Source organism: Citrobacter sp. KTE30, assembly GCF_000398825.1.
Classification (GTDB): Bacteria; Pseudomonadota; Gammaproteobacteria; order Enterobacterales; family Enterobacteriaceae; genus Citrobacter; species Citrobacter freundii.
This window is the reverse complement of the sequence record NZ_KB976055.1, coordinates 3,619,660-3,677,330: the sequence shown is the minus strand read 5'-3', so window position 1 is coordinate 3,677,330 and position 57,671 is coordinate 3,619,660. Positions and strand designations below refer to the sequence as shown.

Genomic DNA, 57,671 nt, shown 5'->3' with positions numbered 1-57,671 from the left:
CAATCAGGTCATCCGTGAATTGTTTGCCTGCTTTCATCGGGCCAACAGTGTGGGAGCTGGAAGGGCCAATGCCGATTTTGAAAATATCGAATACGCTAATCATGAGGCGTCCATTGTGTATCGAGATGCGCCGCCCCGAAGAGCGGCGCAGGGGAATTAACTGAACAGAGAGTAGAAAATAGCGGAGATAGCGATCAGGCCCATAATCACAACGAAGACGTTGCTGATATGGCCGCTGTACTTACGCATTGCCGGAACTTTCTGGATGGCATACATCGGCATCAGGAACAGAATCATCGCGATGATTGGGCCACCCAGGGTCTCAATCATACCGAGGATGCTCGGGTTCAGCGTCGCCACAATCCAGGTGGTTACCAGCATGAACAGTGCAGTGATTTTGTTCAGTTTGTTGATTTCGATGGATTTGCCTTTGCCGCGCAGAGACTTAATCACCATCCCGTTGAAGCCTTCACGTGCGCCCAGGTAGTGGCCGAGGAAGGATTTGGTGATAGCGATAATCGCGATGATCGGTGCCATCCAGGCAATAATCGGCGCGTTAAAGTGGTTCGCCAGGTAAGACAGAATCGAGATGTTCTGCTCTTTTGCTGCTGCCAGGTCCGCCGGGGTCAGGCTGAATACACAGCTGAAGACGAAGAACATAACGGTCAGTACCATCATGATGTGAGCGAATGCCAGAATCTTGGAGCATTTCTTCTCAGCTTCATCACCGTACTCTTCACGCTTCGCCACGGCGAAGGAGGAGATGATCGGGGAGTGGTTGAAGGAGAACACCATTACCGGAATCGCCAGCCACAGGGTCAACAGCAGGCCGTTCCCGGTGGTTGCCGCAGAGTCAAAAGACATGGTTTCCAGAATCGCACCACTCCACTGAGGGATCAGATACAGCGCCAGCAGCATCAGAGCCGCAACGAACGGGAATACCAGGATGCTCATCGCCTTAACGATCATCTGCTCACCGAAGCGCACGATGGTCATCATGCCGACAATCAGGATCAGAGACAGGATTGCACGCGGCGGAGGAGTAATCGCCAGCTGATGGGTCAGGAAGCTTTCAACGGTATTGGTGATTGCTACGCTGTAAACCAACAGAATCGGGTAGATAGCGAAGAAGTAGAGCAGGGTAATCAGTTTACCTGCGCCAACGCCGAAGTGTTCTTCTACAACTTCGGTGATGTCTTCACCCGGATTTTTACCGGACAGCACAAAGCGAGTCAGACCGCGGTGTGCAAAGAAGGTCATTGGGAAGGCAAGGATCGCCATGATGATCAGCGGGATCATACCGCCTACGCCTGCGTTGATCGGCAGGAACAATACACCCGCGCCAATCGCCGTGCCGTAAAGGCCCAGCATCCACATGGTGTCTGTCTTGCGCCATGCGCTGCGGGTCTGGCCCGTAACGATAGTGCTGGTTTGAGTGTTTTCCATCTATTTCTCCTGGAGGAAGCTTAAAAAGCCGGGTTTGAGGTCAATCCAATGAGAAAGTACCCGGCTGTAAATCGAAATTCGTTGAGCGATTTTTATATAATTTTTCGCCGTAATAATTTTCGGGCGGAAAGATACATTTTAGTAATGAATGTATCAGTGATCGGGATCCCAAATGCAATAATCCACCTTTTATGTGGATAAATTTGGGCCATTAATCTGTTAAAAAATAGTCAAAGCGAATTTACGGGCGCGAAGGCTAACATTAACGACATATCTCATGAAAGCGAAGGCGCGAAGATAGGCGTGTTCAGCTGTAAAAACTGTTGTTTTTAGATGATTTCGGCGACTAATAATAATTTACTAAGATAAATCACGGTTGGGTTTTCAAGGTAATCGTTTGCGTGGTGCGCTGTTTTTAATGAATCATCACTGGTATTTATGTGATTGTCAGAGCTATGTGACTGGTATCACTAAAAAAAGCCGGGAGGCAAATGCGCCAAATCCGGCTTTGGTATGGACAAAACTGTCACCGCTATAGTACTGCTAGCGGGTGTAGAAGGTTAGGCGCAGATCTCGTAACAAGGGATATACGCAGTGCCCGGTAACTTCATACGATGTTGTGCAACAAAGCCCTGCAGGAGATCGTCCATACGGCGCATCATTTCGCGGTCACCGTGGATTTTGTACGGGCCAAACTCTTCAATAGCGCGGATGCCGACTTCCTTCACGTTACCTGCCACAATACCGGAGAATGCGCGACGTAAATCGGCGGCCAATACTTCAACGGGTTGATCCGGGTACAGCTTCAGGTTGGCCATGTTTTCATGGGACGGTTCGAACGGCATTTGCAGATCGGGCGCGATACGAATCGACCAGTTAAAGCTGTAAGCATCACCTGTGTCGCGACGGTTTTCTTTCACCAGAGGCATCGCTTTTTTCATCAGACGCGCCACTTCTGCCGCATCGTCAATGATAATGCGATAGTGGCGACGCGCATCTTCCCCCAGCGTGTGCACGATAAATTCGTCCAGCACGCGGAAGTAATCCGCACTCTCTTTTGGTCCGGTCAGGATCAGCGGTAGTACCTGATCTTTGTTGGCCGGATTCATCAGGATCCCCAGCAGATAGAGCAGCTCTTCTGCGGTCCCTACGCCACCCGGGAAGATGATAATACCGTGGGCGATACGCACGAACGCTTCAAGACGTTTTTCAATGTCCGGCATGATGATCAGTTCGTTTACCAGCGGGTTAGGCGGTTCAGCGGCGATGATTGAAGGTTCGGTCATGCCAATAAAGCGGCTGTCTTTGTATCGCTGCTGGGCGTGGCCTACCGCAGCGCCTTTCATTGGCGCTTCCATCGCCCCTGGACCGCAGCCGGTACAGATGTTCAGTTCGCGCAAGCCCAACTGGGTGCCGACGCGACGGGCGTACAGGTACTCATTTTCGTTGATTGAGTGACCGCCCCAGCAGACGACCATGTTCGGCGCTTCACCGACGTGCAGCGCCCGGGCATTACGCAGGATCGAGAATACGAGGTTGGTGATATGGACCGAGCTTTCGAGATCCAGATGCTGAAAACGACCGGCGTTATGGATCTGGCCATTGACGAACAGAATGTCGCGCAGCACGGCAAACAGGTTAGCCTGTAGCGCACGAATAATGCGTCCATCAACAAACGCATCTTCAGGTGGGTTGATCAGTTCCAGCTTCACGCCCCGTTCGCGGCGCAGTACGTTAATATCGAAACTTTCAAAGCGTGACAGCAGTTCTTTACTGTTGTCGGTCAAACTGCCGGAGTTCAGAACGGCAAGCGAACAGTTACGAAACAGTTGATACAGGTCGCTGCTGGCCGTGCGTTTAAGCATATCGACTTCCAGCTGCGACAACATGTCCATTGAGCCAAGCGGGCTAATATGTGTAATCAAGTAAACTCCTTATGGGACGCAACACGTCATTCCCTGTGATTACAATAGCCCTGGCTTATGACCTTTCACAACCTTGTGCGCGGAATCCGACACGCAAAATTGAGAAAAAAGATTACTGACGCACCAGACGACCGGTTGCCGGAGTGAAATCGGTGTTGGTGCGCCATGGGTTAATGTCCAGGCCACCACGTCGCGTGTAGCGTGCGTAAACGCTCAGTTTCTCCGGCTGGCAGAAGCGCAGAATGTCATTGAAAATGCGTTCCACACACTGCTCGTGAAACTCATTATGGTGGCGGAAGGAGACCAGGTAACGCAGCAGCTTCTCTCTGTCGATTTTCCGTCCGCGATACTGAATTTGTATGGAGCCCCAGTCGGGCTGATGGGTAATCAGACAGTTGGATTTCAGTAGATGGCTGACCAGTGTCTCTTCCACTGCCTTTTCACCGCTCACGGCATTTTCCAGATACGCAGTGCTGAACTGGTAGTTATCGATGACGATATCCTGATTGTCGATACAGGTGCCGTTAAAGTGGGCTATCGGCTGCCCTTCCAGTTCGTCAAGGCGGTACAGCGCCACGCTGACATCGCCCTGAGCGCAGGCGCGAAGATCGTTTTCCAGTGTCTGACGTACCGCATCCCAGGAATCAAAACGCGTCTGATTAAAACTGTTCAGGTAAAGCTTAAAGCTTTTCGATTCAATCAGATTTACGCTGGTGTAATCCAGTTCCACGTGACCGACTGCGACCTGGGGTAAGCCGTTGGTATTCAGCCACGACAGTTCATACAGCGTCCAGATATCTGCACCGTGAAAAGGCAGGGTATCGGCCTTTAAATCCAGCGGATCGCGGTTTAGGCTGCGCGGAACGCCCTGCAACAGACTTGCATCGTAATTGTCTCGGTAATCCGTTGATTTACCTAGAGTCAGGCCGTCAAGCGCCTGATGATTTTCATAAGAGGACATGTTTCACCGTCATAAACCAGATACACTATGCGACAAGTGTATCCTGGCTTTTGTGAAGAGAGAAATCAGTGGACGAATTGACAGCGCAGGCGTTGGTAGCCTTTACGACGCGTTATTGCGACGCATGGCATGAAAAAAACAACAGTTGGCCACTCAGTGAAGAGCTGTATGGCGTACCTTCTCCGTGCATCATTTCTTCCACAGACGATGCGGTATTTTGGCAGCCTCAACCTTTTGTCGGCGAAAAAAACCTCAATGCGGTTGAACGGGCCTTTGATATTGTGGTACAACCTGCCGCTCACGCTTTTTACACCACCCAGTTTGCCGGGGATATGCACGCGCAGTTTGCGGATGAAAAGCTGACGCTGCTGCAGACCTGGAGTGAAGATGACTTCAGGCGCGTTCAGGAAAACCTGATTGGTCACTTGGTTACGCAAAAGCGACTTAAGCTTTCGCCTACGCTTTTTATTGCCACACAAGATAATGAGCTTGACGTCATTTCGGTGTGCAATCTGTCCGGTGAAGTGTGCAAAGAAACGCTGGGAACCCGTAAACGAACGGTGCTGGCGGCCTCACTTGCGGAATTCCTCACTCAACTTAAGCCAGTTCTGTAATCCTGTTTGCCCTGAATCTTGTGAGAGATCTCTTACAAACCCTGTAGGACATTGCCAGGTGATAAGTAAAGACTTAATGAATTAATAAAATAATAATTTATTATTATTCAATTGGTTAGTCTTTTATTGTCAACTTTCATACGAAAATAATCGTAAGGGTAAGCCTGTAAGCATCTTGTAAGACAAAGCGAAACAGGCGATTCTATATCTGTCGACAAGGAGTCGCACAACGAAGAGAACATCAGGATGATGGCTCTTCACCTGGATACACCAGGACGGTGTTGCAAGGACAGGCTTCAGGACGAAGCAAAGAGGAAGACGCTGGATGCGTTAAAGGACACCTCCAGGACGGAGAATGAGAGCCGGTCAGGATGTTCGGCGGGTCAGGATGGCCAGGATACTTCAGGATGAAGTTTTCACATCGGGGTGATGTGAGCAGGATGCAAAAGTTCAGGATGAACAAGGTCGCAAGACCACAGGAAAAGTTGTCACGGATGAGCAGGGAGCACTAAAAGTAGCTGGAATGCTGCGAAACGAACCGGGAGCACTGTTTTTTTACAGTGCTCCCTTTTTTTATTTCCCTCCACTAGTGCTATTCTTCGCGCCAGATTTTTCATCATTGAGGTTTATTTCATGACGACTCATGACCGTGTGCGCCAGCAGTTACACGCACTTGAAGCGCTACTGCGTGAACATAATCACTGGCGGATGGATGAGCCAGCAGAGCATCTGTTTACCAGTACGCAGCCTTTTTGTATGGATACCATGGAGCCGGTTGAGTGGCTGCAGTGGGTGTTGATTCCCCGCATGCATACGCTACTCGATAACGCGCAGCCGCTTCCGCAGGCTTTTGCCGTTGCACCGTATTACGAAATGGCGCTGGCAGCCGATCATCCGCAACGCGACATTCTCCTGGCGGCATTGCAGGAGCTGGATGCGCTGTTTACCAGTGATAACGCCTGATGCTGGAAATTCTTTATCAGGACGAATGGCTGGTTGCAGTCAATAAACCTTCGGGCTGGTTGGTTCACCGCAGTTGGCTCGACCGGGATGAGAAAGTGGTGGTGATGCAAACGGTGCGAGACCAAATTGGTCAGCACGTTTTTACCGCCCATCGACTCGACAGACCAACCTCCGGTGTGCTGCTGATGGGACTGTCCAGCGAAGCCGGGCGTTTGTTGTCTCAGCAGTTTGAACATCATCAAATTCAGAAACGCTATCATGCGATTGTGCGTGGCTGGCTGATGGATGATGCCGTGCTGGATTACCCGTTGGTCGAAGAGCTGGATAAGATTGCCGATAAGTTTGCCCGCGATGATAAAGGCCCGCAGCCTGCCGTCACCCATTATCGCGGCCTGGCAACGGTAGAAATGCCGGTAGCGACCGGGCGTTATCCGACCACCCGTTATGGACTGGTGGAGCTGGATCCTAAAACCGGTCGCAAGCACCAGCTCAGGCGCCATCTGGCCCACTTACGCCATCCGATAATTGGCGACAGCAAGCACGGTGATTTACGGCAAAACCGCAGCGCCGCAGAGCATTTCGGTTGTCAGCGATTAATGCTGCATGCCAGCCAGCTTGCGCTGACGCATCCGTTCACCGGTGAGCCTCTGGTTATTCGCGCCGGGCTGGATGACGTCTGGATGCAGGCATTGTCACAATTTGGCTGGCGTGGACTTCTCCCTGAGAATGAAAGGGTTGAGTTCGTCGAGCGGTCAGGTCAGGATGAGCAGATAGATTCTTAAGTCCCAGGAGATTACGGTTATGGCGGAAATTGGAATTTTTGTCGGCACAATGTACGGAAACGCGCTGCTGGTTGCCGAAGAGGCCGAGGCCATTTTGACGGCACAGGGTCATAAAGCCACGGTGTTTGAAGATCCTGAGCTTAGCGACTGGCAGGTATATCAGGATAAATATGTGCTGGTGGTGACCTCAACGACCGGGCAGGGCGATCTGCCCGATAGCATTGTGCCGCTGTTTCAGGGGATCAAAGATAATCTCGGTTTCCAGCCAAATCTGCATTACGGAGTCATTGCGCTGGGCGACAGCAGCTACGTTAATTTCTGCAATGGTGGCAAACAGTTTGATGCGCTGTTGCAGGAGCAAAGCGCACAGCGCGTGGGTGAAATGTTGCTGATTGACGCCAGCGAACATCCTGAACCGGAAAGCGAATCCAACCCTTGGGTAGAAAACTGGGGAACCTTGCTCAAATAATCTCTCGCCCGTACGGGCATACAACCCCCATTTGAACCGTAGGCCGGGTCAGGCGAAGCCGCCACCCGGCAATAAAACCCCAATTACGTGAACTAACTTCCACTGCTTTGGGCTTATGCCCCAAACAACTTCTTACTGCCTCCCGAATGTTGTGTTCATGCACGGTGAGGGTAAGAGCCACTCCTTCATATACTTTTCCCGTCAGTTCCCGAAAAGGCAGCGAGTCAGAATAAAACGGCCCTGAGCTGTACCAAAACTGCCACACACTAACCTCTCATTCTGATCACCCTACAGGTGCTGTACAGAATGAACTGGCGAAAGCCAAGATTCAGGAGTGCAACAATGAGTTCATTAAGTCAGGCGGCGAGCAGCGCTGAAAAACGCACTAACGCTCGCTACTGGATAGTGGTGATGTTGTTTATCGTCACATCCTTCAACTACGGCGATCGCGCCACCTTATCCATTGCCGGTTCGGAGATGGCCAAAGATATTGGTCTGGATGCGGTAGGGATGGGTTATGTATTCTCCGCTTTCTCATGGGCCTATGTTATCGGCCAGATCCCTGGCGGCTGGTTGCTTGACCGCTTCGGTTCAAAACGTGTTTATTTCTGGTCCATCTTTATCTGGTCCATGTTTACCCTGCTGCAGGGCTTCGTCGATATCTTTAGCGGCTTCGGCATTATCGTTGCGCTGTTTACGTTGCGATTCCTTGTCGGTTTAGCTGAAGCACCTTCCTTCCCCGGCAATAGTCGTATAGTTGCGGCATGGTTCCCGGCACAGGAGAGGGGCACGGCGGTCGCAATCTTTAACTCTGCGCAGTACTTTGCCACCGTTATTTTTGCGCCAATCATGGGGTGGCTGACCCACGAAGTGGGCTGGTCGCATGTGTTCTTCTTTATGGGCGGCCTCGGGATTGTTATCAGCTTTATCTGGCTGAAGGTGATTCATGAACCAAACCAGCACCCGGGCGTAAACCAAAAAGAGCTGGAGTACATTGCTGAAGGCGGGGCGCTGATCAATATGGATCAGGCGGCCGCCAAAGCTAAAGTGCCGTTCAGCGTGAAGTGGGGGCAAATCAAACAGCTGCTGGGCTCACGGATGATGATCGGTATTTACATCGGGCAATACTGCATTAACGCGCTGACCTACTTCTTTATCACCTGGTTCCCGGTTTATCTGGTGCAGGCTCGCGGTATGTCGATTTTGAAAGCAGGTTTTGTCGCTTCGGTCCCGGCCATTTGCGGATTCGCCGGCGGCGTGCTTGGCGGCATTATTTCCGACTGGCTGATGCGCCGTACCGGTTCGCTAAATATCGCCCGTAAAACGCCAATCGTACTCGGCATGCTGCTGTCGATGGTGATGGTGTTCTGTAACTACGTCAACGTGGAGTGGATGATCATCGGCTTTATGGCGCTGGCCTTCTTCGGCAAAGGTATCGGTGCGTTGGGATGGGCGGTGATGGCTGATACTGCACCTAAAGAGATCAGCGGTCTGAGCGGCGGTTTGTTCAACATGTTTGGCAACATATCCGGCATCGTCACGCCAATTGCTATCGGCTACATCGTAGGGACCACCGGCTCGTTTAACGGCGCGTTGATTTACGTCGGGGTGCATGCGTTGATTGCGGTGGTGAGCTATCTGGTACTGGTGGGCGATATTAAACGTATCGAACTGAAACCTGTCGCAGGACAATGATGATGACAACACAATCGAGTCCCGTTATTACCGATATGAAGGTCATCCCGGTGGCCGGTCATGACAGCATGCTGCTCAATATTGGTGGGGCGCATAACGCATACTTTACTCGTAATATCGTGGTGCTCACCGATAACGCCGGCAATACCGGCGTCGGTGAAGCGCCGGGCGGCGAAGTGATTTATCAGACGCTGGTTGACGCTATCCCGATGGTATTGGGTCAGGAAGTTGCGCGCCTGAATAAGGTGGTACAGCAGGTGCATAAAGGCAACCAGGCCGCTGATTTTGACACCTTCGGCAAAGGCGCCTGGACCTTTGAACTGCGGGTCAATGCGGTAGCGGCGCTGGAAGCGGCGCTGCTCGACCTGCTGGGTAAGGCGCTGAACGTGCCGGTTTGTGAACTGTTAGGGCCGGGCAAGCAGCGCGATGCGGTCACCGTACTCGGCTATCTGTTCTACGTGGGCGATCGCACAAAGACCGAGTTACCGTATCTGGAAAGCACGCCGGGAAACCATGAGTGGTATCACCTGCGTCACCAGCAAGCGATGAACAGTGAGGCGGTGGTACGTCTGGCTCAGGCTTCGCAGGATCGCTACGGCTTTAAAGATTTCAAACTCAAAGGTGGTGTACTGCCTGGCGAGCAGGAAATCGACACCGTTCGTGCGCTGAAAAAATGCTTCCCGGATGCGCGTATTACGGTTGATCCCAACGGTGCCTGGTTGCTGGATGAAGCCATCTCCCTGTGTAAAGGGCTGAACGATGTTCTGACCTACGCCGAAGATCCATGCGGCGCTGAACAGGGTTTTTCTGGCCGCGAAGTGATGGCCGAGTTCCGCCGTGCAACCGGTCTACCGGTAGCAACCAACATGATAGCCACCAACTGGCGTGAAATGGGCCATGCGGTGATGCTGAACTCAGTAGATATTCCGCTGGCCGATCCGCACTTCTGGACCCTTTCCGGCGCGGTACGCGTGGCACAGTTATGCGATGACTGGGGACTGACCTGGGGCTGCCACTCTAACAATCATTTTGATATTTCGCTGGCGATGTTCACCCACGTTGGCGCCGCTGCGCCGGGCAACCCGACGGCTATCGACACCCACTGGATCTGGCAGGAGGGCGATTGCCGTCTGACCAAAAATCCGCTGGAGATTAAGAACGGGAAAATTGCTGTTCCTGACGCGCCTGGACTGGGCGTAGAGCTGGACTGGGATCAGGTTAACAAGGCTCATGAAGCCTACAAGAGACTGCCCGGCGGCGCGCGTAATGACGCAGGCCCAATGCAGTATCTGATTCCTGGATGGACTTTTGACCGTAAACGTCCCGTTTTCGGCCGCCACTAATTTTGAATAAGGACTTAATTATGAGCGCACAATTTTCTACCCCATTGGTTACCTCTATGCAGGTTATTCCGGTTGCGGGTCATGACAGTATGCTGATGAACCTGAGCGGCGCACATGCTCCATTCTTCACGCGCAATATTGTGATTATTAAAGATAACTCCGGTCATACCGGCGTGGGTGAAATTCCCGGCGGAGAAAAAATCCGCAAAACGCTGGAAGATGCGATCCCGCTGGTGGTAGGCAAAACGTTAGGTGAATACAAAAACGTGCTGAATGCGGTACGCAATACTTTTGCCGATCGTGATGCGGGCGGTCGCGGTTTGCAGACCTTTGATTTACGTACCACTATTCATGTGGTTACTGGGATCGAAGCGGCCATGTTGGATCTGTTAGGTCAGCATCTGGGCGTAAACGTCGCCTCTCTGCTGGGTGATGGACAGCAGCGTAGCGAAGTTGAAATGTTGGGTTATCTGTTCTTTGTCGGTAACCGTAAGGCAACGCCGCTGCCGTACCAGAGTCAGCCGGATGAGAAGTGCGACTGGTATCGTCTGCGTCATGAAGAGGCGATGACCCCGGATGCGGTAGTGCGCCTGGCGGAAGCTGCGTATGAGAAGTATGGTTTCAACGACTTTAAACTGAAAGGCGGCGTGCTGGCCGGGGAAGAGGAAGCGGAATCTATCGTTGCGCTGGCGAAGCGTTTCCCGCAGGCCCGCGTCACGCTGGATCCGAACGGCGCGTGGTCGCTAAACGAAGCGATTAAGATCGGCAAATATCTGAAGGGTTCTCTGGCCTATGCGGAAGATCCGTGTGGCGCCGAGCAGGGCTTCTCTGGTCGTGAAGTGATGGCGGAATTCCGCCGCGCTACCGGTCTGCCGACCGCCACCAACATGATCGCCACCGACTGGCGTCAGATGGGGCATACGCTGTCGTTGCAGTCCGTGGATATCCCACTGGCGGACCCGCACTTCTGGACCATGCAGGGTTCTGTCCGCGTGGCGCAAATGTGCCATGAGTTTGGGTTGACCTGGGGATCGCACTCTAACAACCACTTTGATATTTCGCTGGCGATGTTTACGCATGTCGCGGCAGCGGCTCCGGGCAAAATTACCGCGATTGATACCCACTGGATCTGGCAGGAAGGCAATCAACGCCTGACCAAAGAGCCATTTGAAATCAAAGGCGGCATGGTGCAGGTTCCGGCAAAACCGGGTCTGGGCGTGGAGCTGGATATGGATCAGGTCATGAAAGCGCATGAGCTGTACCAGCAACATGGATTGGGGGCGCGTGATGATGCGATGGGAATGCAGTATCTGATCCCGAACTGGACGTTTGATAATAAGCGTCCGTGCATGGTACGCTAAGCGAACTGGGACCGCTCCCATTAAAGGGCGGTTTTTATCCTGGTATATGCTTAACACAGTCAACATGCGTAAGGATGCTTTATGAAAATAGTAATCGCACCGGATTCCTATAAGGAAAGTTTGAGTGCGCTTGAAGTGGCAACGGCTATTGAGCAGGGGTTTCGTGAGATCTGGCCCGATGCGGATTACGTGAAGATTCCGGTTGCAGATGGCGGTGAAGGAACGGTCGAAGCGATGGTTGCCGCAACGCAAGGTCACCTTGTGCATGTTGATGTTACCGGCCCTTTGGGCAACACAATTCAGGCATTTTATGGTTTATCCGGTGATGAGCGCTCGGCGTTTATCGAAATGGCGGCCGCCAGCGGACTGGAACAAGTTCCTGCGGGGTTACGCGATCCGCTGAAAACGACATCCTGGGGAACCGGGGAGTTAATCCGTCATGCGTTGGACGCTGGCGTTGAGCATATCATCATTGGAATTGGCGGAAGCGCCACCAATGATGGCGGTGCCGGGATGGTGCAAGCGCTGGGAGCAAAATTGCTGGATGCGCAAAATAACGATATTGCCCATGGCGGGGCTGGCCTCGAATCGCTCGCTCGGATTGATATTTCTCAGTTAGACCAGCGACTTGCTGCGTGTCGTATTGAAGTGGCTTGCGACGTGACTAATCCGTTGACCGGTGAAGAGGGCGCTTCTGCGGTTTTTGGCCCGCAAAAAGGGGCGACGCCGGAGATGATTACCCGCCTGGATCGGGCACTCACGCACTATGCGCAACTCATTGCCCGCGATCTGGACGTCAACGTGCTGGATCTGGCCGGCGGTGGAGCCGCTGGTGGTATGGGGGCGGCGCTATATGCGTTTTGCGGCGCACAGTTGCGCTGCGGTATTGAGATAGTAACGGATGCGTTGCACCTTGACGCCTGCGTTGCGGATGCGGATTTAGTGGTCACGGGTGAAGGGCGCATTGATAGTCAGACCATTCACGGTAAGGTTCCGGTTGGCGTGGCGAAGGTCGCAAAGCGTTACAACAAACCGGTTATCGGCATTGCCGGTAGCCTGACGGCGGATGTCGGTGTGGTCCACGAGCATGGGCTGGATGCGGTTTTCAGCGTCATCTATACCATCTGTACCCTGGATGAGGCGCTAAAGAACGCGAGCGACAACGTACGAATGACGGCGCGAAACGTGGCCGCAACGCTTAAAGCCGGGCAGCAATTACGCTGAGTTGTAGGTTGGATAAGGCGGTCACGCCGCCTTCCTGCGAATATTACCCCAACAACTTCTTCGCTTCGCGCGCAACGTTGTCCATTTCATCCAGAAGCTCTAAAAACTCAGGCTCCAGCTCTTCTTCCTTGGTCCCGCTACGTAATTGCTGCTCAATAAGCTGACACAGGTTTTTCATGCGGGGAACGCCGCTATAACCGCAGCTGCCGTGCAGCTTGTGGATCATATCCACCAGACCTTCAGGGTTTTCACCGACCAGCTGTTCTTCAATTTTGTTACGTACTTCGGGCAGAAAATCGAGCAGCATTTGCAGCATATCCCGCGCCAGATCGTTTTTACCTGCGGCTTGTCTTAATGCTAACTGCCAGTCGAGTGTGGTATTCGGATTGACTACCGGCTCAACGGGTTCAACGGCGATCGCCCTAAGCGCTGTGCTTGCGCCGGGTTTGTAGCGTAACAGCAGATTATGCAGCTTATCTTCTTCGATAGGCTTCGCCAGGTAATCGTTCATCCCGGCGCTGAGCAGCTTCTCTTTCTGCCCGGCCATGGCGTGTGCGGTGACCGCAATGACCGGTGTCTGCTGTTGATGAGGAAGCTGGTGGATTAGTTCACAAGCGCGAATGCCGTCCATGTCTGGCATCTGAATATCCATCAGGATCAGATCAAATTGCATTTGTCTGGCGCGATCCACCGCTTGATGCCCACTGTCGCAGAGCACGACGTGCTGCACCTTATCTTCCAACAGTGCGCCAATCAGCTTGAGGTTCGCCGGGTTGTCGTCTACCGCCATAACGGTCATCGCGATTTTGCTATCGTCTAACAGCAGCGGATCCGCGCTGTGATTCACCTGACAATACTCTGTCAGCGCAGGCAGTAAGCGAGTTGAGGTGAGAGGTTTCAACAGACATGCCGCCGCGCCGCCCTGTTTTAACTTCTCGGCGTTAATCTGCGCATGGCAAGGCAGGGCCAGTAACAAAAAGTCGGTCATCGCCGCAGCGTTTGCCAGCCGCTCATGCTGCATGGTGAGCGGTTCGCGTAAAGTGACCGGAATGCCAAGCAGCAGAATATCGTAGTGATCCTTCGGCAGCCCGGAGAATGAAGGGCTGTAAATTACCTCCAACGGCGTTTCGCTCAAGATATCTAACGTGCACTGTGCGGCAGTGGCGTTCGGTTCGACGTAGGCCAGTCGTTTACCGGCCAGGCAGAGCGTGGTTGAGCGGTCAACAAGAACGTTAGGGTTAAGATCGAGGCTGATATGGAACCAGAACGTGGAACCCCGGTTCGGTTGACTATGGAAGGAGATATCCCCGCCCATTTCGTTGACCAGTTTTTGCGTAATGACCAGGCCCAGCCCGGTACCGCCGTGGCGGCGGGAAATACTGGCATCCGCCTGGCGGAAGGCCTGGAACAAGCGTGACTGATCGCGCTCAGGAATACCAATTCCGGTATCGCGGATTTGTACTTCAATCTGCACTTTCGTGTTACTAAGGGCGCGCTTCTCGACCAGAATGTCGATATTGCCGCCTTCGGTAAATTTGATGGCATTGCCAACCAGATTAGTGATTACCTGCTGTAAGCGCAGCGGATCGCCGATGACGTTGTCCGGTACGTCATTCTTAATATTCAGCGTCAGCTCAAGCCCTTTATCATGGGATGAATGCGCTAACAGCGTAACGACGTCATCCAGCGTGCTGCGCAGCGGGAAGGGAATGCTTTCCAGAATCAGCTTGCCCGCCTCAAGTTTGGAGAAGTCGAGTACATCATTGATGATAGCCAGCAGATTGTTAGCCGAGCGTTCAATGGTATTCAGGTGATCGCGCTGCGTGGTGTTGAGCTCGGTTTTTAGCGTAAGACGGGTGAAGCCAATCACGCCATTCAGCGGTGTTCGCAGTTCGTGCGACATGTTAGCCAGAAACTCAGACTTAATACGCGCCGCTTCCTGGGCGCGTTTCTTCGCCAGATCCAGTTCGACGTTCTGGATTTCCATCTGCTCCAGCGTTTCACGCAGGTCAGAGGTGGCCTGATCGATGTTGTGCTGCATCTCTTCATGGTAAGCCGCAAGTGACATCGCCATCGAGTTGATACCATTTTTGAGCATATCCAGCTCGCCCAGCATGAAACCTTCCACGCGGCTGTCGAGCTGTCCTCTACGAATTCGGTCAACGGTATTCACCATATTGCGAATCGGGCCGGTTACGTCTCGCATCAGACGCCAGCCAAAAATTAACGCAATACCAATACAAAACAGCATCATTACACTGGAGATAAAGATCTCTTTGTACTGCTGCAATCGCACGGACTTAAGATCCAGCTCAAGCGCCACATACCCCAGCATATTTTTGGTGTTTTTCGCATCGCTTACGGCGGATTCATCTGGTGAATAGCTTTCCGATATAATCGGGGTACGCAGGATCATGATATCCCCGTGCCGGGTGACGCTTAGCTTACGGGGAAACGGTGAACCTGTCGCCAACTGCATTTCAGACGGATCGAGATGAAAATTAGAGGTGACGAACAGTCGGTTATTTTCGTCATAAACAGAAATTGCCCGCACGATATCGGAATGGCGACGATGCAGCACGCTGATAAGCTGGCCGATAGATTCCCTGTTTTGCAGGTTCATGCCATATTCGCTGGAGACCGCGAGTGGTTCTATGATGCTGGCACCAGCATCTTCCAGTTGACGCTGCAAGTCGTTATAGCGATGCACAACAAAAAAGATACTGAGCAACAAACCTATCAGGACGGTCGGGGCCAGGATCAGAATCATCATGCGTGCGCGCAGGCTGTAGTTGGTCATGGAGTTCCGTTATGGGACAATTAGGGTCACACTGTTAAATAGAGAAATATCTCGTCGATGGCGCAATTCTACTCTGCAAAACGACGCGTGACGACGCGTCAGATCATAAGCGTTACCGTCAATGACCTCGATCCTTTTGGTCAGGGCGTCGCTCGCCATAACGGAAAAGCGTTGTTTATACCGGAATTGCTACCCCAGGAAAGCGCCGAGGTGGTGATTACCGAAGATAAAAAACAGTTCGCCCGCGCGCAAGTAAAACGACGTTTGAACAACAGCCCTGAGCGTGAAGTGCCACGTTGCCCGCATTTTGGCGTATGCGGCGGTTGCCAGCAGCAGCATGCCAGCATCTCGTTACAGCAGCGTAGTAAAAGCGCGGCGTTGTCGCGTTTAATGAAATGTGACGTGTCGGATGTTATAGCTGATACGCCGTGGGGCTATCGTCGTCGTGCCCGATTGAGCCTGAACTATCGGCCAAAAGAACACAAATTGCAGATGGGGTTTCGCAAATCAGGCTCCAGCGACATTATCGATGTCAAACACTGCCCTGTTTTGGTGCCCCAGCTTGAAGCGTTATTGCCCCATCTCAGGGCGTGTCTGGAAAGTCTTCAAGGGTTACGCCACCTTGGACATGTTGAACTGGTGCAGGCAGGGAGCGGAACCCTGATGATTTTGCGCCACACGGCGCCATTAAGTGCAGCGGATAAAGAAAAACTGGAATGCTTTTCGCATTCTCTGGGGCTGTCTTTGTTTCTGGCCCCGCAAAGCGAGATACTGGAATCAATATCAGAAGAATCGCCCTGGTATGACTCAAATGGACTACGGTTAACCTTCAGCCCGCGCGATTTTATTCAGGTTAACGAAGGGGTAAACCAACAAATGGTGGCTCGTGCGCTGGAATGGCTCGATGTGCAACCTGAAGATCGCGTGCTCGATCTGTTCTGCGGAATGGGTAATTTTACCCTGCCGCTGGCAACTCGGGCAGCAAGCGTGGTTGGCGTGGAAGGTGTTCCGGCGCTGGTTGAAAAAGGTCGGGAAAATGCACTGAATAACGGATTACACAATGTGACATTCTTTCATGAGAACCTTGAGGAAGATGTTACCCGGCAGCCGTGGGCGAAAAACGGATTCGACAAAGTTTTGCTCGATCCTGCGCGTGCGGGGGCTGCTGGTGTGATGCAACATATTATAAAATTAGAACCTATACGCGTTGTTTATGTATCCTGTAACCCGGCAACGCTGGCTCGTGACAGCGATGCTTTGCTCAATGCGGGATATGCCATCCGGCGGCTGGCGATGCTCGATATGTTCCCGCACACTGGACACCTGGAATCAATGGTCCTGTTTGAGCGTTTGTAATGAACTTAATACCCATTGGATTTCGCCTTGTAATGCTGTGTGAAAGACAATGGGTTCGGCTTGTCGACTTCGACAGGCCATGCCCCTTAAGGAGAGGACGATGGTTGCGGTAAGAAGTGCACATTTAAATAAAGCTGGTGAGTTTGATCCCAAGAAATGGATCGCGAGTCTGGGGATCTCCAGCCAGCAGTCGTGTGAACGCTTAGCCGAAACCTGGGCGTACTGCCTCCAGCAGACACAGGGGCATCCGGATGCGGATCTGCTGCTGTGGCGTGGTGTGGAGATGGTAGAAATTCTCTCCATGTTGAGCATGGATATCGATACGCTGCGTGCAGCAATGCTGTTCCCTCTGGCTGATGCCAACGTGGTAAGTGAAGACATCCTGCGCGAGAGCGTGGGCAAATCCATTGTTCATCTTATCCACGGCGTGCGTGATATGGCGGCGATACGCCAGCTTAAAGCCACGCATACCGATTCAGTTTCTTCCGAGCAGGTCGATAACGTCCGCCGCATGCTGCTGGCAATGGTAGATGACTTCCGCTGTGTGGTCATCAAGCTGGCAGAGCGGATTGCCCATCTGCGCGAAGTGAAAGACGCGCCGGAAGATGAACGCGTTCTGGCGGCAAAAGAGTGCACCAATATCTATGCACCGCTGGCCAACCGTCTGGGAATCGGGCAATTAAAATGGGAGCTGGAAGATTATTGCTTCCGTTATCTGCACCCGGCTGAATACAAACGCATTGCCAAGCTGCTGCATGAACGTCGTATCGACAGGGAGCATTACATTGATGAGTTCGTTGGTCATTTGCGCTCAGAGATGAAAACGGAAGGCGTCAAAGCTGAAGTGTACGGGCGTCCGAAGCATATCTACAGCATCTGGCGCAAAATGCAGAAAAAGCAGTTGGCCTTCGATGAACTGTTCGATGTGCGCGCAGTGCGTATCGTGGCAGAGCGTTTACAGGACTGCTATGCCGCGCTCGGGATAGTACATACTCACTATCGCCATCTGCCGGATGAGTTTGATGACTACGTCGCGAACCCGAAACCCAACGGCTACCAGTCAATCCATACGGTTGTGCTGGGGCCGGGCGGGAAAACCATTGAAATTCAGATCCGTACCAAACAGATGCACGAAGATGCCGAACTGGGCGTCGCGGCGCACTGGAAGTACAAAGAGGGCACCGCTTCAGGCGCGGCGCGCTCTGGTCATGAAGATCGCATTGCATGGCTGCGTAAGCTGATCGCCTGGCAGGAAGAGATGGCAGATTCCGGTGAAATGCTGGATGAAGTTCGTAGCCAGGTCTTTGATGACCGCGTGTATGTCTTTACGCCGAAAGGCGACGTTGTGGATCTGCCTGCAGGCTCCACGCCGCTCGATTTTGCTTACCACATTCATAGTGATGTGGGGCATCGTTGCATTGGCGCGAAAATTGGTGGACGCATCGTACCGTTTACCTACCAACTGCAGATGGGCGATCAAATTGAAATTATCACCCAGAAACAGCCAAACCCAAGCCGCGACTGGTTGAACCCTAACCTTGGCTACGTAACCACCAGTCGTGGGCGTTCGAAGATCCACGCCTGGTTCCGTAAACAGGACCGTGATAAGAACATTCTTGCAGGTCGCCAGATCCTCGACGATGAACTGGCGCATTTAGGCATCAGCCTGAAAGAAGCGGAAAAACATCTGCTGCCGCGCTACAGTTTCAATGAGCTGGATGAACTGTTGGCGGCGATTGGCGGAGGAGACATCCGCCTCAACCAGATGGTGAATTTCCTGCAGGCGCAGTTTAATAAGCCAAGCGCTGCCGAACAGGATGCCGCCGCGCTGAAACAGCTTCAGCAGAAAACGCACGCACCGCAAAGTCGCCGTAAAGACGACGGTCGTGTCGTGGTGGAAGGGGTAGGTAACCTGATGCACCACATCGCTCGCTGCTGCCAGCCGATTCCAGGCGATGAGATTGTCGGGTTTATTACCCAGGGACGCGGTATTTCCGTGCACCGGGCGGATTGTGAACAGCTGACTGAGCTGCGTTCCCATGCGCCGGAACGTATTGTCGATGCGGTCTGGGGCGAAAGTTACTCTGCAGGGTATTCGCTGGTGGTTCGCGTCCAGGCCAACGATCGCAGTGGCTTGTTACGTGATATCACCACGATTCTCGCCAACGAGAAGGTGAACGTGCTGGGAGTTGCCAGCCGGAGTGATACCAAACAACAGCTTGCCACCATTGATATGACCATCGAAATCTACAACCTGCAGGTGCTCGGGCGCGTGCTCGGCAAGCTGAACCAGGTACCGGATGTGATCGACGCACGTCGTCTGCACGGTAATTAATCATTATGTAGGCCGGATAACCTTGTAGGCCTGATAAGACGCGTTAGCGTTGCCATCAGGCATTGCTATGTTGCCGGATGTTGCCTTATCCGGCCTACTGTATTGAAATTTCAGGATATTCCAATGAATCAAATCAACCGACTGCTCGGTATTATGCAGCGCTTGCGCGACCCGGAGAACGGCTGTCCGTGGGACAAAGAGCAGACATTCGCCACTATTGCTCCTTACACCCTCGAAGAGACTTATGAAGTGCTGGACGCGATTGCGCGAGAAGACTTCGACGACCTGCGTGGAGAGTTGGGGGATCTGCTGTTCCAGGTGGTGTTTTACGCCCAGATGGCTCAGGAAGAAGGGCGCTTCAACTTTGATGATATCTGCGCAGCGATAAGCGATAAGCTTGAACGCCGCCACCCGCATGTTTTTGCTGATGTTTCTGCAAGTAACAGCACCGAGGTGCTTACCCGTTGGGAGCAAATCAAAACCGAAGAACGTGCTGAGAAGGCACAGCATTCCGCGCTCGACGATATTCCCCGTAGTTTACCGGCATTAATGCGCGCCCAAAAAATCCAGAAACGCTGCTCAAATGTTGGCTTCGACTGGAAAACATTAGGACCGGTTGTCGACAAGGTTTACGAAGAGATCGACGAAGTCATGTTTGAGGCGAAGCAGGCTGTTGTCGACCAGGCTAAACTGGAGGAGGAAATGGGCGATCTGCTGTTTGCCACGGTCAATATGGCCCGGCATTTAGGCACTAAAGCAGAGACTGCTTTGCAAAAAGCGAACGAGAAATTTGAGCGACGTTTTCGTGAGGTTGAGCGAATTGTGGCGGCTCGCGGTCTGGAAATGACTGGTGTTGATCTGGAAACTATGGAAGAAGTCTGGCAACAGGTAAAACGGCAGGAAATTGATCTCTAAGGGATTTCGTCGGTCAAGGGCGATTTGTGTGATTTTTTAAATAACAAGCGCTTGATTTACGTCAAAAACATTTACCCCAAAGGGGCTATTTTCTCACTCCCGATGTTAATGTGAGCCTGGTGAAGAGGAGGAATAATGAAAGTTTGTGGCGCTCGTCATGTTCGGGTATACTACTTTCCCGTCTTGGTAATTCCATCGTTTCACCCTAACTTCTCAGGTCCAGCATGACAACGAACTATATTTTTGTGACCGGCGGGGTCGTATCCTCTCTGGGAAAAGGCATTGCCGCAGCCTCCCTGGCAGCCATTCTTGAAGCCCGTGGCCTCAATGTAACCATGATGAAACTGGATCCGTACATCAACGTCGATCCAGGTACTATGAGCCCAATCCAACACGGGGAAGTGTTCGTTACCGAAGACGGCGCTGAAACCGACCTGGACCTGGGTCACTATGAGCGCTTCATTCGTACCAAAATGAGCCGCCGCAACAACTTCACTACCGGTCGTATCTACTCCGACGTTCTGCGTAAAGAACGCCGTGGCGACTACCTGGGCGCGACCGTTCAGGTTATCCCGCACATCACGAATGCCATTAAAGAGCGTGTTCTGGAAGGCGGTGAAGGTCATGATGTTGTTCTGGTTGAAATCGGCGGAACCGTTGGGGATATCGAATCTCTGCCGTTCCTTGAAGCGATTCGCCAGATGGCCGTAGAAATTGGCCGCGAGCACACGCTGTTTATGCATCTGACGCTGGTTCCGTACATGGCGGCGGCAGGTGAAGTCAAAACTAAACCGACTCAGCACTCTGTAAAAGAGCTGCTTTCTATCGGTATTCAGCCAGATATCCTGATTTGCCGCTCCGATCGCGCAGTTCCGGCTAATGAACGTGCAAAAATTGCATTGTTCTGTAACGTTCCGGAAAAAGCGGTGATTTCTCTGAAAGATGTCGATTCCATCTATAAAATCCCGGGCCTGTTGAAATCTCAGGGCCTTGACGATTATATTTGTAAACGATTCAGCTTGAACTGTCCGGAAGCTAATCTGTCAGAATGGGAACAGGTTATCTACGAAGAAGCGAATCCGGCAGGCGAAGTGACTATCGGTATGGTCGGCAAGTACATTGAACTGCCGGATGCCTATAAGTCAGTTATCGAAGCGCTGAAGCATGGCGGTCTGAAGAATCGTGTCACCGTCAATATCAAGCTGATCGATTCACAAGATGTCGAAACGCGTGGCGTTGAGATCCTGAAAGGTCTTGATGCAATCCTGATCCCTGGCGGCTTCGGCTACCGTGGTGTTGAAGGTAAAATCGCGACGGCGCGCTTTGCGCGTGAGAACAATATTCCTTATCTGGGCATTTGCCTGGGTATGCAGGTTGCGTTGATTGAGTTTGCACGTAACGTAGTGGGTATGGACAACGCCAACTCCACGGAATTTGTGCCAGACTGTAAGTACCCGGTGGTGGCCCTGATTACCGAATGGCGCGATGAAGACGGCAACGTTGAAGTCCGTACCGAGAAGAGCGATCTGGGCGGCACTATGCGTCTTGGTGCGCAGCAGTGTCAGTTGAGCGACGATAGCCTGGTTCGTCAACTGTACGGCGCGCCGACAATTGTTGAACGCCACCGCCACCGTTACGAAGTCAACAATATGCTGTTGAAACAGATTGAAGCTGCGGGTCTGCGTATTGCAGGCCGTTCCGGTGATGATCAGTTGGTCGAGATCATTGAGGTACCGAATCATCCGTGGTTCGTGGCCTGTCAGTTCCACCCGGAATTTACTTCCACGCCACGTGATGGGCACCCGCTGTTTGCCGGCTTTGTGAAAGCCGCCAGTGAACATCAGAAGCGTCAGGCGAAGTAAGAAGTAAATAAGTTAGAACGGCAATGCACCCATCAGGGTGCATTGTTTGTCTGGAGTTTTAGTTTAACTTGTACTGAGGAAAATCTAATGTCCAAAATCGTTAAAATCATCGGTCGTGAAATCATCGACTCCCGTGGTAACCCGACTGTTGAAGCCGAAGTACACCTGGAAGGTGGTTTCGTTGGTATGGCAGCAGCTCCGTCAGGTGCTTCTACTGGTTCCCGCGAAGCACTGGAACTGCGCGATGGCGACAAATCCCGTTTCATGGGTAAAGGCGTACTGAAAGCTGTTGCAGCTGTTAACGGCCCAATTGCTCAGGCTCTGCTGGGTAAAGATGCTAAAGATCAGGCTGGCATCGACAAGATCATGATCGATCTGGACGGTACTGAAAACAAATCCAACTTCGGTGCAAACGCCATCCTGGCTGTGTCCCTGGCGAACGCCAAAGCAGCAGCTGCTGCTAAAGGCCTGCCGCTGTATGCACACATCGCTGAACTGAACGGTACTCCGGGTAAATACTCCATGCCGGTTCCGATGATGAACATCATCAACGGTGGTGAGCACGCTGACAACAACGTCGACATCCAGGAATTCATGATTCAGCCGGTTGGCGCTAAGACTCTGAAAGAAGCCGTTCGTATGGGTTCTGAAGTGTTCCACAACCTGGCTAAAGTTCTGAAAGCTAAAGGTATGAACACTGCAGTTGGTGACGAAGGCGGCTACGCGCCGAACCTGGGTTCCAACGCTGAAGCTCTGGCTGTAATCGCTGAAGCGGTTAAAGCAGCTGGCTACGAGCTGGGCAAAGACATCACTCTGGCGATGGACTGTGCAGCTTCTGAATTCTACAAAGACGGTAAATACGTTCTGGCTGGCGAAGGCAACAAAGCGTTCACCTCCGAAGAATTCACTCACTTCCTGGAAGAACTGACCAAACAGTACCCGATCGTGTCCATCGAAGATGGTCTGGACGAGTCTGACTGGGACGGTTTCGCATACCAGACTAAAGTACTGGGCGACAAAATCCAGCTGGTTGGTGACGATCTGTTCGTAACCAACACCAAGATCCTGAAAGAAGGCATCGAAAAAGGCATCGTTAACTCCATCCTGATCAAATTCAACCAGATCGGTTCTCTGACCGAAACTCTGGCTGCGATCAAAATGGCGAAAGACGCTGGCTACACCGCTGTCATCTCTCACCGTTCTGGCGAAACTGAAGATGCTACCATCGCTGACCTGGCTGTTGGTACCGCTGCAGGCCAGATCAAAACTGGTTCTATGAGCCGTTCTGACCGCGTTGCTAAGTACAACCAGCTGATTCGTATCGAAGAAGCTCTGGGTGAACAAGCACCGTACAACGGTCGTAAAGAGATCAAAGGCCAGGCATAATCCTGTTCTTTAGCTCTTAACGTAAAAACCCGCCTCGGCGGGTTTTTTTATGTCTTTAATTTATTCTTAATTGAAAATTTTGATGAACGATTTGATCTTTATCACTTTGTTATTATTTCACTAAGAGTAATTTAATTATGTGATTATTTTTTGTATATGTTTTTATATTTATCATTAACAATAATAGAAATATTGAATGAATAGCGAATTGGAAGACATACTGGCGAAAGCGGGCATGAAAAAAAAGGATGCTGCTATCCTGATAAAGTTGGCAAAACTGAAAAATATCAGCTTAAGTCGGGCATTTTTTCTCTATGCCTGGACATATTACGCCTGGTGTACGGCTTTGCTATTGGCTGTAATTTTCTCATCACTTTCTGAGGGTATAGATTTCTTCATAGTAAACATTCTCTTCTGTATTGGTGTAGGTCTCATTTCACTCTTCTTTACACCCTTTGTCATAAATTTAATCTGGAGCATTAAGGTTCAATATAAATTGCTTGGGAAATAACAGGAGGTTATTTTGAGTAGTTATGGATTAATGAATTTGCAACGAGAAAAAGAAAAGATTGATCGACTTGTCTATGATATTAGTTTTCAATATATTCATGATCCGGCTATACGTTCAAAATATATGATTGAGGAACGTAGGGTTACATCACGTTACCTTGATGAATATCGGTATGGGAAATTAGATTTCGGCAAGGCATTGGATAGATTACGTGAATATCATATGTCTTTAACTAAATATCATATGCAATTAAGGATGGGGAGTGTTAAATTATATGCAATAGCTGAGCGTGAAAGAGAACGGCACTCTACGCTTACAATAACATTAAAGCGAGTTGGATTCATTAGTGGATCAATGCAAGTTATCGGTGGGTTTGGTTTATGTAAAGCAAGCCTTGGTGCTGCATGTAAAAGTTATGGGGTCCCTTTAATGATGCAGGGAAGTGAGAATGTTTGGGAAAATGGTTATTATTTACTATATCATGAAGACCCCAAAAGAATGCCTTTGAGGTATGCCTACCGCCAGGTAGCTAAACTTTTGGGGAGTGATGATAAGGGTGGTGATATTGCTTTTTCAACGGGAGATCTTGTTCTTTCATTTGGTTCAGCCTCAACGCTGACCTTGAGAACAGATTCGTGGAAATTATTCCGCTATATACAGGAAGATTATATCCGCAGTTGGAGAACCTTGGGGGCAGTCGGGGTGGCTAGTGAGTTAACCGGTGATGTAGTTAGTGGATTCACTATTTATCAACTTTTTGGTGGAGAAAGTACTAACTGGGCTGAATTGAGGGAATAAGGATATGATCTTCAAAGCATATGATCAGAATGATAAGTCTTTAACTGAAAGTATTAAACTTGCGGGTTTGAGTGAGTATAAAGCACAGAAACTTATTCGTTTTGCTAATGAAAACAAAGTGAATATACAAAAAGCCTATTTATTAACAGATGCAAGTATCATTAAGGTTGATATTATCATGGCTTTTGTTATGTCATTTTTTATATTTTCAATTGGACAAGAAGATTACACTGAGTTATTGGTGCTCTTTTTAATATTCGGGTTGTTGTTTTTTGTTATTGAGTTAACTTGTCGGCTTCATAAAAATTACCTTAAGGTTTGGAAAGTTTATATCAAGTTACGAGGAATCTAAGTGATTAATCTGGTGTTATTTTAAAGGGGAGTCAAGTGATGTTTTATATATTGCAATGACTTTAACTGATGATTGTTATGAATAATGATATAAAATCTATACTCGTGAATGCTGGAATGAAAGAAAAAAATGTTCGTTTCTTGCTTAAATTAGCGAGAAAGAAAAACATCAGCGTAAGCCGAGCTTTCTTTCTCTACGCCTGGAAATACTATGCCTGGGGTGGCGCGTTATTCTTCTCTATGCTTTTTCCTGCATCAATGGGAGGGTTTGAGCTATTTATAATGTGCATACTTTGTTGCCTCATCTTAGTCTTGATTTCAGTCTTCTTTAACCCTTTCTTTATCAATCTGGTTTGGAGTATCAAGTTACAGCTCAAACTAATGGGTAAGCGGTAGAAAAACTAAACTCGATATACTTTCTGGTGAACAGGGGAGTCTTACCTTAAACAAGCGCAGCGTACGACCCGTTTTCGGAATCTGGGAAAATTATTGCTTATCTTCATACTGAGAACGCTAACAATACCCATTCACGAGATGTTTCAGACTTCTTCAAGAAGAGGGGGACTTTGCCGGCATCCCCACTATTTCTATTTGTAATCCTGTTCTTTAACTCTTAACGTAAAAACCCGCTGCGGCGGGTTTTTTTATGCTTTTAAAGCAGTAGAGGAAGTGTTGCGCTGGCTGTTTGCTGGCTCACATCACTGTACTTTTCATCCAGCGCAATCAGCGACGTGGTGAGAAGTTCAACCAACAGCATCACACCCACCTTGGCGTTTAGCGCACCAGCACTCAACGGACCTTCTGGTTTGGCTGCGACCAGTTGAATATCGCTCAGCGAAGCCAGCGGACTGCGCGGTGTATTACTTAGCGCCAGTACGCGCACGCCTTGCTTACGCGCCAGTTTCACGACATGCAGCAGATCGCGCGTGGAGCCTGAACTGGAGATCGCTACCACGAGCGTATTTTTGCTAAGCGTAGTGGCATTCATGGCTGCGCGGTGCATGTCGCTGAACAGTTGCGCGGGTTTGCCGAGGCGCAGGAGTTTGTAATGTAAATACTCCCCCAGAATAGCGCTGGCCGCTACGCCATAAATCTGTACCGACTGAGCCTGATGTAGCGCCAGAGCGGCGGATTCCAGTAATGTCCTGTCGAGTAACTTTGCTGTGTCCTGCAGCGCTTGCACGGATTCATTGACCACATTGTCAATTTCATCCCCGCTGTGCTCTACCGGCTGTCCTTGCTGGAGATCGAGAGCCAGCGCCATTTTGAATTCGTTATAACCCTTACACCCAAGCGTGCGGCACAGACGTGTGACGCTCGCCTCGCTGGTGTCGCTTTCACGCGCCAGTTCGGTAATCGTCAGGTAGACAACTTTTGCCGGATCACTAAGCACAAACTCTCCCAGCTTCTGCTGTGTTCGGCTATATCCGTCAACGCCCTGGCGCAATCTCAGCAGCAGGTTTTCATTTTCTGACATGCAAAATCCTTAATGCGTTTCTCTGCTGATAGTGTGGCGGAAAGCAGGGGAGAGATGCCAGTCATTTTAAAAAAGTATGATCGGTTTCCTGGTTTTTGATGATAATTTTCATTTATGAAATTAATTATGGTAAAAATTTTCATCATCAATCGGGGAGATGAAAAAATGATGCAAATGTTTAGCGGCGCCTCATCGGGCGCATGGTTTGAAAAGGCACAGCGGTTCGGCAAATCGTTCATGCTGCCGATTGCGGTACTGCCCGCTGCGGGGCTGTTGTTAGGGATTGGCGGTGCGCTGTCGAATCCAAACACATTGACGGCGTATCCGTTTTTGGACGTTGACTGGTTACAGGCAATCTTCACGATCATGACCAGCGCAGGTTCTATTGTGTTTGCCAACCTGTCGGTGCTTTTTGCGGTGGGTGTGGCAGTAGGACTGGCGAAAACGGATAAAGGCACCGCCGGGCTTGCTGCATTGCTGGCATTTCTGGTGATGAACGCCACCATCAACGCTTTATTGACACTCAACGGAACGCTGGCGCACGAGAATCCCGGTGCCGTAGGCCAGGGGATGACGCTGGGTATTCAGACGCTGGAAACAGGCGTATTTGGTGGGGTGGTGATTGGGCTTGTCACCTGCGCGCTGCATAGCCGTTTCAATAAAGTCTCGCTGCCTCAGTTCCTTGGTTTCTTCAGCGGTTCGCGCTTTGTGCCGATTATTAGCTCCCTTGCCGCGATTGTAGTGGGTGCGGTCATGACGGTGGTTTGGCCGCATTTCCAGAAACTCATTTTTGGACTGGGTGGTCTGGTGGATGCGACCGGTTATCTGGGTACGCTGTTGTACGGCTTCATCCTGCGTATGCTTGGCCCACTGGGGTTACACCATATCTTTTATTTACCGTTCTGGACCACAGCGCTTGGCGGGAGTGAAATCGTCAACGGCCAGTTGGTTGAAGGCACGCAGCGTATTTTCTTCGCGCAACTTGCCGATCCGAATACGCAGCAGTTCTATGCGGGCACCTCGCGCTTTATGTCCGGGCGCTTTATCACCATGATGTTTGGCCTGCTTGGCGCATGTCTTGCGATGTACCATACTGCCAAACCAGAGAACAGAAAGCTTGTCGCCGGACTGCTGTTGTCTGCGGCCCTGACCTCTTTCCTGACGGGGATCACTGAGCCTATCGAGTTCTCCTTCCTGTTTGTCGCACCTGTGTTATACGTCATTCACGCCTTCTTCGATGGTCTGGCGTTTATGATGGCACATATTTTACATATCACCATCGGGCAAACCTTTTCGGGTGGGCTTATCGATTTCCTCCTCTTCGGTGTGCTACAGGGGGAAGCTAAAACCAACTGGATGTACGTCCCTATGGTGGGGATCCCGTGGTTCTTCCTTTACTACTTCACCTTCCGCTATTTGATTAACCGCTTTAACTGGTTGACGCCTGGTCGTGAAAACGCAGCACCGACTGAATCCGGCCTGCCGCAAAGTGAGCGTGCTGCGGCTGTGATTGCCGGACTGGGAGGTAAAGAGAATCTGGAAGAGGTGGACTGTTGCGCCACACGTCTGCGCGTGACGGTAAAAGAGAGTAGCAAGGTCGATGAAGCGGCGCTGAAAGCGACCGGAGCGCGTGGCGTAATTATTCGCGGCAACGGGGTTCAGGTGATTTATGGCCCGCATGTCACCATCATCAAAAACGAAGTCGAAGAGATCTTATCGTAATGAAAACTGTACTGGATTCCCTGAAAGGTAAATTAATCGTCTCCTGCCAGGCGCTGGAAAATGAGCCCCTGCACAGTCCGTTTATTATGTCGCGTATGGCGCTGGCGGCAGCGCAGGGAGGTGCTGTAGGTATTCGTGCGAACAGCGTGGTGGACATTCGCGCGATCAAAGAGAGCGTCTCCCTGCCGGTGATTGGGATTATCAAGCGCGATTATCCGGGTAGCGATGTGTTTATCACGGCCACCCTCAAGGAAGTGGATGAGCTAATGACCGTTGAGCCGGAGATTATTGCTCTGGATGCGACAGCGCGCCCGCGCCCAGGAGGACAAACGCTGGAAGAATTAGTTATGCAAATCCGCGCTCGCTACCCGTCTGTGCTGCTGATGGCGGATATCGCCACCATAGACGAAGCGGTGACAGCTGAGCGTCTGGGTTTTGACTGCGTGGGCACCACGCTCTACGGCTATACCGCTGACACTGCCGGGCATGTGCTGGCGGAAAACGACTGCGGTTTTTTACGTGAGGTATTGGCGGCGGTCAGCGTACCTGTCGTGGCAGAAGGAAACGTCGATACTCCGGAACGTGCCGCACGATGCCTGGAATTAGGTGCCCATACCGTGGTGGTTGGTGGCGCAATCACGCGTCCGCAGCAGATAACGGCACGCTTTGTCGCGGCGATCGCCTCGTAAAGCATCGATGGGGCATGATACTTTGGCGGGGATCTGCGATAATTATCGTTTATCCCCATATTGAGAGCGCTATGCAGTACCCGATTAACGAGATGTTCCAGACCCTGCAAGGTGAGGGTTACTTTACCGGCGTCCCCGCCATTTTTATTCGTTTACAGGGATGCCCGGTTGGCTGTGCCTGGTGCGATACCAAACACACCTGGGATAAGCTTGAGGATCGGGAAGTCTCCCTGTACAGCATCCTGGCCAAGACCAAAGAAAGCGACAAATGGGGGGCGGCGAGCAGTGAGGATCTGCTGGCGGTCATTTCGCGTCAGGGGTATACCGCCCGTCATGTGGTGATCACCGGCGGCGAGCCCTGCATTCATGACCTGATGCCGCTGACTGACCTGCTGGAAAAGAACGGCTTTAGCTGCCAGATTGAAACCAGTGGTACCCACGAAGTACGCTGTACGCCGAATACCTGGGTGACCGTATCGCCGAAGGTAAATATGCGTGGCGGTTATGATGTGCTGTCGCAGGCGCTAGAGCGCGCGAATGAAATCAAACATCCGGTTGGTCGCGTTCGCGATATTGAAGCGCTGGATGAACTGCTGGCGACGTTGAGCGACGACAAACCACGAATCATCGCCTTACAGCCAATCAGCCAGAAAGAAGATGCGACGCGTTTGTGTATTGATACCTGTATTGCGCGCAACTGGCGTCTGTCGATGCAAACCCATAAATATCTGAATATTGCCTGATAACTGTGCCGGGAGCGTTTCGCTTACCCGGCCAGAGTTTGTTGCTTGTTGCAGGCCGGATAAGACGCATTGCCATCCGGCAAGCCTACAATCACTCGCCGCGGTACACGCAGCCTGCTGTGCAGGTTTCTTTCACCATTACAGCACTTAGCAGAGGGACCACAGGTTTAATCTGATCCCAAATCCATTTGGCCAGCACTTCACTGGTTGGATTTTCTAAGCCAGGAATATCGTTCAAATAGTAGTGATCGAGTCTGTCGTAAGTCGGCTTAAACGCGGCTTTTAACTCAGCAAAATCCATGATCCAACCGGTATGCGGATCGACTTCACCGGTAATTTCAAGACGCACCATAAATGAGTGACCATGCAGGCGGCCACACTTATGCCCTTCCGGTACGTGCGGCAGGCGGTGAGCGGCTTCGAAGGTGAAATCTTTAAACAAGGTGGTGGACATTATTTACTCTCAAGAATGCGAAAAACCGCCGTAGGGTACCGTAAAGCACAATTTTTATCATTAGTTAAAAGGGCGCTAAGCATCAGAACGTCATATTTACGCTGTTAATGTTTAATAACTATTTATATATCATATAGTTATTAAATCGTTTTTGTCGTTAATGACTATAACTAAAACAGGTTAGTCCATTTGGTTATTTGTTATTTCTATCCCTTCTTTAATTGTTACTATCCCCGCCGTTAACCTTATCTTCAGTTTGGGTTTTATTGCTGAAATCCGCTTTGCTTACTGGAACATGACAACGCATGACGACACAGGCCCCACCTTCCGCTCTGCTACCGCTAAACCCGGAGCAACTGGCACGCCTTCAGGCAGCCACGACCGATTTCACTCCCGCACAGCTTGCGTGGGTTTCTGGCTATTTTTGGGGCGTGCTGAATCAGCAGCCTGGTAGCAATGCAGCGGCGCTTGCGCCTGTCGCTGAAATGCCAGGCATTACGCTTATCTCCGCCTCGCAAACCGGTAATGCGCGTCGTGTGGCGGAAGCCCTGCGCGATGATCTGATCGCCGCGAAGCTCAACGTCACTCTGATCAACGCTGGCGACTATAAATTCAAACAAATCGCCAATGAAAAACTGCTGATCGTGGTGGCGTCGACGCAAGGGGAAGGTGAACCGGCGGAAGAAGCTGTGGCGTTGCATAAATTCCTGTTCTCGAAAAAAGCGCCAAAGCTCAATAACACCGCTTTTGCCGTGTTTGGTCTTGGCGACACCTCCTATGAGTTTTTCTGTCAGTCAGGAAAAGACTTCGATGCGAAACTGGCTGAGCTGGGCGGTGAACGTCTGCTCGACCGCGTCGATGCCGACGTGGAATACCAGGCCGCCGCCGCTGAATGGCGCGCGCGTCTGGTCGAGGTACTGAAAGCCCGCGCGCCGGCGGCGCCATCGGTGCAGGCCGTGGCGGGCGGCGCGGTGAACGAGATTCACTCCAGCCCCTATACCAAAGAAGCGCCGCTGACGGCGTCGCTTGCGGTGAATCAGAAAATTACCGGCCGTGACTCTGAAAAAGACGTACGCCATATTGAAATTGATTTAGGCGATTCCGGCCTGCGTTATCAGCCGGGCGATGCCTTGGGCGTCTGGTATCAGAATGACCCGGATCTGGTTAAAGAACTGGTTGAACTGCTGTGGCTGAAAGGTGATGAACCGGTGACGGTTGAAGGCAAAACCTTGTCGCTCGCTGAAGCGTTGCAGTGGCATTTCGAGCTGACGGTGAATACCGGCAATATCGTGGAGAACTATGCCACCTTAACCCGCAGCGAAACATTGCTGCCGTTAGTGGGTGACAAAGCACAGTTGCAGCATTATGCCGCCACCACGCCCATCGTCGATATGGTGCGCTTTTCCCCGGCGCAATTGGATGCTCAGGCGTTAGTTGATCTTCTGCGTCCGTTGACGCCGCGTTTGTACTCCATTGCCTCTTCTCAGGCGGAAGTGGAAAGCGAAGTGCACGTCACCGTGGGCGTGGTGCGTTATGAGATAGAAGGTCGCGCCCGTGCTGGTGGTGCTTCCAGTTTCCTCGCCGACCGCGTGGAAGAAGAAGGTGAAGTCCGCGTGTTCATTGAACACAACGACAATTTCCGCCTGCCGTCAAACCCGCAGACGCCGGTAATTATGATTGGCCCGGGTACGGGAATTGCACCGTTCCGAGCCTTCATGCAGCAGCGTGCGGCTGATGGAGCCGAAGGCAAAAACTGGCTGTTTTTCGGTAACCCGCACTTTACCGAAGATTTCCTGTATCAGGTGGAATGGCAGCGTTACGTCAAAGAGGGCGTACTGAGCCGTATCGATCTCGCCTGGTCCCGCGATCAAAAAGAAAAAGTCTACGTACAAGATAAACTGCGCCAACAGGGCGCGGAACTGTGGCGCTGGATTAACGACGGTGCCCATATTTATGTCTGCGGCGATGCCAATCGTATGGCGAAAGACGTTGAGCAGGCGTTGTTGGAAGTGATTGCCGAATTCGGTGGTATGGATATCGAAGCGGCGGATGAATTTTTAAGTGAGCTGCGCATTGAGCGCCGTTATCAGCGAGATGTCTACTAATGAGCGAAAAACATCCAGGACCATTGGTGGTCGAAGGCAAACTGTCCGACGCTGAGCGTATGAAGCTGGAAAGCAACTATCTGCGCGGTACCATTGCCGAAGATTTAAACGACGGCCTGACCGGCGGGTTTAAAGGCGACAACTTCCTGCTGATCCGTTTTCACGGTATGTACCAGCAGGACGACCGCGATATCCGCGCTGAACGTGCCGAGCAAAAGCTGGAGCCGCGTCACGCGATGCTGCTGCGCTGTCGTCTACCGGGTGGAGTGATCACCACCAAACAGTGGCAGGCGATCGACAAGTTCGCCCATGACAACACTATTTACGGCAGCATTCGTCTGACCAACCGTCAGACCTTCCAGTTTCACGGCATTCTGAAGAAGAACGTTAAGCCGGTACACCAGATGCTGCACTCCGTCGGCCTGGACGCACTGGCGACCGCCAACGATATGAACCGTAACGTGCTGTGTACCTCCAACCCGTATGAATCTGAGCTGCACGCCGAAGCCTACGAGTGGGCGAAAAAGATCTCCGAACATCTGCTGCCGCGCACCCGCGCCTATGCAGAGATCTGGCTTGATCAGGAAAAAGTTGCGACCACCGACGAGGAGCCGATCCTCGGTCAAACCTATCTGCCGCGTAAGTTTAAAACCACGGTGGTGATCCCACCGCAGAACGACATCGATCTGCATGCCAACGACATGAACTTCGTGGCGATTGCGGAAAACGGCAAATTGGTGGGCTTTAACCTGCTGGTGGGCGGCGGTTTGTCCATTGAGCATGGCAATAAGAAAACTTACGCCCGGACGGCAAGCGAATTTGGGTATCTGCCGCTTGAGCATACGCTGGCCGTCGCGGAAGCGGTGGTGACGACTCAGCGTGACTGGGGTAACCGTACCGATCGTAAAAACGCCAAAACCAAATACACGCTGGAACGCGTAGGCGTTGAGACCTTTAAAGCTGAAGTTGAGCGCCGCGCGGGGATCAAGTTTGAGCCCATCCGCCCGTACGAGTTCACCGGTCGCGGCGATCGTATCGGCTGGGTGAAAGGGATCGACAATAAATGGCATCTGACGCTGTTTATTGAAAACGGCCGTATCCTGGATTATCCGGGCCGTCCGTTGAAAACCGGTCTGCTTGAGATCGCGAAGATCCACAAAGGTGAGTTCCGTATTACCGCGAACCAGAACCTGATCATTGCAGGTGTTCCTGAGAGTGAAAAGGCGAAGATCGAGAAGATTGCGCAGAAGAGTGGCTTAATGAATGCGGTCACTCCGCAGCGTGAAAACTCGATGGCCTGCGTGTCGTTCCCGACCTGTCCGCTGGCGATGGCGGAGGCCGAGCGCTTCCTGCCAACGTTTATCGACAACATCGACACGCTGATGGCGAAGCACAGCCTGAGTGATGAAAATATTGTCATGCGTGTGACTGGCTGCCCGAACGGTTGCGGCCGCGCGATGCTGGCGGAAGTTGGTCTGGTGGGGAAAGCGCCCGGACGTTACAACCTCCATTTAGGGGGCAACCGTATTGGAACTCGTATTCCCCGGATGTTTAAAGAGAACATCACCGAGCCGGAAATTCTGGCATCGCTGGATGAACTGATTGGGCGCTGGGCGAAAGAGCGCGAAGCGGGTGAAGGCTTCGGTGACTTTACGGTGCGTGCGGGCATTATTCGCCCGGTGCTCGATCCTGCCCGGGATTTCTGGGAATAATGTGAAATTGACTTATCGGGTCTGCTGAATCGGCAGACCTGATAAGCGCAGCGCCATCAGGCAAGGCAAACAGTGAGGAACTTATGTCCAAACTCAATCTCAACGCGTTGAACGAACTGCCGAAAGTTGAACGCGTTATGGCGTTGGCGCAAACCAACGACCAACTGGAAAAATTGAGCGCCGAGGATCGCGTGGCGTGGGCGCTGGAAAACCTGCCTGGCGAATATGTACTGTCATCAAGTTTTGGTATTCAGGCGGCAGTGAGCCTGCACCTGGTAAATCAGGTTCGCCCGGATATCCCGGTGATCCTCACCGATACCGGTTATCTGTTCCCGGAAACCTACCAGTTTATTGACGAGTTAACGGACAAGCTCAAGCTTAATCTGCAAGTCTACCGGGCGAAGGAAAGTGCGGCCTGGCAGGAAGCGCGCTATGGCAAACTGTGGGAGCAGGGCGTTGAGGGCATTGAAAAATACAATGACATCAACAAAGTCGAACCGATGAACCGGGCATTGCTGGAGCTGAACGCGCAGACCTGGTTTGCCGGTCTGCGCCGTGAGCAATCGGGCAGTCGTGCGCATTTACCGGTGCTGGCTATTCAGCGTGGTGTGTTTAAAGTTCTGCCGATCATCGACTGGGACAACCGTACGGTTTACCAGTATCTGCAAAAGCATGGTCTGAAGTACCATCCACTGTGGGATCAGGGCTATCTGTCAGTCGGCGATACCCATACCACCCGCAAATGGGAGCCGGGAATGGCGGAAGAAGAGACGCGGTTCTTTGGGCTGAAAAGAGAGTGCGGGCTGCACGAAGGCTAACTGTTAAAAGCCCGGTAACGTTTATTTATTACCGGGCTTCTTCTTCAGGATTTACCTGCTTTCGCCAGTTCTTTTACCAGCGGCAGCATAATGCGTACTACGTCGCGGCTACGGCGCTCTATCCGGCCCGGTAAGGCTTTATCGATATGCTGCTGGTTATCCAGTCGCACATCATGCCAGCTGTTGCCAGACGGGAACGAGGCGCTTTTGGCGCGCTGTTGGTAGCCATCTTTCTTGCCCAGGTTCCAGTTGGTCGCTTCAACGGAGAGCACAGCAATACCCGCGTCGTCGAAGACCTCCGCATCGTTACAACATCCTGTACCCTTCGGATAGTCTTTGTTCAGGCCAGGATTGGTGCTGGCTACAATGCCGCGACTATGCGCGATAGCCAGTGCCCGGTCGCGCGTTAGTTTTCGCACCGCTTCCGGGGTTTTCTTACCGCTGTTGAAATAGAGCTTATCACCGACAATCAGGTTATCGAGGTTGATAACCAGCAGCGTGTTTTTCTTCTCGGCGGCGCTCATTCGCTTCAGGATGTTCTCCGCGCCCAGTTTGCCTTCTTCCTCGCCGCTGGTGGCGATAAATCGGATGCCGTACTGCGTCGGCACGTCTTTGAGTTTTTCCGCCAGTTCCAGCATCACGCCAACACCTGCGGCGTTGTCGTCGATCCCTTGCAGGGTTAATCCACCCAGATTGGCATCTGAATCGGCATCGCTTTGTGCGGCGTAGGTGTCGAGGTGCGCCATAATAATAATCTGCTGCGGCGCTTTGCCTTCATGTGCTGCAATAACGGTGCTTCCCGTTACGTTATGCCAGTTTTTACGGTTATTTTTGGCGGTATAAACATAACGGCTATTAAACGTCCGAATATCACTGCTGTAGCCCATCTGCTGAAATTGCTGACGTATATAATCAGCGGATAACATTTCAGCCGGAGATCCCGTCACGCGGCCCGGGAAAAACGTTGCGATATATCGAGCCTGGGTATTTGCGATATCGCCAGGTTTGGAGGATGTTGCCTGTGCAGGAAGGATAAAACACGCGCCGAGCGCCATGGCAGCAATAAGGTGGCGCGTTGCGGAAAACATAATGAGTCCTTAAATACCAAGCAGAAATTTTCAGCCGCTAGTATGAAACTGTGATCGAGGTAAAACAATTTCATTTGCTCCTAAATGCCCGAAATCCGGTAGCTTAAGCACTTTTTGATATTTGCTTTTCCGGATCGTTATTCCTTTGAGGAACTACTCATTCCAATTCGTAATTTCATTCGCCCTCTTGCCCTCCCTATAGTCAGGTTATCTGAGCATCGTTAGCAAAATAACGGCATTACATAGGAACGGTTATGGATCAAAAACGACTTACCCACCTGCGGCAACTGGAAGCGGAAAGCATCCATATCATTCGTGAGGTGGCCGCCGAGTTTTCTAATCCGGTGATGATGTATTCCATCGGCAAAGATTCCAGCGTAATGCTGCATCTGGCGCGTAAAGCGTTTTATCCTGGCACGCTGCCGTTCCCATTACTGCACGTTGATACCGGTTGGAAATTCAGCGAAATGTACGAGTTTCGTGACCGTACGGCGAAAGCCTACGGCTGCGAACTGCTGGTGCATAAAAACCCGGAAGGGGTGGCGATGGGCATCAACCCGTTCGTCCACGGCAGCGCCAAGCATACCGACATTATGAAAACCGAAGGGCTGAAGCAGGCGCTCAATAAATACGGTTTTGATGCCGCGTTTGGCGGTGCTCGTCGTGACGAAGAGAAATCACGTGCCAAAGAGCGTATTTACTCTTTCCGCGATCGTTTTCATCGTTGGGATCCTAAAAATCAGCGCCCGGAGCTGTGGCACAACTACAACGGACAAATTAACAAAGGCGAAAGTATTCGCGTCTTCCCGCTCTCCAACTGGACCGAACAGGATATCTGGCAGTACATCTGGCTGGAAAACATTGACATCGTGCCACTGTACCTGGCGGCGGAGCGTCCGGTGCTTGAACGCGACGGCATGTTGATGATGATTGATGACGACAGAATCGATCTGCAACCCGGGGAAGTGATTAAAAAACGCATGGTACGTTTCCGTACGCTCGGCTGCTGGCCGCTGACAGGCGCGGTGGAGTCGAATGCGCAGACGCTGCCGGAAATTATCGAAGAGATGCTGGTCTCAACTACCAGTGAACGTCAGGGCCGCGTGATTGACCGCGACCAGGCGGGCTCCATGGAGCTGAAGAAACGTCAGGGGTATTTCTAAGGAGCCGCCATGAATACGACACTTGCACAACAAATTGCTAATGAAGGCGGCGTTGAAGCCTGGATGGTTGCCCAGCAACACAAAAGTCTGCTGCGCTTTTTAACCTGCGGTAGCGTGGATGACGGGAAAAGCACCCTGATTGGTCGCCTGCTGCACGACACGCGTCAGATTTATGAAGACCAGCTTTCATCGCTGCACAATGACAGTAAACGTCACGGCACTCAAGGCGAAAAGCTTGATCTGGCGTTATTGGTTGACGGCTTGCAGGCCGAGCGCGAGCAGGGCATCACCATCGACGTGGCTTACCGTTATTTCTCTACCGAGAAGCGTAAATTTATTATTGCGGACACACCCGGGCATGAACAGTACACCCGTAACATGGCGACCGGTGCGTCGACCTGCGACCTTGCGATCCTATTGATCGATGCGCGTAAAGGTGTGCTGGATCAGACTCGTCGTCACAGCTTTATCTCCACGTTGCTTGGGATCAAACACCTGGTGGTGGCGATCAACAAAATGGATCTGGTGGACTTTAGCGAAGAGACATTTAATCGCATTCGCGAAGACTATCTTACTTTTGCTGAACAACTTCCGGGTAACCTGGATATCCGGTTTGTGCCGCTCTCTGCGCTGGAAGGCGATAACGTGGCTTCGCAAAGCGCCAGTATGCCGTGGTACAGCGGTCCGACGCTGCTGGAAGTGCTGGAAACCGTTGAGATCCAGCGCAGTATTGATACTCAGCCGATGCGCTTCCCGGTGCAGTATGTGAACCGACCGAATCTGGATTTTCGTGGTTATGCCGGAACGCTGGCCTCCGGTAGCGTGAAGGTCGGGCAGCGCGTCAAAGTGCTGCCGTCCGGCGTTGAGTCCAGCGTAGCGCGGATCGTGACCTTTGATGGCGATTTACAGGAAGCGCATGCAGGTGAAGCGATCACCCTGGTGCTGAAAGATGAGATCGATATCAGCCGGGGCGACCTGTTACTTGATGCCGGTGAGGCGTTGCCGGCGGTTCAAAGCGCTGCCATTGATGTGGTTTGGATGGCGGAACAACCGCTGTCGCTTGGACAAAGCTACGACATCAAAGTCGCAGGCAAGAAGACCCGCGCACGCGTTGATAGCGTGCAATATCAGGTCGATATAAACAACCTGACCCAACGTGACGTTGAAGCGCTACCGCTGAACGGCATCGGTCTGGTTAATCTGACCTTTGATGAGCCGCTGGTGCTGGATACCTATCAGCAGAACCCGGTGACGGGCGGGCTGATAATTATTGACCGCCTGACCAACGTTACCGTTGGCGCGGGACTGGTGCGTGAGCCACTTGTTCAGGAGCACGCCGCGGCTTCTCAGTTCAGCGCGTTTGAGCTGGAGCTTAATGCACTGGTGCGTCGCCACTTCCCACACTGGGGTGCGCGCGATCTGCTGGGAGGAAAATAATGGCGCTGCATGACGAAAACGTCGTCTGGCATGCCCATCCTGTTACACCGCAACAGCGGGAACAACGCCACGGTCATCGTGGTGTTGTACTGTGGTTTACCGGGTTGTCTGGTTCCGGTAAATCCACGGTAGCAGGGGCGCTTGAAGAAGCGTTGCATAAGCTGGGGGTGAGTACTTATCTCTTGGATGGCGATAACGTGCGTCACGGCTTGTGCAGCGATCTTGGATTTAGTGATGCCGATCGTAAGGAGAATATTCGCCGGGTTGGTGAAGTGGCTAACCTGATGGTGGATGCGGGGCTTGTGGTGTTGACCGCCTTTATCTCACCGCATCGCGCTGAGCGCAAAATGGTTCGTGAGCGAGTTGGCGAAGGGCGTTTTATTGAAGTTTTTGTCGATACGCCATTAGCAACGTGTGAAGCACGCGATCCAAAAGGGCTGTATAAAAAAGCGCGGGCGGGTGAGTTACGCAATTTCACCGGAATTGATTCGGTATACGAAGCGCCTGAATCGCCAGAGATTCATCTTGATGGTGAACAATTGGTAACAAATTTGGTACCCCAATTATTAGACCTGCTGAGGCAGGAAGATATTATCAGATCCTGAGACACCCGAGCTCACATGCCCGGTCAGTCACGGTCACAGGATTAGATATGCGTAACAGCCATAACATTACTATTACAGAGTCAGATACCTTCGCCGCCGACGACGAAACCACCTGGTCACTACCGGGGGCCGTGGTCGGTTTTATCGCGTGGTTGTTGGCGCTGGGATTCCCGTGTCTGATGTATGGCCCTAATACACTGTTTTTCTTCATTTATACCTGGCCCTTTTTCCTCGCATTGCTGCCCGTGGCGATTGTCGCGGGTATTGCCTTGCACTCGCTATTGAAGGGGAGGTTGCTGCTGAGCATTACCTGTACCCTGCTGGTGGTTGGGGCGATGTTTGGCGCACTATTTTTATGGTTATTGGGTTAGGCAAACGCCTTTTTTTAACAATCGCCGACGTTGTTCACTCTCTGGTCATAATTCAAACCGTAACCAACAATGAGATTATGTTCTCCTTACACGGGGTATACGTAACAACGGGCAAATGTGGTACATTTGCCCGCGTTGTCGCGGCATTCCCGACCGTTGATGTAAAGTTGTCTGCGGAAGTTATGGGATATTAATGCCGTTTTTCAGGGGGCAGGATGGGTAAACTAACGCTGCTGTTGCTGGCTTTATTAGTCTGGCTGCAGTATTCGCTGTGGTTCGGTAAGAACGGCATACATGACTATAGTCGCGTCAACGATGATGTTGCTGCGCAGCAAGCTACAAACGCGAAACTTAAAGCGCGTAACGATCAGCTCTTTGCCGAAATTGACGATCTCAATGGCGGACAAGAGGCTATTGAGGAGCGTGCGCGCAACGAACTCAGTATGACTAAGCCGGGCGAAACCTTTTATCGTCTGGTGCCTGACGCGTCTAAACGCGCTCAGACTGCAGGGCAAAACAATCGATAAACCGTCCAGGGATTTAACATGGCAGCCACTTTATTGGACGTTTGCGCCGTGGTGCCGGCTGCCGGGTTTGGCCGCCGAATGCAAACAGAGTGTCCTAAGCAGTACCTCTCTATTGGCAATAAAACCATTCTTGAACACTCGGTTGATGCGCTGCTGGCTCATCCCCGGGTGACGCGAGTCGTCATCGCTATCAGCCCAGGCGACAGTCGCTTTGCCCAACTTCCACTTGCTGCGCACCCGCAAATTACGGTGGTGGATGGCGGCAACGAGCGTGCCGATTCTGTCCTTGCCGGTTTGCAAGCCGCAGGGGAGGCCCGTTGGGTGCTGGTGCATGACGCCGCGCGTCCGTGCCTGCACCAGGATGATTTGGCCCGTTTGCTGGCAATCAGCGAGTCCAGCCGTACCGGCGGGATCCTTGCCGCACCGGTACGCGACACAATGAAACGTGCGGAGCCGGGGCGAACAGACATCGCCCATACGGTCGATCGCACCGATTTATGGCATGCGTTGACGCCGCAGTTTTTCCCGCGCGAGTTATTGCACGATTGCCTGACACGTGCACTCAACGAAGGTGCAACTATTACAGACGAAGCTTCGGCGCTGGAATATTGCGGCTTTCATCCGCAGCTGGTCGAAGGACGTGCTGACAACATCAAAGTCACCCGCCCGGAAGATCTGGCGCTGGCGGAATTTTATCTGACCCGAACTATCTAGATACATCATACTTCAGGCTGCCTGGAGGACGCTGTGTATATCAGGAGAAGGCATAATGCGAATTGGACACGGTTTCGACGTACACGCTTTTGGAGGAGTTGGCCCAATTATCATTGGTGGTGTGCGCATCCCGTATGAAAAAGGATTGCTGGCGCATTCTGATGGTGACGTGGCGTTGCACGCGTTAACCGATGCTCTGCTGGGCGCGGCTGCGCTGGGGGATATCGGTAAGCTATTCCCGGACACCGACCCGGCCTTTAAAGGTGCAGATAGTCGTGAATTATTGCGTGAAGCCTGGCGGCGTATTCAAGCCAAAGGCTATACGCTTGGTAATGTGGATGTGACAATTATTGCTCAGGCGCCGAAGATGCTGCCGCACATTCCACAAATGCGTGTGTTTATTGCCGAAGACCTCGGCTGCCATATGGATGATGTTAACGTGAAAGCGACCACCACGGAAAAACTCGGTTTTACCGGGCGTGGGGAAGGGATTGCCTGTGAAGCGGTGGCGTTACTCATTAAGGCAACGAAATGACTGCGTTTGAAGATCTGACGTATCTCCATGGCAAACCACAAGGCCATGGCGTTCTGAAAGCGAATCCGGAAGACTTTGTCGTCGTCGAAGATTTAGGCTTCGAACCCGATGGCGAAGGCGAGCACATTTTGGTGCGTATCCTGAAAAACGGTTGTAACACCCGTTTTGTGGCTGACGCGCTGGCGAAATTCCTGAAAATTCATGCCCGCGAAGTGAGCTTTGCTGGTCAGAAAGACAAGCATGCGGTCACGGAACAGTGGCTGTGTGCGCGTGTGCCGGGCAATGCGATGCCTGATTTAAGCAAATTTGAGCTTGAAGGCTGTAAAGTGCTGGAGTACGCACGCCACAAGCGTAAGCTGCGTTTAGGGGCGCTGAAAGGCAACGAATTTACGCTGGTGCTGCGTGAAGTGAGCGAGCGAAATGATGTTGAAGCGCGTTTGCAGGCAATTAACGAGCGCGGCGTTCCGAACTATTTTGGCGCTCAGCGTTTTGGTATCGGCGGCAGCAACCTGCAAGGGGCGCTGCGCTGGGCGCAAAGCGATGCGCCGGTGCGCGATCGCAATAAACGCAGTTTTTGGTTGTCGGCGGCCCGTAGCGCGTTGTTTAATCAGATAGTCAGTGAACGCCTGAAAAAAACAGACTTTAATCAAGTTGTTGACGGCGATGCGCTACAATTATCGGGGCGCGGAAGCTGGTTTGTCGCCGCACAGGAAGAACAAACTGAATTACAGCGTCGCGTCGATGAGAAAGAATTGATGATTACAGCGGCATTACCGGGCAGCGGTGAGTGGGGAACTCAACGCGACGCGCTGGCGTTTGAAGAAGCCGCTGTTGCTGATGAAACCGCGCTGCAGTCTCTGTTATTGCGCGAGAAAGTCGACGCGTCGCGTCGCGCTATGTTGCTGTATCCACAACAATTAAGCTGGAACTGGTGGGATGACGTAACCGTTGAATTACGTTTCTGGCTACCGGCAGGTAGCTTCGCCACCAGTGTTGTAAGGGAACTTATTAACACAATGGGTGATTATGCGTATATTGCTGAGTAACGATGATGGGGTTCACGCACCAGGTATACAAACGCTGGCGAAAGCGCTGCGTGAGTTTGCTGACGTACAGGTGGTTGCCCCGGATCGTAACCGCAGTGGCGCGTCCAACTCGCTGACGCTGGAATCCTCACTTCGCACGTTCACCTATGATAACGGTGATATCGCCGTACAAATGGGTACACCTACCGATTGCGTCTATCTGGGCGTTAACGCATTAATGCGTCCGCGTCCGGACATTGTCGTGTCTGGTATTAACGCAGGTCCTAATCTCGGCGATGATGTTATCTATTCCGGTACCGTTGCGGCGGCGATGGAAGGTCGTCACCTGGGCTTCCCTGCGCTGGCTGTCTCACTTGATGGGCATAAACACTACGATACTGCTGCCGCAGTAACCTGCCGTATCTTACGGGCGCTGAGTCGTGAACCGCTGCGCACCGGGCGCATTTTGAATATCAACGTGCCGGATTTACCGCTGGATCAGATTAAAGGTATTCGCGTCACCCGCTGCGGTAGTCGCCATCCTGCGGATCAGGTGATACCACAGCAGGACCCGCGCGGTAATACGCTGTACTGGATCGGGCCACCGGGCGAAAAGTGCGACGCCGGACCGGATACTGATTTTGCCGCCGTCGATGAAGGCTATGTTTCCATCACGCCGCTGCATGTCGATTTAACCGCATACGGCGCGCATGAAGTTGTTTCTGACTGGCTAGACAGCGTGGGAGCCGACACGCAATGGTAAGCAGACGCGTACACACTCTTCTTGAACAATTACGTGCGCAGGGCATCAGAGATGAGCTTGTTCTCGATGCACTTGCCGCCGTGCCGCGTGAAAAATTCATTGATGAGGCGTTTGAACATAAGGCCTGGGACAATATTGCCCTGCCGATTGGTCAGGGGCAGACGATTTCGCAGCCCTATATGGTTGCACGGATGACCGAGCTGCTGGAGTTAACGCCACAGTCCCGGGTGCTGGAAATTGGTACCGGCTCTGGCTACCAAACGGCGATTCTGGCGCACCTTGTGCACCATGTGTGCTCTGTTGAGCGCATTAAAGGTTTGCAGTGGCAGGCGCGTCGTCGACTTAAACAGCTTGATTTACATAATGTTTCTACCCGTCATGGTGATGGATGGCAAGGCTGGCAAGCGCGAGCCCCGTTTGACGCTATCATTGTTACGGCAGCGCCGCCTGAGATCCCAACCGCATTGATGATGCAGTTGGATGAAGGCGGCATTCTCGTCTTACCCGTGGGTGACGAGCACCAGTTTCTGAAACGGGTGCGTCGTCGGGGAGGCGAATTTATTATCGATACCGTGGAGGCCGTACGCTTCGTTCCCTTAGTAAAAGGGGAGCTTGCGTAGATACAGGCTCTGAATACCTGGAGTTTTCCTGGATATTCTGGAATTAGTAAGCGTATCGTGGTCACGTTTCCAGTGCCCAGTCCGATGCCTTGCACGGTGATTACGTCACTGGTTTTAACCAAATTTTCCTGGGGGATAAATGAGCGCGGGAAGCCACAAATTTACCGTTCGCCGTATTGCGGCATTGTCACTGGTTTCATTATGGCTGGCAGGTTGTTCAAATACCTCGAATCCACCTGCACCGGTCAGTTCCGTTGATGGCGGTGCATCAACGAACACCAATTCCGGTATGCTGATTACGCCTCCACCAAAAATGGGCTCGACGTCGACAGTACAGCAAACGCCGCAGATCCAGCCGGTGCAGCGTCCGACCACACAGTCAACACAGATCCAGCTTGTTGCGGAACAACCTGTGCAGATGGAAAACGGTCGTATTGTGTACAACCGTAAGTATGGGAACATTCCGAAAGGTAGCTATACGGGCGGCAGTACCTATACTGTTAAGAAAGGCGATACCCTTTTCTATATTGCCTGGATTACCGGGAACGATTTCCGTGATCTCGCACAACGCAATAACGTTCCGGCCCCGTATGGCCTGAATGTCGGTCAAACTCTGCAAGTGGGCAATGCGTCTGGCGCACCGATTACCGGTGGAAATGCCATCACCCAGGCGGATGCAGCACAGCAAGGAGTTGTGACCAACCCTGCACAAAATTCCACCGTTGCTGTTGCTTCGAAACCAACAATTACGTATTCTGAGGATTCAGGTGAACAAAGTGCTAATAAAATGTTGCCGAACAACAAGCCTGCTGGGACTGTGGTCACAGCGCCTGTAACGGCTCCGGCAGTTAGCGCAACCGAATCAACTGCAAGCTCAACGTCAACCAGCTCGCCAATCTCTACCTGGCGCTGGCCAACCGAGGGCAAAGTGATCGAAAACTTTGCGGCTACCGAAGGTGGCAATAAAGGGATCGACATTGCAGGCAGCAAGGGACAGGCTATTGTCGCGACCGCAGATGGACGCGTCGTCTATGCCGGTAACGCGCTGCGTGGTTACGGTAATCTTATTATCATCAAACATAACGATGATTACCTGAGTGCCTACGCCCATAACGATACAATGCTGGTCCGGGAACAACAAGAAATCAAGGCGGGGCAGAAAATAGCTACCATGGGTAGTACCGGAACCAGTTCAACACGCTTGCATTTTGAAATTCGTTACAAGGGGAAATCCGTAAACCCGCTGCGTTATTTACCGCAGCGATAATTCGGCGGAACCAGGCTTTCACGTGCTAGTTCCGTTAGGGATCACGGGTAGGAGCCACCTTTATGAGTCAGAATACGCTGAAAGTTCATGATTTAAATGAAGATGCGGAATTTGATGAGAACGGAGTAGAGGCTTTTGATGAAAAAGCCTTGAGTGAAGAGGAACCCAGTGATAACGACCTGGCTGAAGAAGAGCTGTTATCGCAGGGGGCCACACAGCGTGTGTTGGACGCGACTCAGCTTTACCTTGGTGAGATTGGTTATTCACCACTGTTAACAGCCGAAGAAGAAGTTTATTTTGCGCGTCGCGCACTGCGTGGGGATGTCGCATCCCGCCGTCGCATGATTGAAAGTAACCTGCGTCTGGTGGTGAAAATTGCTCGTCGTTATGGCAATCGTGGTCTGGCATTGCTGGACCTGATTGAAGAGGGCAATCTGGGACTGATCCGTGCAGTCGAGAAGTTTGACCCGGAACGCGGGTTCCGCTTCTCAACATACGCAACCTGGTGGATCCGCCAGACGATCGAACGGGCGATTATGAACCAAACCCGTACGATCCGACTGCCAATTCACATTGTAAAAGAGCTGAACGTCTATCTGCGTACCGCGCGTGAGTTGTCGCATAAACTGGACCACGAACCGAGCGCAGAAGAGATTGCTGAACAACTGGACAAACCGGTTGATGACGTCAGCCGTATGCTCCGACTCAACGAGCGTATTACCTCGGTAGACACCCCGCTGGGTGGCGATTCCGAAAAAGCGTTGCTGGATATTCTGGCCGATGAAAAGGAAAACGGCCCGGAAGACACCACGCAAGACGATGATATGAAACAGAGCATCGTCAAATGGCTGTTCGAACTGAACGCCAAACAGCGTGAGGTACTGGCACGTCGCTTTGGTCTGCTGGGGTATGAAGCTGCGACACTGGAAGATGTAGGCCGCGAAATTGGCCTCACCCGTGAACGTGTTCGCCAGATTCAGGTTGAAGGTCTGCGTCGTCTGCGTGAAATCCTGCAGACTCAGGGACTGAATATCGAAGCGCTGTTCCGCGAGTAAGCACAAGTTCTATCAAGAAAGGCCAGTCTCATTGAGACTGGCCTTTTTCTATGTTTGTTGCCTGATGGCACTGCGTTTATCAGGCCTACGGGGAGCCGGACTTTGTAGGCCGGATAAGACATTTATGTCGCCATCCGGCAGATTAGTTCATCATCTTACGCACCAGACGTGTGAACTGCTCACGTTCTTCATCAGATAATCGCCCCAGAAACTCATCATCCACGCTATCGCCTAACGGGGTTGCGCTGGTCAGTAATGCTTCTCCTTGCGCGGTCAAATAAACAAATCGCCGACGCTTATCCGCCGGGTCGTGTTCACGTCTGACCAACTCCCGTTTTTCCATCCGGCTCAGCATTTCCGCAAGCGTTGCCTTGGTACAGACTGCGGCTTCGGTCAGGGCGACCTGCTCAATGCCGGGATGCTCGGCAATGGCGCGCATCACCGCATACTGCGGTTTGGTCAGATCCGGTAATTCATGTTGCCAGCGAGCCGTATGTTGCTGAAAAAGCTGACGTAAAAGGTGAAAGGCTGTGTTTCTTAACGGCATGAGAGCTCCGGAATATCTGTCAGTCTCTATCTTAACGGGTAACGCGTCATAGTTTAACCATTGCTGCTTTAGCAATCTGTGCGAGGTGCTCTTGTCCGGAATGCATCGAGGGAGTATTTTAATCAAAATGTTCGTACACGAACAAAATTGAGGGCGAAATGAGACTGATTGTAGGAATGACCGGGGCGACCGGCGCACCGCTTGGTGTGTCGCTATTGCTGGCGCTGCGGGAAATGCCGGGGGTAGAAACCCATCTGGTGCTGTCAAAGTGGGCCAAAACCACTATTGAACTGGAGACGCCGTACAGCGTCCGTGATGTGTCGGCGTTGGCCGATTATTGCCACAACCCGGCGGACCAGTCGGCGACCATATCCTCAGGATCGTTTCGTACTGACGGCATGATCATTATCCCCTGCAGTATGAAAACGCTGGCCGGTATTCGAGCAGGCTACGCGGAAGGACTGGTGGGGCGCGCTGCTGATGTGGTGCTGAAAGAAGGGCGCAAGCTGGTTCTGGTTCCGCGTGAAATGCCGCTCAGCACTATTCATCTGGAAAACATGCTCGCACTTTCCCGCATGGGCGTGGCGATGGTCCCGCCGATGCCCGCGTTTTACAACCACCCGCAAACGGTCGATGACATCACTCAGCATATCGTTGCGCGTGTGCTCGATCAGTTTGGTCTGGAGCATCCAAACGCCCGTCGCTGGCAGGGTTTACGGCAGGCGCAGAATTTTTCACAGGAGAATGAATAATGGCATTTGATGATTTGCGCAGCTTTTTACAAGCGCTGGACGACCAGGGACAATTGCTGAAAATCAGTGAAGAAGTCAACGCTGAGCCGGATCTGGCTGCGGCGGCTAACGCGACCGGACGTATTGGTGATGGTGCGCCTGCGCTGTGGTTTGACAATATTCGCGGTTTTACCGATGCCCGCGTGGCGATGAATACCATCGGTTCATGGCAGAATCATGCCATTTCATTAGGCCTGCCGCCCAATACGCCGGTGAAAAAACAAATTGATGAGTTTATTCGCCGTTGGGATAAATTTCCGGTTACGCCGGAGCGTCGTGCCAACCCGGCGTGGGCTGAAAACTGTGTTGATGGTGAGGAGATCAACCTGTTTGATATTCTGCCGCTGTTTCGTCTGAACGATGGTGACGGCGGTTTCTATCTTGATAAAGCCTGCGTGGTGTCGCGCGATCCGCTGGATCCGGACAACTTCGGCAAACAGAACGTCGGCATTTATCGTATGGAAGTGAAGGGCAAACGCAAGCTTGGCCTGCAGCCGGTGCCGATGCATGATATCGCGCTGCATCTGCATAAAGCTGAAGAGCGCGGTGAAGATCTGCCGATTGCCATCACGCTGGGTAACGATCCGATTATTACCCTGATGGGGGCCACGCCGCTGAAGTACGATCAGTCGGAATACGAAATGGCGGGAGCGCTGCGTGAAAGCCCGTACCCGATCTCTACCGCACCGCTTACCGGCTTTGACGTACCTTGGGGTTCGGAAGTGATCCTTGAAGGGGTCATTGAAAGCCGTAAGCGTGAAATCGAAGGGCCGTTTGGCGAGTTTACTGGGCACTATTCCGGTGGACGTAATATGACGGTCGTACGTATCGATAAAGTCTCTTATCGCACCAAACCGATTTTTGAATCGCTATATCTGGGGATGCCGTGGACGGAGATTGACTACCTGATGGGGCCGGCAACCTGCGTACCGCTGTATCAACAGCTGAAAGCCGAGTTCCCGGAAGTGCAGGCGGTGAATGCCATGTACACCCACGGTTTGCTGGCGATTATCTCCACCAAAAAACGCTACGGCGGCTTTGCCCGCGCGGTGGGGCTGCGCGCAATGACGACGCCGCATGGCCTGGGGTACGTGAAAATGGTGATTATGGTTGATGAGGATGTTGACCCGTTCAACCTGCCGCAGGTGATGTGGGCGCTGTCTTCGAAGGTCAATCCGGCGGGCGATCTGGTGCAACTGCCGAATATGTCGGTGCTGGAGCTTGATCCGGGTTCCAGTCCGGCGGGGATTACCGACAAGTTAATTATTGATGCTACCACGCCGGTTGCGCCGGATAACCGTGGGCACTACAGCCAGCCGGTATGTGATTTACCGGAAACGAAAGCCTGGGCAGAAAAACTGACCGCCATGCTGGCCAACCGTAAATAAGGAGTAGCAGATGATTTGTCCACGTTGTGCCGATGAACATATTGAAGTGATGGCAAACTCGCCGGTAAAAGGTGTCTGGACGGTATATCAGTGCCAGCATTGTCTGTACACCTGGCGTAATACCGAACCGCTACGTCGTACCAGTCGCGAGCACTACCCGGAGGCGTTTCGTATGACGCAGAAAGATATCGACGATGCGCCAATGGTGCCGAGTATTCCACCGCTGCTGGCGGAAGGTAAGCGCTAATACTGAAGGCCCGGGATTCCGGGTCTTTTTTGCGAGCAGACTCGTAACGTATTGATAAATTGATTTGTTACAGCGGCATCGGGAATAGAATAGCGGCGGGTGCTTGAGGCTTTCTGGGCTTTGAGCATTGGCAAGGTCCCGGAAAGACAAAAGCCCCAGGAGATAGTTCTATCAACCTGAGGCTAACGTACAAACCTAGACCATTTGGATGTTAGTCTCTTCTTTGCAGGGAGGCAAGACATGCTGACAAAATATGCCCTTGTGGCAATTGTAGTGCTGTGTTTCACGGCGCTGGGATTCACGTTAATGGTACGAGATTCGTTGTGCGAGTTAAGTATTAAAGAACGTGGTATGGAGTTTAAAGCTGTTCTCGCTTACGAACCGAAGAAGTAGCAACAACGCGGGGGAAACCCCCGCGTTTTGATGGTCCGGTTTCGTCCTCTTGCACCCATTCTCGCGTTGCCGTAGGCCCGATAAGCAAAGCGCCATCGGGCATTACAACGTTACACCAGACTTTTCAACCGGTAGATCCACTCCAGCGCCTGGCGAGGCGTTAGTGAATCCGGGTCGAGGTTTTCCAGCGCTTCAACGGCGGGCGAGGTTTCTTCAGGCACTGAAAGCAGCGACATCTGTGTTCCATCGACCTGGGTCGCAGCAACGTTTGGCGCAATGCTTTCCAGTTCGCGCAGTTTTTGCCGCGCGCGTTTAATAACCTCTTTCGGCACGCCAGCCAGGGCTGCTACTGCCAGACCATAGCTCTTGCTCGCCGCACCATCCTGTACGCTGTGCATGAAGGCGATGGTATCGCCGTGCTCTAATGCATCCAGATGCACATTCGCGACGCCTTCCATTTTTTCCGGTAACTGAGTCAGTTCGAAGTAGTGGGTGGCAAACAACGTTAATGCTTTGATTTTATTGGCCAGGTTTTCCGCGCATGCCCATGCCAGCGACAGGCCGTCGTAGGTGGAGGTGCCGCGTCCAATCTCATCCATCAGTACCAGGCTGTTCTCGGTGGCGTTATGCAGAATGTTGGCGGTTTCGGTCATTTCTACCATAAAGGTAGAACGACCGGATGCCAGATCATCCGCCGCGCCCACGCGGGTAAAGATCCGATCGATCGGGCCTATTTCCACTTTCTGCGCCGGAACGTAGCTGCCGATGTAGGCCAACAGCGCAATCAACGCGGTCTGGCGCATATAGGTACTTTTACCCCCCATATTCGGACCGGTGATGATCAGCATCCGTCGCTGAGGCGAGAGGTTAAGCGGGTTGGCGATAAACGGCTCGGTTAGCACCTGTTCAACCACCGGATGACGTCCCTCAGTAATACGAATGCCGGGTTTATCGGTGAAGGTCGGGCAGGTGTAATTCAGGGTATAAGCGCGTTCTGCAAGGTTGACCAGTACGTCCAGCTCCGCCAGCGCGCTGGCGCTCTGTTGCAAATCAGCCAGGTGCGGCAACAGCATGTCGAACAGCTCATCGTACAGCTGTTTTTCCAGCGCCAGTGCTTTGCCTTTTGACGTCAGAACTTTATCTTCGTACTCTTTCAGTTCCGGAATAATGTAGCGTTCAGCGTTTTTCAGCGTCTGGCGACGCACATAGTTAATCGGCGCCAGATGGCTCTGCCCACGACTGATCTGAATGTAGTAGCCATGAACGGCGTTAAACCCAACCTTCAGCGTATCCAGACCGGTGCGCTCGCGCTCACGGATTTCCAGTCTGTCCAGATAGTCAGTTGCGCCATCAGCCAGCGCTCGCCACTCGTCCAGCTCTTCGTTATAGCCCGGGGCGATGACGCCACCGTCGCGAACCAGCACTGGCGGAGCTTCCACAACGGCGCGTTCCAGCAGTTCACGCAGCTCTGCAAACTCACCCATTTTCTCGCGCAGCATCTGCACGGGGGCACTGTCTACACTTTCCAGTTGCGCGCGCAGTTCCGGTAATTGCTGGAAGGCATGACGCATACGGGCCAGATCGCGCGGACGCGCAGTACGCAGGGCCAAACGCGCCAGGATACGTTCCAGATCGCCGACCTGACGCAGCACGGGTTGCAATTCACTGGTGGAATCCTGTAGCGCGCCGATAGTCTGTTGACGCTCGGTAAGGACTTTGGTGTCACGGACCGGCATATGCAGCCAGCGCTTGAGCATACGGCTGCCCATCGGCGTCACGGTGCAGTCGAGTACTGAAGCCAGTGTGTTTTCAACGCCGCCCGCCAGGTTCTGGGTAATTTCCAGATTGCGGCGCGTGGCGGCATCCATAATGATGCTGTCCTGTTGACGTTCCATGGTGATAGAACGAATATGCGGCAGCGAGGTGCGCTGGGTATCTTTTACGTATTGCAGCAGACAGCCAGCAGCACATAATCCGCGCGGGGCGTTTTCCACGCCAAAACCAATCAGATCCCGCGTGCCAAACTGCAAGTTTAGCTGCTGGCGAGCAGTATCGATTTCAAATTCCCATAGTGGGCGACGACGTAATCCGCGACGCCCCTCAATCAGTGAGGTTTCAGCGAAATCTTCGGCATACAGCAGTTCAGCGGGATTGGTGCGCTGCAATTCTGCGGCCATGGTCTCGCGGTCGGCCGGTTCGCTGACGCGAAAACGCCCGGAGCTGATATCCAGCGTGGCATAGCCGTAACCTTTACTGTCTTGCCAGATAGCGGCCAGCAGGTTGTCCTGGCGTTCTTGCAACAGCGCTTCATCACTGATGGTGCCAGGCGTGACGATACGCACCACTTTGCGCTCAACCGGGCCTTTGCTGGTTGCCGGATCGCCGATTTGCTCACAAATAGCGACAGATTCCCCCTGATTGACCAGCTTGGCGAGGTAGTTTTCTACCGCATGGTGAGGAATACCCGCCATCGGGATAGGCTCGCCTGCTGATGCGCCGCGTTTGGTCAGGGAGATATCAAGCAGCTGAGACGCGCGTTTCGCATCGTCATAAAACAGTTCGTAAAAGTCGCCCATGCGGTAAAACAACAGTATTTCCGGATGCTGAGCCTTCAGCTTGAGATACTGCTGCATCATCGGCGTGTGAGAGTCTAGGTTTTCTATTGTACTCATTGGAGTGTGATGTCCATATTTCTTAATTTTTAATGAGTTAGTGAATTTTATGGTTATCATTAGGTTTCACGTTGTCTCATCGAATATCATGAAATCCTACAGTTAACAGTAGGATTTCATGACGGTATGAGGTGCATGATAACGGAGTCTTTATGGCAGGAAAACAAGAGGGAAAGCCACTTTCGTTTAAAGCGGTAAAAATGATGAAGCCTGGTGGCAAAGATGAAGCTGACGTAGGCGAAAATCGTGGTTTACGTCTCTCATCTGGTGCCACCAGGATGAAGTCTTTTTTCTAACGTTACGCGAGTCCCCGACTGGTAAACTTATTCAGTTTAAAATTGGTAACTTTCCACAACTTCTCTCGTCTGCATATATACGTCATTCCAGTTCACGTAATGCTTGCCACACTTTTTTCAGTAAAAAGGTGAGTGGAATGGCCAGTATAGCTCCAGTTATGCCAAGTAGTGCCTGCCAGATCAGGAATGCCAGTAGTTGAACCGTCAGTGGTAAATTCAACCGTTTGCCGAGCATAAGTGGTTCCATCACTGAACTCAGGGAAAGGTTTAGCACCACGAAAAATCCAGCGACCAACAGGCCGGCCTGTATATCGAAAAAGATCATCGTCTGAAGGACCGGCGGAATCGCGGCAAGTAAGGAGCCGAGCACCGGGACATAATTGAAAATAAACATCAGCGTGCCCCAGAGAAAAGCAAACTTTAAACCCAGTAGCCAGGCGGCGGCCCAGACAACCAGGCCACCGAGCAGTCCCGTCAGCGTTTTTACGCGTGCATAAACGATCACGCTTTGTATGCCTTCCAGCAGCGCACGGATCACACCCGAACGATGTTGAGTGGTGCGCAGAGTGGTTTTTAACACTGGCAGTTCGTACAACATAAATAGCAGCATAAGAAATACCATCAGCCACCAGGACAACATGCCCGGAATCAGCGACAGCTGGCTGGTTATCAGACGAAGTATGGCACTTGTATCGATGAAACTAAGCACCAGATTGGTGGAAAGGAAAATACCCGCCTCGCTCAGAAAAAATGTCAGAGCATGAAGCTGGGTGGCGATCTGAACCGATGCCAGGCGACTGAGCTGAATTAACCCCGGTGCTGAGGCGCTGAGCGAGCTGATGATAATAACGATCAGTAACAGCAGAGCCACAATCACTGATAGCGAAGTAAGGAGTCGAGGGAGTCCGTGTTTCTCCAGGCGTTCGATCAGTGGATCAAGCATCACGGCGAGAAACAGCGCCAGGAGGACCTGATTAACCAGTGGTGCTGCCATGTGCAATCCAGCCAATAGTATGGTCAAACATGTCAGCAAAAGTAGCCCCTGAATAAGGGGCGTTAATGATTTTAACCCGCTCTGATGCATTGACGTCTGTTCTCCTGTAAACGACAAGCAGCCTGTCGATTTTTAACATTTACCCCGTGATGTTTCATGGTGTCTCCGGACGGTGCAGGCAGTCATAGAGGACCGGCAGAACCATTAAGGTAAGGATTGTCGCAAAACCCAGACCAAACATAACAACCACGGCCATGCCCTGAAAAAAGACATCCCTCAGCAGCGGCGCGAAACCCAGTACAGTGGTGAAGGTTGTGAGCAGAACAGGACGTAAACGTGAAGTGGCGGCGGATATAAGCGCTTCATGTTGCGGCTTCACCTGTTTCTGATGCTCAATCTCCTCAACCAGGACAATCCCGTTACGGATCAACATTCCACTCAGACTCAGCAAACCTATCAGGGCCATAAAGCCAAACGGAATGTCGATAAGTAAAAACCCTGTTGTGACGCCAATTAATGCCAGCGGCACGGTAAGCCAGATGGCGAAAGCATTTTTCAGCGAACTAAACATCAACACGGTAATGGTGAACATCACCAGATAACCTAACGGCAGGGTAGAGAACAGGCCTTGCTGTGCCTCGCTTGAACTTTCCGCATCTCCTCCCCACGTAATGTTGTAACCGTGCGGCAACGGAATCTGTTCAATCTGTGGGCGAACGCGTGCCAGAATATCGGCGGAAGTGGCATTGCTCAGTGGGTCAGGGTTGGTCATGATGGTCATAACCCTGCTGCGATCGCGACGCAGAATCAGTGGATTTTCCCACTGTAATATGAACCCATCGACCACGTTACTGAGCGGAATGTAGCGTTGCTGATTTTGGCTCCAGACCTGGACATTATTAAGATGATTAATGTCATGCCGCTCGTTTTCGGGCGGACGCACCACTATCGGCATCATATCCGTGCCTTCGCGATATAGCCCGATGCGACTGCCGGAAAAATTCATTTCCAACGCGTCATCTACTTCTTTTTTATCCACACCTAACTCTTGACCGAGCACTGGATTATATTGTGGGCGAATGACTTTACTGCGGTTTTGCCAGTCGTTACTTACACTACTGGTATCGCGATTGTCGGCCAGAATAGTACTTACTTTGCTGGCAATCTGGCGCATGATATCGGGCGCTGTCCCTCTGATGCGTACCTCAATACTGCTACTGCCCGCAGGACCAAACATCACGCGATTGGTACTGGCATTGACCTGCGGGTAATCCTGCGCGATAACGGTATCCAACTGGCTCGTCAGTACCCCAATATTGCGCTCATTGTCCATTCTTACCATGATTTGTGCGTAATTGCTGTACTGGCGCTGACCGTTGTAAGTCAGGATAAACCGCATGCTGCCATGACCTATCGTTGACACCGTGGAAACCACGCCCGGGCGACCGTCAATTATTTTTTCAATATCACTAGCCATCTTTTCCGTGGAGGTGATGTCCGAACCATAAGGTAGCCACAGATCCACAAAAAAAATCGGTGTACTGGCTGAAGGAAAGAAATTTTGTCGTACCGAGCCAAAGCCCCAGATTGCCAACGCCAGCAGTACTGCCATGACTGAAAGTGTGGCTGTTTTGTGTGCCAACAGTGTATTCAGGATACGCTGATAGAGTCGGTAAAAACTGCCACTATAGGGAGCGAATTCTGATGGCTGCTTAAGAGGGGATTCGGTTTTAAATAGCCACCATTTAACCAGTGCTGGCGTAATGGTTAGGGCCGTGAACCAGCTCAGCATCAGTGAAATTAACAATACCTGAAACAGCGATTTACAGTATTCGCCCGTTGAGTCCTGTGACAGGCCAATAGGAGCAAATGCCAGGATAGCAATAATTGTGGCTCCCAACAGCGGAAGTGCAGATCGCCGAACAATTAAGTTTAGCGCTTTTACCCCTGACACGCCCTGCTGACGCGAAATGAGTAATCCCTCCACAACCACTATCGCATTATCTACCAGCATACTCAGCGCGATTATCAGCGCCCCCAGGGAGATGCGCTGAAGCTCAAGTCCCCACAGATACATAATAAACAACGTGCCCAGCACATTGAGCGCTAATGACAGGGCTATAATAATGCCGCTGCTCAGCCCCATGAATATCACCAATATTCCGATGACTATCGTTAGCGCCATTAGAAAATTAGTAAGAAAGCCATTTACTGAAGATGCCACTTCAGCAGACTGGTCGTAAAATACACCGATCTGTATACCGGCGGGTTTTTCCTCAGACATCTGTAGTAACTTAGATTTCAGCGCTTGTCCCACGTCAATCACATTCACGCCGGGTATAAATGATACCCCCATCATCACGGCGGGTTGACCGTTGGCGTGATAAATGCTGGAGGGCGAATCAGCGAGACCGCGCGTGAGTGTGGCTATATCTTTCAGGCGTGTGCTGGCGCTGTCACCCGCTGGGCTAACAAGTAGATGGCCCAGTTCATCAAGATTTTCGAATTCGCCAGTGGAATGTATACGGATTGATTCTGTACCAGATTTTATCACCCCAGCGTTTGACACAACATTCAGTCGACTCAGCGCAGCGGATAGCTGAGCCGGCGTGATGCCGCGCGCAGCCATTTTTATCAGTGACACCTCTACATTGATCTGTGACGTTATGATTCCTCCGGTCATGACCTTGCCTACGCCAGGCACCAGTACCAGCTCACGTCGCAGCTGTTCGGCATATTGTGCAAGCTCTTTATTGCTGAAATTGTCACCGGAAATTGAGAAGAAAAATCCAAAAACATCGCCAAAATCATCGTTTACGAAAGGCTGCATGACACCAGGCGGAAATACGCGTCCTGCATCACCTACCCGACGACGTAATTCGTCCCAGATTTGGGGTAATTTATCCGAGTGGTAGTGCGAAGCGATGTTCACTGTGATTTGCGACATCCCGTTGGATGAAATCGAACTGATGTTATCCAGATAGGGCAGTTGCTGCAGGGCTTTTTCCAGTGGCAGTGTTACTTCTTCTTCTACTTGCTCGGCGGATGCCCCTGGATAGAGGGTAACAACCACGGCGCTTTTAATAGCAAACTCTGGATCTTCAAGACGACCGATGTTAAGTAGTGCAAAAATACCGCCGATACCTAGTAACAGAATGAGCAGCCAGACACGGACGGGATTATTAATAAACTGTCGGGAGATATCCATTACAGTCCCCCTTCACGTGTCCAGATACGGACCTGCTGCTGAGCATGTATTTCATTCACCCCGGCAGCGACCACCCGTTCACCGTTTGTTAGACCGTGGGTTATTACGATACCGCCCTCGGTGAGTTCACCAGTGGTTACACTGCGTTCTTCCAGCGTAAGCTGCTCGCCGCTGCCCTTTACCACCCAGACGTGGGGGTGATTGAGTGGGCTGTTGTCCGGGTTAAACACAGCTTCAACTGGCACGACCAGCTTTTCACGCAAGGTACTGACTGGCAGTTTTGACAGATCGATGGTGACCGTACCACTGACCCCAGCAACAGCAGGGAAGTCAGACGGTCGTGGCATGGTTAAAATCATCTTCCAGGTGAGCGTGTTATTGTTGCTGCTAGCCGAGTGCTCTTTGTAATCAGCCTGAAACTGGCGGCCAGGCAGTGCAGTGATTTGCACCAGTGGTCGATAGGTCACATTGCGAATGTCCATTGCGGTAAACAGGTTTTCCGGTACGCTGAATGCCACATCGAGCATGTCGGTGCGAGCCAGAGTGGCGATAGTTTGTCCGGCTGTCGCAACCTGATGGCTTCGAGCATTTACACTGACAGCGATACCGGAGAACGGGGCGGTGAGTATCATTTGGTTCAGTTCTTCACGAGCGATCTGTAGCGCCGCGTTTGCAGCATCTCTTTTGGCACGTTGTACATCCATCTCATCACGTGAGACGGCATGGCGCGCAGACAATGCCTGGAAGCGTTCAAACTGTCGCTGTGCGAGGTCGGCGGTGGTCTGCCGTTCTTTTACCCGTTGCCGGGCTTCATCGCTAGAGAGCCGGGCGATCACTTGTCCTTTCGCCACTGGAGTTCCCTGGCGGATATCAAGCCATTCAATACGGCCCGAGCGTTCAAAAGATAGTGCGGTGGAATCACTGTACTCAATTCTTGCGGGGAGAATACGTTGACGGGCCTTTTCAGACTTTCCCACCTCCACAACTTTAATTGTGCGAGGCTGAATGGGTAAATCTATATCTTTCTGCTCGCACGCTGTAATTAAAAAAACGGCAAAGATAATCAGGGGTAAATAACGAGCCAATTTTATATCCTCAGCGATAATGATGTAATTAATTTTGTAGGGTTATATATGTGAGCGAATGAA

52 protein-coding genes (1 of these 52 running past the window's edge) are annotated in these 57,671 nt (G+C 51.9%); 39 read left to right on the top strand and 13 right to left on the bottom strand.

Going from position 1 to position 57,671, the window contains the following annotated elements:
• The 4 genes from WC1_RS05740 to queF all read right to left on the bottom strand — a co-directional run.
• A protein-coding gene (locus WC1_RS05740) for an L-serine ammonia-lyase (RefSeq protein ID WP_003840371.1) crosses the window boundary here: on the bottom strand, nt 1-103 show its 5' portion. Its footprint begins 1,265 nt before the window's first position; 103 of the gene's 1,368 nt are visible here — the first part of the coding sequence; the start codon lies at nt 101-103; its stop codon lies off the left edge, out of view.
• A 53-nt stretch (nt 104-156) separates the two neighbouring features.
• A complete protein-coding gene (locus WC1_RS05745) occupies nt 157-1,446 on the bottom strand; it encodes an HAAAP family serine/threonine permease (RefSeq protein ID WP_003034073.1) in 1,290 nt (429 codons plus the stop codon).
• 560 nt (nt 1,447-2,006) lie between these two features.
• On the bottom strand, nt 2,007-3,371 hold the full coding sequence (ppnN, locus tag WC1_RS05750; protein ID WP_003034076.1) for a nucleotide 5'-monophosphate nucleosidase PpnN: 1,365 nt from the start codon (nt 3,369-3,371) through the stop codon (nt 2,007-2,009).
• 112 nt (nt 3,372-3,483) lie between these two features.
• A complete protein-coding gene (queF, locus tag WC1_RS05755; RefSeq protein ID WP_003034084.1) occupies nt 3,484-4,332 on the bottom strand; it encodes an NADPH-dependent 7-cyano-7-deazaguanine reductase QueF in 849 nt (282 codons plus the stop codon).
• A 68-nt stretch (nt 4,333-4,400) separates the two neighbouring features.
• Between queF and syd the strand changes: the two genes are divergently transcribed.
• The 8 genes from syd (at nt 4,401) to WC1_RS05795 (ending at nt 12,783) form a co-directional block, all read left to right on the top strand.
• Nucleotides 4,401-4,946, top strand: coding sequence for a SecY-interacting protein (gene syd, locus WC1_RS05760; protein ID WP_003840362.1), 546 nt, complete (start codon nt 4,401-4,403; stop codon nt 4,944-4,946).
• Nucleotides 4,947-5,579: 633 nt separating this feature from the next.
• Complete coding sequence (locus tag WC1_RS05765; protein WP_003034091.1) at nt 5,580-5,909, top strand: YqcC family protein; 330 nt, start codon at nt 5,580-5,582, stop codon at nt 5,907-5,909.
• Nucleotides 5,909-6,691 carry a tRNA pseudouridine(65) synthase TruC gene (truC, locus tag WC1_RS05770; RefSeq protein ID WP_016150914.1) on the top strand — a complete coding sequence of 261 codons (783 nt, stop codon included), beginning with the start codon at nt 5,909-5,911 and terminating at the stop codon, nt 6,689-6,691. The genes WC1_RS05765 and truC overlap by 1 nt, the downstream gene beginning before the upstream one ends.
• A 19-nt stretch (nt 6,692-6,710) precedes the next feature.
• Nucleotides 6,711-7,160: a flavodoxin gene (locus WC1_RS05775; RefSeq protein ID WP_003846536.1), complete on the top strand. Its 450-nt coding sequence runs from the start codon at nt 6,711-6,713 to the stop codon at nt 7,158-7,160.
• Between the two features lie 342 nt (nt 7,161-7,502).
• Nucleotides 7,503-8,855 (top strand): galactarate/glucarate/glycerate transporter GudP, encoded by a 1,353-nt coding sequence (gene gudP / locus WC1_RS05780; protein ID WP_003034105.1) that lies wholly within the window; start codon nt 7,503-7,505, stop codon nt 8,853-8,855.
• A gap of 2 nt (nt 8,856-8,857) precedes the next feature.
• Nucleotides 8,858-10,198 carry an enolase C-terminal domain-like protein gene (locus WC1_RS05785; RefSeq protein WP_032948030.1) on the top strand — a complete coding sequence of 447 codons (1,341 nt, stop codon included), beginning with the start codon at nt 8,858-8,860 and terminating at the stop codon, nt 10,196-10,198.
• A gap of 20 nt (nt 10,199-10,218) precedes the next feature.
• Entirely contained in the window at nt 10,219-11,559 is a 1,341-nt protein-coding gene (gene gudD / locus WC1_RS05790) for a glucarate dehydratase (RefSeq protein ID WP_003034111.1), read from the top strand.
• A gap of 81 nt (nt 11,560-11,640) precedes the next feature.
• The gene (locus tag WC1_RS05795; RefSeq protein ID WP_016150912.1) at nt 11,641-12,783 is read left to right on the top strand and encodes a glycerate kinase; all 1,143 of its coding nucleotides are present in this window, start codon (nt 11,641-11,643) and stop codon (nt 12,781-12,783) included.
• Nucleotides 12,784-12,826: 43 nt separating this feature from the next.
• Here the strand turns inward: WC1_RS05795 and barA are convergent, their stop codons facing one another.
• The gene (barA, locus tag WC1_RS05800; RefSeq protein WP_003840349.1) at nt 12,827-15,583 is read right to left on the bottom strand and encodes a two-component sensor histidine kinase BarA; all 2,757 of its coding nucleotides are present in this window, start codon (nt 15,581-15,583) and stop codon (nt 12,827-12,829) included.
• A gap of 57 nt (nt 15,584-15,640) precedes the next feature.
• Here barA and rlmD point away from each other — a divergent pair, with 57 nt between their 5' ends.
• The 8 genes from rlmD to WC1_RS05840 all read left to right on the top strand — a co-directional run bounded on the left by rlmD (nt 15,641) and on the right by WC1_RS05840 (nt 25,098).
• Nucleotides 15,641-16,939, top strand: coding sequence for a 23S rRNA (uracil(1939)-C(5))-methyltransferase RlmD (rlmD, locus tag WC1_RS05805; protein ID WP_016150911.1), 1,299 nt, complete (start codon nt 15,641-15,643; stop codon nt 16,937-16,939).
• A gap of 100 nt (nt 16,940-17,039) precedes the next feature.
• The gene (gene relA / locus WC1_RS05810; RefSeq protein WP_003034123.1) at nt 17,040-19,274 is read left to right on the top strand and encodes a GTP diphosphokinase; all 2,235 of its coding nucleotides are present in this window, start codon (nt 17,040-17,042) and stop codon (nt 19,272-19,274) included.
• Between the two features lie 123 nt (nt 19,275-19,397).
• Nucleotides 19,398-20,189: a nucleoside triphosphate pyrophosphohydrolase gene (gene mazG, locus WC1_RS05815; protein ID WP_003034125.1), complete on the top strand. Its 792-nt coding sequence runs from the start codon at nt 19,398-19,400 to the stop codon at nt 20,187-20,189.
• A gap of 224 nt (nt 20,190-20,413) precedes the next feature.
• Nucleotides 20,414-22,051, top strand: a complete 1,638-nt coding sequence (pyrG, locus tag WC1_RS05820) for a glutamine hydrolyzing CTP synthase (protein ID WP_003034127.1) — start codon at nt 20,414-20,416, stop codon at nt 22,049-22,051.
• 87 nt (nt 22,052-22,138) lie between these two features.
• Nucleotides 22,139-23,437, top strand: a complete 1,299-nt coding sequence (eno, locus tag WC1_RS05825) for a phosphopyruvate hydratase (RefSeq protein ID WP_003034129.1) — start codon at nt 22,139-22,141, stop codon at nt 23,435-23,437.
• A 196-nt stretch (nt 23,438-23,633) separates the two neighbouring features.
• Nucleotides 23,634-23,948: a hypothetical protein gene (locus WC1_RS05830; RefSeq protein ID WP_016150910.1), complete on the top strand. Its 315-nt coding sequence runs from the start codon at nt 23,634-23,636 to the stop codon at nt 23,946-23,948.
• Between the two features lie 12 nt (nt 23,949-23,960).
• On the top strand, nt 23,961-24,746 hold the full coding sequence (locus WC1_RS05835) for a DUF4225 domain-containing protein (RefSeq protein ID WP_016150909.1): 786 nt from the start codon (nt 23,961-23,963) through the stop codon (nt 24,744-24,746).
• Nucleotides 24,747-24,750: 4 nt separating this feature from the next.
• Nucleotides 24,751-25,098, top strand: coding sequence for a hypothetical protein (locus WC1_RS05840; RefSeq protein WP_016150908.1), 348 nt, complete (start codon nt 24,751-24,753; stop codon nt 25,096-25,098).
• 651 nt (nt 25,099-25,749) lie between these two features.
• Here the strand turns inward: WC1_RS05840 and WC1_RS05845 are convergent.
• Nucleotides 25,750-26,574 (bottom strand): MurR/RpiR family transcriptional regulator, encoded by an 825-nt coding sequence (locus WC1_RS05845; RefSeq protein ID WP_003034131.1) that lies wholly within the window; start codon nt 26,572-26,574, stop codon nt 25,750-25,752.
• Between the two features lie 165 nt (nt 26,575-26,739).
• Between WC1_RS05845 and WC1_RS05850 the strand changes: the two genes are divergently transcribed.
• The 3 genes from WC1_RS05850 (at nt 26,740) to queE (ending at nt 29,728) form a co-directional block, all read left to right on the top strand.
• Entirely contained in the window at nt 26,740-28,296 is a 1,557-nt protein-coding gene (locus WC1_RS05850; RefSeq protein ID WP_003034134.1) for a maltose/glucose-specific PTS transporter subunit IIC, read from the top strand.
• Complete coding sequence (locus WC1_RS05855; RefSeq protein WP_003840340.1) at nt 28,296-28,985, top strand: N-acetylmannosamine-6-phosphate 2-epimerase; 690 nt, start codon at nt 28,296-28,298, stop codon at nt 28,983-28,985. Before WC1_RS05850 ends, WC1_RS05855 begins: the two co-directional genes overlap by 1 nt.
• Nucleotides 28,986-29,056: 71 nt before the next feature.
• Nucleotides 29,057-29,728, top strand: coding sequence for a 7-carboxy-7-deazaguanine synthase QueE (gene queE / locus WC1_RS05860; protein WP_003034139.1), 672 nt, complete (start codon nt 29,057-29,059; stop codon nt 29,726-29,728).
• Nucleotides 29,729-29,819: 91 nt separating this feature from the next.
• Here the strand turns inward: queE and queD are convergent, their stop codons facing one another.
• Nucleotides 29,820-30,182 (bottom strand): 6-carboxytetrahydropterin synthase QueD, encoded by a 363-nt coding sequence (gene queD / locus WC1_RS05865; RefSeq protein ID WP_003034142.1) that lies wholly within the window; start codon nt 30,180-30,182, stop codon nt 29,820-29,822.
• Between the two features lie 305 nt (nt 30,183-30,487).
• On the opposite strand from queD, the gene cysJ reads away from it, so the two are divergent.
• The 3 genes from cysJ (at nt 30,488) to cysH (ending at nt 34,817) form a co-directional block, all read left to right on the top strand.
• On the top strand, nt 30,488-32,287 hold the full coding sequence (gene cysJ, locus WC1_RS05870; protein WP_016150907.1) for an NADPH-dependent assimilatory sulfite reductase flavoprotein subunit: 1,800 nt from the start codon (nt 30,488-30,490) through the stop codon (nt 32,285-32,287).
• Nucleotides 32,287-33,999, top strand: coding sequence for an assimilatory sulfite reductase (NADPH) hemoprotein subunit (cysI, locus tag WC1_RS05875; RefSeq protein WP_003034148.1), 1,713 nt, complete (start codon nt 32,287-32,289; stop codon nt 33,997-33,999). The genes cysJ and cysI overlap by 1 nt, the downstream gene beginning before the upstream one ends.
• Before the next feature lie 83 nt (nt 34,000-34,082).
• A complete protein-coding gene (gene cysH / locus WC1_RS05880) occupies nt 34,083-34,817 on the top strand; it encodes a phosphoadenosine phosphosulfate reductase (protein WP_016150906.1) in 735 nt (244 codons plus the stop codon).
• A gap of 44 nt (nt 34,818-34,861) precedes the next feature.
• On the opposite strand, the gene WC1_RS05885 is transcribed toward cysH, so the two are convergent.
• Entirely contained in the window at nt 34,862-35,905 is a 1,044-nt protein-coding gene (locus tag WC1_RS05885; RefSeq protein ID WP_003034151.1) for an aminopeptidase, read from the bottom strand.
• A gap of 254 nt (nt 35,906-36,159) precedes the next feature.
• Between WC1_RS05885 and cysD the strand changes: the two genes are divergently transcribed.
• The 12 genes from cysD to rpoS all read left to right on the top strand — a co-directional run bounded on the left by cysD (nt 36,160) and on the right by rpoS (nt 45,987).
• Nucleotides 36,160-37,068 carry a sulfate adenylyltransferase subunit CysD gene (gene cysD, locus WC1_RS05890; RefSeq protein WP_003034152.1) on the top strand — a complete coding sequence of 303 codons (909 nt, stop codon included), beginning with the start codon at nt 36,160-36,162 and terminating at the stop codon, nt 37,066-37,068.
• Nucleotides 37,069-37,077: 9 nt separating this feature from the next.
• Nucleotides 37,078-38,505 (top strand): sulfate adenylyltransferase subunit CysN, encoded by a 1,428-nt coding sequence (cysN, locus tag WC1_RS05895; RefSeq protein ID WP_016150905.1) that lies wholly within the window; start codon nt 37,078-37,080, stop codon nt 38,503-38,505.
• On the top strand, nt 38,505-39,110 hold the full coding sequence (gene cysC / locus WC1_RS05900) for an adenylyl-sulfate kinase (RefSeq protein ID WP_003034157.1): 606 nt from the start codon (nt 38,505-38,507) through the stop codon (nt 39,108-39,110). Before cysN ends, cysC begins: the two co-directional genes overlap by 1 nt.
• Before the next feature lie 47 nt (nt 39,111-39,157).
• Nucleotides 39,158-39,481, top strand: coding sequence for a DUF3561 family protein (locus WC1_RS05905; protein WP_003034160.1), 324 nt, complete (start codon nt 39,158-39,160; stop codon nt 39,479-39,481).
• Between the two features lie 215 nt (nt 39,482-39,696).
• Nucleotides 39,697-40,008, top strand: a complete 312-nt coding sequence (gene ftsB, locus WC1_RS05910; protein WP_003034163.1) for a cell division protein FtsB — start codon at nt 39,697-39,699, stop codon at nt 40,006-40,008.
• An 18-nt stretch (nt 40,009-40,026) separates the two neighbouring features.
• Entirely contained in the window at nt 40,027-40,722 is a 696-nt protein-coding gene (ispD, locus tag WC1_RS05915) for a 2-C-methyl-D-erythritol 4-phosphate cytidylyltransferase (protein WP_003840328.1), read from the top strand.
• A 55-nt stretch (nt 40,723-40,777) separates the two neighbouring features.
• The gene (ispF, locus tag WC1_RS05920) at nt 40,778-41,257 is read left to right on the top strand and encodes a 2-C-methyl-D-erythritol 2,4-cyclodiphosphate synthase (protein WP_003034167.1); all 480 of its coding nucleotides are present in this window, start codon (nt 40,778-40,780) and stop codon (nt 41,255-41,257) included.
• Nucleotides 41,254-42,303 (top strand): tRNA pseudouridine(13) synthase TruD, encoded by a 1,050-nt coding sequence (gene truD / locus WC1_RS05925; protein ID WP_016150904.1) that lies wholly within the window; start codon nt 41,254-41,256, stop codon nt 42,301-42,303. Before ispF ends, truD begins: the two co-directional genes overlap by 4 nt.
• The gene (surE, locus tag WC1_RS05930; RefSeq protein ID WP_003825728.1) at nt 42,284-43,045 is read left to right on the top strand and encodes a 5'/3'-nucleotidase SurE; all 762 of its coding nucleotides are present in this window, start codon (nt 42,284-42,286) and stop codon (nt 43,043-43,045) included. The genes truD and surE overlap by 20 nt, the downstream gene beginning before the upstream one ends.
• Entirely contained in the window at nt 43,039-43,665 is a 627-nt protein-coding gene (locus WC1_RS05935; protein WP_003034172.1) for a protein-L-isoaspartate(D-aspartate) O-methyltransferase, read from the top strand. Before surE ends, WC1_RS05935 begins: the two co-directional genes overlap by 7 nt.
• A 184-nt stretch (nt 43,666-43,849) precedes the next feature.
• Nucleotides 43,850-44,932 (top strand): murein hydrolase activator NlpD, encoded by a 1,083-nt coding sequence (nlpD, locus tag WC1_RS05940; RefSeq protein ID WP_231385721.1) that lies wholly within the window; start codon nt 43,850-43,852, stop codon nt 44,930-44,932.
• Between the two features lie 62 nt (nt 44,933-44,994).
• Nucleotides 44,995-45,987 (top strand): RNA polymerase sigma factor RpoS, encoded by a 993-nt coding sequence (rpoS, locus tag WC1_RS05945; RefSeq protein WP_000081498.1) that lies wholly within the window; start codon nt 44,995-44,997, stop codon nt 45,985-45,987.
• 142 nt (nt 45,988-46,129) lie between these two features.
• Here rpoS and WC1_RS05950 read toward each other — a convergent pair whose 3' ends face one another.
• Nucleotides 46,130-46,534, bottom strand: a complete 405-nt coding sequence (locus WC1_RS05950; RefSeq protein ID WP_003840322.1) for a MarR family winged helix-turn-helix transcriptional regulator — start codon at nt 46,532-46,534, stop codon at nt 46,130-46,132.
• Between the two features lie 158 nt (nt 46,535-46,692).
• Between WC1_RS05950 and WC1_RS05955 the strand changes: the two genes are divergently transcribed.
• From WC1_RS05955 to WC1_RS24010, 4 genes are all read left to right on the top strand, one after another.
• Complete coding sequence (locus WC1_RS05955; protein WP_003034196.1) at nt 46,693-47,286, top strand: non-oxidative hydroxyarylic acid decarboxylases subunit B; 594 nt, start codon at nt 46,693-46,695, stop codon at nt 47,284-47,286.
• Nucleotides 47,286-48,713 carry a non-oxidative hydroxyarylic acid decarboxylases subunit C gene (locus WC1_RS05960; RefSeq protein ID WP_016150902.1) on the top strand — a complete coding sequence of 476 codons (1,428 nt, stop codon included), beginning with the start codon at nt 47,286-47,288 and terminating at the stop codon, nt 48,711-48,713. The genes WC1_RS05955 and WC1_RS05960 overlap by 1 nt, the downstream gene beginning before the upstream one ends.
• Nucleotides 48,714-48,723: 10 nt before the next feature.
• On the top strand, nt 48,724-48,960 hold the full coding sequence (locus WC1_RS05965) for a non-oxidative hydroxyarylic acid decarboxylases subunit D (protein WP_003846555.1): 237 nt from the start codon (nt 48,724-48,726) through the stop codon (nt 48,958-48,960).
• A gap of 240 nt (nt 48,961-49,200) precedes the next feature.
• Nucleotides 49,201-49,353, top strand: coding sequence for a Hok/Gef family protein (locus WC1_RS24010; RefSeq protein ID WP_003034202.1), 153 nt, complete (start codon nt 49,201-49,203; stop codon nt 49,351-49,353).
• A 110-nt stretch (nt 49,354-49,463) separates the two neighbouring features.
• Here WC1_RS24010 and mutS read toward each other — a convergent pair whose 3' ends face one another.
• Complete coding sequence (gene mutS / locus WC1_RS05975; RefSeq protein WP_016150901.1) at nt 49,464-52,025, bottom strand: DNA mismatch repair protein MutS; 2,562 nt, start codon at nt 52,023-52,025, stop codon at nt 49,464-49,466.
• A 152-nt stretch (nt 52,026-52,177) separates the two neighbouring features.
• On the opposite strand from mutS, the gene WC1_RS05980 reads away from it, so the two are divergent.
• The gene (locus WC1_RS05980; RefSeq protein WP_003034206.1) at nt 52,178-52,321 is read left to right on the top strand and encodes a hypothetical protein; all 144 of its coding nucleotides are present in this window, start codon (nt 52,178-52,180) and stop codon (nt 52,319-52,321) included.
• Between the two features lie 82 nt (nt 52,322-52,403).
• On the opposite strand, the gene WC1_RS05985 is transcribed toward WC1_RS05980, so the two are convergent.
• From WC1_RS05985 to WC1_RS05995, 3 genes are all read right to left on the bottom strand, one after another.
• Nucleotides 52,404-53,405, bottom strand: a complete 1,002-nt coding sequence (locus tag WC1_RS05985) for an AI-2E family transporter (protein ID WP_016150900.1) — start codon at nt 53,403-53,405, stop codon at nt 52,404-52,406.
• Nucleotides 53,406-53,469: 64 nt separating this feature from the next.
• Nucleotides 53,470-56,523, bottom strand: coding sequence for an efflux RND transporter permease subunit (locus WC1_RS05990; protein ID WP_016150899.1), 3,054 nt, complete (start codon nt 56,521-56,523; stop codon nt 53,470-53,472).
• Complete coding sequence (locus WC1_RS05995; RefSeq protein ID WP_016150898.1) at nt 56,523-57,608, bottom strand: efflux RND transporter periplasmic adaptor subunit; 1,086 nt, start codon at nt 57,606-57,608, stop codon at nt 56,523-56,525. The genes WC1_RS05990 and WC1_RS05995 overlap by 1 nt, the downstream gene beginning before the upstream one ends.
• Between the last annotated feature and the right edge of the window lie 63 nt (nt 57,609-57,671).

Coding starts and splice junctions, on each gene's coding strand:
- WC1_RS05745 (WP_003034073.1), bottom strand. CDS start 1,446: ATGGAAAACACTCAAACCAGCACTATCGTTACGGGCCAGACCCGCAGC.
- queF (WP_003034084.1), bottom strand. CDS start 4,332: ATGTCCTCTTATGAAAATCATCAGGCGCTTGACGGCCTGACTCTAGGT.
- WC1_RS05765 (WP_003034091.1), top strand. CDS start 5,580: ATGACGACTCATGACCGTGTGCGCCAGCAGTTACACGCACTTGAAGCG.
- truC (WP_016150914.1), top strand. CDS start 5,909: ATGCTGGAAATTCTTTATCAGGACGAATGGCTGGTTGCAGTCAATAAA.
- WC1_RS05775 (WP_003846536.1), top strand. CDS start 6,711: ATGGCGGAAATTGGAATTTTTGTCGGCACAATGTACGGAAACGCGCTG.
- gudP (WP_003034105.1), top strand. CDS start 7,503: ATGAGTTCATTAAGTCAGGCGGCGAGCAGCGCTGAAAAACGCACTAAC.
- WC1_RS05785 (WP_032948030.1), top strand. CDS start 8,858: ATGACAACACAATCGAGTCCCGTTATTACCGATATGAAGGTCATCCCG.
- gudD (WP_003034111.1), top strand. CDS start 10,219: ATGAGCGCACAATTTTCTACCCCATTGGTTACCTCTATGCAGGTTATT.
- WC1_RS05795 (WP_016150912.1), top strand. CDS start 11,641: ATGAAAATAGTAATCGCACCGGATTCCTATAAGGAAAGTTTGAGTGCG.
- barA (WP_003840349.1), bottom strand. CDS start 15,583: ATGACCAACTACAGCCTGCGCGCACGCATGATGATTCTGATCCTGGCC.
- rlmD (WP_016150911.1), top strand. CDS start 15,641: ATGGCGCAATTCTACTCTGCAAAACGACGCGTGACGACGCGTCAGATC.
- relA (WP_003034123.1), top strand. CDS start 17,040: ATGGTTGCGGTAAGAAGTGCACATTTAAATAAAGCTGGTGAGTTTGAT.
- mazG (WP_003034125.1), top strand. CDS start 19,398: ATGAATCAAATCAACCGACTGCTCGGTATTATGCAGCGCTTGCGCGAC.
- pyrG (WP_003034127.1), top strand. CDS start 20,414: ATGACAACGAACTATATTTTTGTGACCGGCGGGGTCGTATCCTCTCTG.
- eno (WP_003034129.1), top strand. CDS start 22,139: ATGTCCAAAATCGTTAAAATCATCGGTCGTGAAATCATCGACTCCCGT.
- WC1_RS05830 (WP_016150910.1), top strand. CDS start 23,634: ATGAATAGCGAATTGGAAGACATACTGGCGAAAGCGGGCATGAAAAAA.
- WC1_RS05840 (WP_016150908.1), top strand. CDS start 24,751: ATGATCTTCAAAGCATATGATCAGAATGATAAGTCTTTAACTGAAAGT.
- WC1_RS05845 (WP_003034131.1), bottom strand. CDS start 26,574: ATGTCAGAAAATGAAAACCTGCTGCTGAGATTGCGCCAGGGCGTTGAC.
- WC1_RS05850 (WP_003034134.1), top strand. CDS start 26,740: ATGATGCAAATGTTTAGCGGCGCCTCATCGGGCGCATGGTTTGAAAAG.
- WC1_RS05855 (WP_003840340.1), top strand. CDS start 28,296: ATGAAAACTGTACTGGATTCCCTGAAAGGTAAATTAATCGTCTCCTGC.
- queE (WP_003034139.1), top strand. CDS start 29,057: ATGCAGTACCCGATTAACGAGATGTTCCAGACCCTGCAAGGTGAGGGT.
- queD (WP_003034142.1), bottom strand. CDS start 30,182: ATGTCCACCACCTTGTTTAAAGATTTCACCTTCGAAGCCGCTCACCGC.
- cysJ (WP_016150907.1), top strand. CDS start 30,488: ATGACGACACAGGCCCCACCTTCCGCTCTGCTACCGCTAAACCCGGAG.
- cysI (WP_003034148.1), top strand. CDS start 32,287: ATGAGCGAAAAACATCCAGGACCATTGGTGGTCGAAGGCAAACTGTCC.
- cysH (WP_016150906.1), top strand. CDS start 34,083: ATGTCCAAACTCAATCTCAACGCGTTGAACGAACTGCCGAAAGTTGAA.
- WC1_RS05885 (WP_003034151.1), bottom strand. CDS start 35,905: ATGTTTTCCGCAACGCGCCACCTTATTGCTGCCATGGCGCTCGGCGCG.
- cysD (WP_003034152.1), top strand. CDS start 36,160: ATGGATCAAAAACGACTTACCCACCTGCGGCAACTGGAAGCGGAAAGC.
- cysN (WP_016150905.1), top strand. CDS start 37,078: ATGAATACGACACTTGCACAACAAATTGCTAATGAAGGCGGCGTTGAA.
- cysC (WP_003034157.1), top strand. CDS start 38,505: ATGGCGCTGCATGACGAAAACGTCGTCTGGCATGCCCATCCTGTTACA.
- WC1_RS05905 (WP_003034160.1), top strand. CDS start 39,158: ATGCGTAACAGCCATAACATTACTATTACAGAGTCAGATACCTTCGCC.
- ftsB (WP_003034163.1), top strand. CDS start 39,697: ATGGGTAAACTAACGCTGCTGTTGCTGGCTTTATTAGTCTGGCTGCAG.
- ispD (WP_003840328.1), top strand. CDS start 40,027: ATGGCAGCCACTTTATTGGACGTTTGCGCCGTGGTGCCGGCTGCCGGG.
- ispF (WP_003034167.1), top strand. CDS start 40,778: ATGCGAATTGGACACGGTTTCGACGTACACGCTTTTGGAGGAGTTGGC.
- truD (WP_016150904.1), top strand. CDS start 41,254: ATGACTGCGTTTGAAGATCTGACGTATCTCCATGGCAAACCACAAGGC.
- surE (WP_003825728.1), top strand. CDS start 42,284: ATGCGTATATTGCTGAGTAACGATGATGGGGTTCACGCACCAGGTATA.
- WC1_RS05935 (WP_003034172.1), top strand. CDS start 43,039: ATGGTAAGCAGACGCGTACACACTCTTCTTGAACAATTACGTGCGCAG.
- rpoS (WP_000081498.1), top strand. CDS start 44,995: ATGAGTCAGAATACGCTGAAAGTTCATGATTTAAATGAAGATGCGGAA.
- WC1_RS05950 (WP_003840322.1), bottom strand. CDS start 46,534: ATGCCGTTAAGAAACACAGCCTTTCACCTTTTACGTCAGCTTTTTCAG.
- WC1_RS05955 (WP_003034196.1), top strand. CDS start 46,693: ATGAGACTGATTGTAGGAATGACCGGGGCGACCGGCGCACCGCTTGGT.
- WC1_RS05960 (WP_016150902.1), top strand. CDS start 47,286: ATGGCATTTGATGATTTGCGCAGCTTTTTACAAGCGCTGGACGACCAG.
- WC1_RS05965 (WP_003846555.1), top strand. CDS start 48,724: ATGATTTGTCCACGTTGTGCCGATGAACATATTGAAGTGATGGCAAAC.
- WC1_RS24010 (WP_003034202.1), top strand. CDS start 49,201: ATGCTGACAAAATATGCCCTTGTGGCAATTGTAGTGCTGTGTTTCACG.
- mutS (WP_016150901.1), bottom strand. CDS start 52,025: ATGAGTACAATAGAAAACCTAGACTCTCACACGCCGATGATGCAGCAG.
- WC1_RS05980 (WP_003034206.1), top strand. CDS start 52,178: ATGGCAGGAAAACAAGAGGGAAAGCCACTTTCGTTTAAAGCGGTAAAA.
- WC1_RS05985 (WP_016150900.1), bottom strand. CDS start 53,405: ATGCATCAGAGCGGGTTAAAATCATTAACGCCCCTTATTCAGGGGCTA.
- WC1_RS05990 (WP_016150899.1), bottom strand. CDS start 56,523: ATGGATATCTCCCGACAGTTTATTAATAATCCCGTCCGTGTCTGGCTG.